Origin of the sequence: Enterococcus sp. HMSC072F02 (genome assembly GCF_001837725.1) — a bacterium.
Classification (GTDB): domain Bacteria; phylum Bacillota; class Bacilli; order Lactobacillales; family Enterococcaceae; genus Enterococcus_B; species Enterococcus_B lactis.
The window spans coordinates 7,929-49,078 of record NZ_KV833971.1 but is presented as its reverse complement, the minus strand read 5'-3'; the positions used below and the strand labels follow the sequence as shown (position 1 = coordinate 49,078).

Below are 41,150 nucleotides of genomic sequence, written 5' to 3'. Positions count from 1 at the left end.
GATGTTCCCCTCTAATCTTAGTATGTTTTTATACCCGTTCAATCAAATTGATCCAGCTTCCAATATTCGATCAGATTATTCAATTTTTGACCGTAATCAGGATCTGTCGCGTATGTTCCTGTTAATGCACGGGTAGCATCTCTATAAGAACGTGCATTGACTTTCCATGTCCCCGCATATCGGTTTGGGTCCCAAGAAACACCATATCTTAATTTTAAGGCGTTATCTAAGAAGGATTGGTCAGTGGACTGATAGACCCGAAATTTTGAATTGACAGGGACAACGACACCATTAATCACTTCGTTAGATATATGCCAGATATAGCCATACTTTCCTTCATCTTCGCCGTCTTTGAATTTTATCCCAAAGAAGTTATTCGCGTGCTGAGCTAGATAGCTTGTGCCATATCCTGTTTCTAGGATCGCTTGAGCCAACATGACAGAAGTATACAAGCCATGAGCAGGCGCGATACGATTCGCACTTTGGCTGACAGAATTGATGAATCTTCCCTGAGGTGTCTGATCATTCACTTGTCCTAGAATCGTCAGTTGGTTTGGCTGATAGCCGCTTGGCCGCCGGTCGTTTTCAACAATGGTTAGCTGGATACCTTCAACAGGCAAATTCATTCTGACAGAGCCTGCTTTTTGTCCATTTGATGCCCAGCCTAACCAGCCTCTGGAACGAACAAAGGCACGATAATAAATATCATAGTTTTCAGCAAGTTCTCCTGTTAACTGAAAGGAAAAGGCTTGAAGAGAGCGATTTTGTCCAGTCGTTCCTGAGATCGCTCCATTGGATACAGTTCTGGTCCAACCGCTGTCAGCTATGTGTGAATCATATTGGATACCGCCAGTATACCTTGATGTTCTTAAATTTGCGCGAATCGCTTCAAATTGTCTTCCTTGATTTGCGTAGCTGATCGAGTTGTTCAGGCTCGTTTGGCTTACCCAGCCAATATTCGATACATGTCCTTGCAACGTGATTCTAGGTGGAGCTATACGAAAGGCGCGAGTAGTTGCACCAGGTGCGGCTCCTCCTTTCCTTACTAATACAATTTGAATCGCTTCTGCACGGTAAGCATAGCCTTGTGTACCAGCTGATTCACCGTTCTTTGCCCAGTTCATCCAGCCGAATTCTTGTGCATGTACACGATAATAAACGTCATATCGGGTGCTGATTGTGCCAGTCAGATTGATGCGGATCGCCTCAATAGGCAGATTTTGTCCAGTCGTACCAGAAATCGTGCCATTTTGTGCCCAGTTGGTTTCCCAACCTTTGTTAGCGATATGGGATTGATAAGTGATACCGCCACCAATTGTATTTTCAGATAAACGCAGTTGCATTGCTTGAAGACTTAACCGTTGGCCAGTCGTACCAGCTTGAGTAGCAGCATCTGTCTGGCCTAACCATCCTCTGTTAGTTACGTGAGTATTCGCCAATACGGATGGTTCCTTTTCGATATAAGAAATACCGTTAGTAGCAGGGCCGGAACTGTTTTTGTCCAATAATTGGATTTCAATTGCTTCGATTTGATGACCGTACCCAAGTGTTCCGGAAGGATTTCCGTTCATTGTCCAAGGAAGCCAGCCAAAATTTCGTACATGGACTCTATAATAAACATTGTAAGTTGCTGCTAATTGTCCAGTTAATCGAATATTGATTCCTTCAATCTGTTTGACTTGTCCAGTCGTTCCAGAAATAGCGCCATTAGCTACCCAATTTTGCCATCCTGAACCTTGGACATAAGAGGTGTATTCAATAGCACCAGAGAGGGAGGATGAAAGATGGATACGAAAAGCTTCTACTTGTAAAGATTGACCTGTTGTTCCTGAAAGTTGACCGCTAGAAACATTTGGCAGCCAACCACGATTTTTGACATGTGTACTATAAGTAATAGATGGATGTGCAGTACGCAAGGTAGATTCATCTGTCTGTGGCACTTTGTTTTGCGGCTGGAAAGAAGAATCAGTTGTTTCTTTTGAATCAGATGCTGTACTTTCAGCTGTTACTATCTGTTCATTTGAGGAATCAGTCTCTGCTGATACTGGATCCTCTGGTTGGAATTCTTTCTGTGAGACAAAAACGATTGAAGAATCCTTTGCTGTCAGCGCATAAAACACTTGATCGCTGATTTGGACTGCTCTTTGTACGTGATAACTTTCTGAATGTGAAATGGTTTCCTCTGATTGTTCTAACCAAGCTTGATCAAGTGACAGAGAGGCAACGGCTGATTCAGAAAGCTGACCTTGTGATGCTTCAACTGGAACTGTTTTTGGCTCATGAGCAGTTACAGAGTTTGCTGCTACCCATCCTTCATAGTTTGCTGTTTGGATATGTACCCAAGTTGTTTGATCCGATAACGCTACTTTATCCGTGATGAGGGCTGGTCCAGATATTTTTTGATGTTCTTCTTGGCGATAGAAGGTAGGATAAATATCTGTTTCATTCAGAGTCGTATAGGTTTCTGTCATACTTATATGTGTTTGAATGATAGGACCAGCTGCAACTTCTGAGTAATACGCACGTACGGAAGAAAGAAAATGCTCCTTGTCTAGAGTGATCGAATCGTCAAACATCAAGAAATCTGCTGATTTTTCCAAGGGTAAAGAATAGGTTTTGATTTTTTTTGCTACATAATAGGCCAGATAATTGGTGACTTGTTCTGTTGGCTCTGTTGGTATGACTAGTTGGATCGTTCCTTTATCCACCCATTGTCCATCGGATAGCTGGACATCAGTAGAGACAATCTCATACACACCTTGCGTATCAATGTAGCTATGAGCAGATTGCTGCTGAATGAACGATTCCTTTGTTTGTTTTGAAGCTGAAAGGTGGATTTTATCAGGTTTCATTTGTTCAAATCTACCATTGCTCCTTGCAAAGAGGGATTTCCAGAGATTTTTGGCGGTGTAAAATTTTATACTGCAGAAGAGCTGTCTTCTAGATTTTGATAGGAATTCTCTCCAGATAGGCTTGATTGGGATGGTGCGCTTTCATCTTCTGATAGGGTAGATGTTTCTGTTGTTTGAACATTTGCCAAAACGGTATCAGCAAATACGAGACTATTAGGTAACAACGTCGCATTCACTAAGAGAAATACTGCGGCTACTATTCTTTTTCTCACATCATTATCCTCTCTTTCTTTTTTATTGTTCCTTCTTTTCATTCTACAAGAGATTTCTTTTATTTACACTCATTTCTATTGAAAGCCTTTGTTTTTTAATTTCACAGCTGATTCTTTGACTTTTTTCTTTTTTTATTCTATTATTGACAAGTCAATCGTTGACTAGTCAATTATTAGAGAGGAGGAAATTATGTCTTTAGAAGAGATTAGCCACCTTTTATATCAAATCAAATTAGCCGATCAAAAAATCGTCCAGATCTTTGAGGAAAATATCGGTATAAGTCTTACTAGATATGAGATCATGATGAGACTGAAAGAAGAAAATCCATTGCTGCAAAGCAGTTTGCAAGAAAAGTTGCAGATTGATCAAGGAGCAGTTACACGTCATCTGAAGGTTTTAGAAGCAAACGGCTATGTTTCGCGTCAGAGAAATCCTCAGAACAACCGGGAAGTGTACGTAGCACTGACAGAAAAAGCCCAGCAGAAAATCGAGCATTGTGAAATGGACCATAAAGATACAGGTTCCGTGCTGTCCCCAGCTTTCAGCGATGCAGAAATGAAACAATTCCTAACACTTTTAGATAAATTGAATACCCAACTTTGCAATATAACAACAGAAACGAAAGAGGTTAATAATAATGGAACAAAAAAATGATTTTTCAACAATTATGACTGGTAGAAGATCCGTTCGCGTATATGATGAAACATACAAAATCCCACACGAAGAAATGCTGGAAATGATCAAAGAAGCGACGACTGCTCCTTCTTCTGTCAACATGCAACCATGGCGCTTTGTGGTCGCTGAAAGCGAGGAAGCAAAAGAAATCTTGCGTCCTTTGATCCGTTTCAATACGAGACAAAATGATACTTCTTCTGCAATGGTCATGATTTTTGGCGATATGCAATGTTACGAATATGGCGAAGAAATCTATAACCAAGCTTACGAATCAGGGAAGATGCCAAAAGAAGTCAGAGATCAACAATTAGCTGCGATCATTCCTTATTACAAGAGCTTTTCAAGAGAAGAAATGAACGATGTAGTCAAAGTCGATTCTAGCTTAGCGGCTATGCAATTCATGTTAGTTGCACGTGATCATGGCTATGAAACAAATCCAATTGGTGGATTCGAAGCAGATCAGTTGGCAGAGGCATTTGGTTTGGATAAAGACCGCTATGTTCCAGTTATTATTTTATCAATAGGAAAAGCGGTAGAAGAAGGTTATGAGTCTGTTCGTTTAGCACCAGAAAAGATCACTACGTTCAAATAAAAGGTTTTCAGTTACTATTCAGTAGCTATTGCTTTTTTTGAATCGTGTGTGGTAACCTAATAAAAAAGGAGGTCGGAAAAATGACTGCATCGATGAAATTACGTTTTGAACTTTTGAATAACAACTAAATAAATTCAAAAGACATGTATAAACAACAATTTCATGGGTGGAGTATGTCCATTTTTTCCAACGACAGTAGAATAGGTGAAAGCTATGACAGATTTGATGATTTAGTCATAGTTATTTCGTTCAGAGTAGGAAAAGATGTTATGCAGTTTTTTTGCAAACAGATTTTTCTGCTCTTTTTTAGTATCGATAATTGTTGTTTTACATGAAATAGGAGTGTAAAACATATGGAAAATTTAGCAATAAATATAACAAACCTGCAAGTTCGTTTTGGTAACCAGTTAGAATTATCTATTGATTCTCTTCGTGTCTATCAGCAAGATCGAATAGGAATCATAGGAGAAAATGGAGTCGGTAAATCAACGTTGCTGAAACTGATAGCCGGAGAACTTATCCCCAATCAAGGGAAAATCCAAACAGAGATCACTTTCAACTATCTGCCTCAATTAACCTATCTTGCTGAAACAAAGGATCTGAATTTGGAATTAGCCAGTCATTTCCAGTTAAAACTGGAAGAAACTTCGGAACGGAAATGGAGTGGAGGGGAAGAACGAAAGATCGAGTTGATACGTCTTCTTTCTTCTTATGAACAAGGGATGCTTCTAGACGAGCCGACGACCCATCTAGATAGAAAAAGTGTGGATCGACTGATTGAAGAGCTTCGTTATTATTATGGCACGCTGATTTTTGTTAGTCATGACCGCTATTTTCTAGATGAGCTGGCAACGAAAATCTGGGAAGTAAAAGACGGAGAAATCCGAGAGTTTTCGGGGAATTATAGTGCCTATCTCACTCAAAAGGAATTGGAGAAAAAGACTCAGCTACGAGAAGCAGAGTCGATCATGAAAGAGAAAAAACGATTGGAAAAATCGATCCAAGAAAAGAAAAAACAAGCGGAAAAGTTGGAAAAAGTGTCTAGTAAAAAGAAAAAGCAACAAATCAGACCGGATCGGTTGTCTTCCTCTAAACAAAAAGACAGTGTACAAAAAGCCATCCAAAAGAATGCGAAAACATTAGAGAGAAGACTCCAAAAAATAGGAGAAACAACTAAGCCGCAACAGATGAAACAAATCCGTTTTCCAGTACCAAAATCTCTTGCACTCCACAATCGTTATCCAATCATGGGACAAAATATCCAATTGGAAAGAAACGGGAGAATATTACTGATAAATAGCGATTTTCAATTTTCTTTAGGTAAAAAAATCGCGATTGTCGGCGAAAATGGTTCAGGTAAGACAACCTTATTGGAACATATCCGCAAACAAGGAGAAGGAATCCTCCTTTCGCCGAAAGTAAGCTTTCAAGTCTATCAGCAAAAGGATTATCAAATGACATCTGAAGAATCCGTCATTCGTTTTGTCATGAGACAAACAGAGTTTTCGGAATCGCTTGTCCGTAGTTTGCTGAATCACTTAGGGTTTGCTCAGGAAACTCTGACGAAACCGTTGTGTACGTTAAGTGGGGGAGAAGCGACCCGTTTGACGATTGCTTTGCTTTTTACTAAGCCAAGTAATGTGTTGCTGTTAGATGAACCGACTAATTTCATTGATATGGCAACGATCGAAGCTTTAGAGCAGCTGATGCAAGTATATCCGGGAACGATTTTGTTTACTTCTCATGATTCCTACTTTGTCGAACGTACGGCTGATGAAGTTTATGAAATAAAAGGGCAGAAAATAAAAAAAGTACTTACGAGAAATTTTTAAATGTGCTACGATGATTTTCGTGACAAATTTAAAGGAGTGGTACAGATTGCCTACAAATAAAAAAGAAGGAATAATTTTTACAACAATGATGTGTTTTTTGATGGTCTTGGGGATGAGCGCGTATAATTTATGGCTGCATCAAGATCTTCATTTATCAAGTTTGTTGATTGGTCTAGTGCCTGGATTCGTGGTGGCTTTCATTTTGGATGTCTTCATCATCGGTGTGCTGGCGAAAAAAATTGCCTTTAAACTACCAGTAAATCCAGAAAGCAAGATCCAAATGATCTTAACTATTTCCTGCTTGATGGTTTTAGGAATGGTCACATGTATGTCTTTGTTTGGTGTGATCATGGAACAAGGAATACCTGATCAATTATTCTCTGCTTATATGAATGCTTGGAAAATGAATGTGATTGCCGCTTTACCGTTGCAGTTGATCATCGTTGGCCCACTTTCAAGAAGTGTGTTGAAAGCCATTCAAAGCAATGAATGATGGAATACTGTTTATTTGAAAAAAAGGTTGTGACTTGCTTTTTGTCACAGTCCCTTCAATGCAGTTCTAGAAAGAAAAATGATCCGAACGATAGGTTTTTGCCTGTCTTTCGGATCGTTTTTCTTTTTCAGCTGTATCGTTCTTTTAGTGAAGAGGATTCGTTGCTTAATAGATAAATCTAGAAAGGTTCTGTTTATCCATTACTCAAAAAACGGCTGCATTTGTTCTCTTACTTGCTGACACCATTGGAGTTCCTGCTGACAAAGCATGATTCGGCGCTGGATCACAACATAACGCCCAAATTCTTGTCTCTTGTCTAGCGAGAGGTCATTCAATTTTTTTTGATTTTTTTGCATGATTTTGTTCAGCTGTTGTTCTCTAGTGAATAGCAGTCCAGTAGCTGTTGTTTTGTCGAGTGTTGAAAAAGCATAGATTTTTGCTAAAAATTCATCTTTTTGTGTAGGAGCTGGGGTCTCCTCTTTGATCCATTCCTCCACAAGGGCACGTCCTTCATCAGTCAAGTGGTAGATCTTTTTTTGAGAGTGCTCGTCTTTGTCCAAAACGGTCACATAACCCTGCTGGTCTAACTTGGCAAGCGTCGTATAAATCTGACTGTGATGAGCTTCCCAAAAAATCGTGATCAGCTGCTTCAATTCATACCCAGAACGCGGTTTGGATAAAAGCACACATAATAATATATAGGCTAAAGTATTCATAAAAATCCTACCTCTCGTCTTATTTTCTTTATTATATCACAGTAAAATTTCCATGTTTTACATGTGCATATTTACATGTAAAATAAATCATGTATGATGCTAATAGAGAGAAAGGGATGGATATATTGGAGAATCAAATAGATATACAAGAACAAACAAATGAAGAAACAAAGGGGAAAAGTTCGGCGCTAGTTGTAGCAGCTACCTGTATGATCGCTTTTATGGGAGTGGGCCTAGTAGACCCGATCTTAAAAACGATTGCTGCACAGTTAAACGCTACGCCAGCTGAAACGACCCTGTTATTTACTAGTTACATGCTAGTCACTGGTGTGGTGATGCTATTTACAGGTTTCCTATCTAGTCGGATTGGCTTGAAAAAAACATTGATGACCGGATTGTTTATCATCGTTGTATTCGCTGGTCTTGGTGGATTATCTGGCAATATCGGTATGTTGATTGGGTTACGTGCTGGCTGGGGAGTCGGGAATGCTTTATTTGTCTCTACTGCTTTAGCAACGATCGTCAGTATTTTAGTCGGTAACACAGAAAAAGCAATCATGATGTATGAAGCAGCTCTTGGCTGCGGAATGGCTGTTGGCCCGCTAGTCGGTGGGGTCTTGGGCAGCGGTTCATGGCGTTATCCATTTTTTGGGGTAGCATTTTTGATGTTTTGCGGTTTTATAGCCCTAGCGGTACTTTTACCTGAAACTGAGAAATCAAAGAGAAAAGTAGGCCTTTGGGAAGGTGTCAAAGCGTTAAGCAATCATAAACTTCGTTCAGTTGGACTGATCGCATTGTTATATAATTTCGGATTCTTTACTTTACTTGCGTATGCGCCATTTTTATTGATTGGCTATTCTGAATTAGAAGTCGGTTTTGTATTTTTTGGCTGGGGTGTGCTTCTGGCTATTGCTTCGATTTTCGTTGCACCAGCTCTTGAGCGGAAGTTTACGACTTATCGGACGATTTTAGCTGCATTTGTCTTATTCATTATTTGTTTGCTGTTATTAGGAGCTGGAACTTCTATGCCAGTCCTTGTACCGATCAGTATTGTGTTAGCAGGATTTTTCCAAGGAATCATCAATACACTGTTGACGACGATTGCTATGGAAATACCCGGTCTGCAACGAAACGTTGCTTCTTCCAGCTATAGTTTTGTCCGCTTTTTCGGTGGAGCTTTAGCACCATTTATTGCAGGTGTGATCGGCGAACATATTGGTGAAAGCTATGCGTTTTATTTTGCAGGGGCCATTGTTCTTATCAGTGTATGTTGTATCATTTATCACCGTAATTATTTTGCTACAAATGAAGAAGAATAAGAAATAAGAGGTTGTGAAAAAGCTGTCCTGCATCAAGTAATAAGAACAGCCAAACAAAAATAGCTCCTCCTATTTTTCGTTTGGTTGGACTTATTACCGCAGATGCAAGCTTTTGAACACTGTTTAAGGAAGAGATTGTGAAATCAGCGCTTTGACCTGAGTATTAGAGAAGCAACGGAAAAGTAGTTCTTCATATTTTGCCATTTGTTGAGCGAATACCGAAGGACAGCTGATTGAACACCGTTTATTCGGAAAAAGGGAATGTGACACGATTTTTGTCACATTCCCTTTTTTTCTCAAAATAATGAAACTGGAAAATTTTCAGTAGGTAAGCTAAAATTCATTTAAGAAAAAGAATGGGGGGATAATAGATGCTGGAAGAATATTTTCAGGAAGTCGGGTTGACACTCGTTGAATTACCCATTGAATTTTCAGATGATCGGTTGATTTATCGTGGCTATATCAAAGAATTGCCAATGATCAACGCGGAAGGTGAAACTAGAAAAGCGATGCAGCAAAAAATAGCTGGTATGTATCAGGTGTATCGGGAACAGCTATTGGCAGAATCAGCGGAAGAAGAAAAAACGATGAACTTGTCCATGGATGAGCTGCTTCGTTATTATGATGGCGAAACATTTGACGGATTTTCACTTCTTAACGAAGAGGAAACAGATTTACCAGGCAGCTGGTAGGAGAACACCGTTTATATGGAAAGAGGCCGGGACAGAAGCGTTTAACTCCAAGAAATAAGAAGAAATTCACGAAAATTGCTTTTCAAATTTTTGCGAATTTCAGCTTATTTCCGAAGGAGTTGCTTCTGCTCCCGCCGTTTATACATGTTTAGAGCGTGGGACAAAAGTTTTTCTTTACTTTTGTCCCACGCTCTAAAAAGTTCGGCAGTTTTTTGCCGATGTTCAAAGCACCCTACTTATCGTACGGATATTTTTTAGCGGAAAGTCCGATTCAAGTGGTTTTTATTCAGCTGATATTTATAAGATAAGTGAAAGATACCAGCAATCAGCAACGTAATCGTATAGGCAATTGAATGATCGAAAAAAGAATAGTAATTGACTCCAGCTAACAGGCATAATGCAACCATATAGCTGATGTGTAAGCGAGCAACCAAACCTTTTGGCCCAATTTTGTCAAAATACTGCGCCCATTTTTCCCGTTGACTCCCTATGCTTCGTTTTTTGAACTGAAAAAAAAGGGATAAAATACCGACTCCTAGAAAAGCAGCGATATTCAGAGAAATAAGGTAAATAAAAAAAATCATTAAAATTTCAAACATATTGACACCTTTCTAATTGGATAGAACCTTTACAGTAAAAAGGCAAAAGGCGTGAATAATGTTTCACACGAAACATTATTCGCGGATTTGTCCATCGCCATAAATGATATATTTTGTGGAAGTTAATTCATTTAACCCCATTGGACCACGGGCATGTAGCTTTTGAGTGGAGATGCCGATCTCTGCACCAAAACCAAATACCGATCCGTCTGTAAAACGAGTGGAGGCATTGACATAGACAGCCGCCGCGTCCACTTCATTCAAGAAACGCTGACTAGCCGAATAGCTATCTGTCACGATTGTTTCTGAATGCTTGGTGTTATGTCGGTTGATATGCGCAATTGCTTCACTTAAAGAATCGACTACTTTGACGGCAAGGATATAATCTAGATATTCAGTATCCCAATCTGCCTCTTCTGCTAAAGCAGCTGTCTCTAGATATTCTAACGCACGAGCATCCGCACGTAAAGAGACGCCGTGTTCTACCAGTTCTTTTTCAATGGCTGGTAAGAAAAAGGGTGCGATCTCAGAATGGATCAGTAATGTTTCTGCCGCGTTGCAGACAGAAGGACGGGAAGCTTTTGCATTGACGATGATTTTCACTGCCATAGACAACTGTGCTTCTTTATCGATGTATACGTGATTATTTCCTGTACCTGTTTCAATGATAGGTACCGTTGCCTGTTCTTTGACTCGTTGGATCAATTTTGCTCCGCCTCGAGGGATCAGCACATCTAAGTATTCTGTCAATCGCATTAACTGTCCTGCAGTTTCGTGTGAAGTATCATCGACAAACTGGATGGCATAAGGAGATTCGCCAGCACTGACCAGTACTTGCTGCAATAGTTGGACCAGTAATTGGTTCGAGAAGAATGCTTCTTTGCCACCGCGAAGGATAACGGCATTCCCTGATTTGAACGCTAGACTGGCTGCATCAGTCGTGACATTTGGACGAGATTCGTAAATGATACCGATCACGCCGAGGGGCACGCGCTTTTTGCCGATTCTCAATCCGTCGGTGTTCGTCCACATCTCATCTACTTTTCCAATAGGATCGTCTAACGAAGCAATCTTTTCGATCTCTGCAGCCATGGCATTGATTCGCTCAGGTGTCAGCTGCAAGCGGTCTTGCATCGTTTCACTGATATTGTTTTCGACTGCTTTTTCTAAGTCTTTCTGATTTGCTTCGATGATCGCTTGTTGATTCTTTTTGATGGTTTTCGCCATCTGAACAAGTAGCTCATTTTTACGGTTTGTAGGCATAAGTGCTAGTTGTTGCGCACTATCTTTTGCCTGTTGCCCTAATTGCATCAAATCAGTCATTTCAAGTCCTCCTTAAATAAAGTACCTACTTCTTTTCCTGCAAGAATATCAAAAATGATTGCCGGATTTTTTCCATTTGCTAGAATCATTGCACTGTTTGCTTCAAATATCCTAGAAGCTGCTTTTAATTTACTTTGCATACCGCCTGTTCCAAAGGTGCTGCCTGCACCACCTGCTTGTGCCAGAATCTTTTCATCGATTTTATCGATATAGCGATACATCTGAGCCTCGGGATTTGTAGTCGGATTATCTGAATAAAAACCGTCGATATCAGAAAGAACGATCAAAAGGTCTGCCGCGACAAGTTTTGCCATGATTGCTGACAGCTGATCATTATCGCCAAATTTTGTCAGATGATCTAATTCATCTACTGCGACAGTATCGTTTTCGTTCACGATAGGAATCGTATCCATGATCAAAAGCTGTTCCAATGTATTCCTCACATTTTTACGACTTTCAGGGTAATCTACCACGTCTCTTGTCACGAGGATTTGTGCTGTCTGCTGATTATATACACTGAATCTTTGATTATAGATATTCATCAATTCGGCTTGACCAACAGCCGCCGCAGCTTGCTGTTCAGGGATCAAAGTCGGACGTTCTGACAAATGTAATTTATGCATACCGACGCCTACAGCTCCCGATGAGACTAGGATCACTTCCTTTCCACGATTTCTAAGATCGGAAAGGACAAAAGCTAACTGATCGATCGCCGCAAGATTGATGTTTCCATTGGGATAGATCAATGTACTTGTTCCTACTTTGACAATAATTCGTTTTGCATTTTTTATTTCTTTACGCATGTGACACCTCAATCAAATATCCACTCATTAATTTCGTTCTATTCTACTTGTTTTGACGAGTAAAGTCATGTAAAAAATAGTTTTTTTGTACAACTTGCAGTTGTTCGGTAAAAGAACGCGTTAATGGTTGACTTTAGGATAGCAGAATTTCTTGAAGAATTTGTAAAGAGAGTCTTTTATAGCCTCGAATATGTTAGAATAGGAGTAGTTTATTTAGGGAGGAAAACCGGTGAGAAAAAGAGGATTTGAAGTTATTTCTAAATATAAAGAGCAAAATATCAATCTACCGCAGCGCGCTACACATCATGCTGCTGGCTATGATTTTGAAGCAGCAGAAGAGGTCGTGATTCCAAGTATCTGGAAAGCAGGCTGGAAAAAAGGATTGGAAACAATCGCAGATACATTGAAAAAAGACGTATCAGAAAATGAAAAACAGTTGAAACCGATCCTCGTACCTACTGGGATCAAAGCCTACATGGGAGAAGATGAATTTTTGCAGCTTGCTAACCGTTCAAGCAATCCGTTGAAGCGGTTTTTAGTGTTGACGAACGGCGTGGGTGTGATTGACAGCGATTATTACAATAATGAGGCAAATGAAGGCCATATCATGTTCCAATTCACCAACTTTGGTTTCAAGGATGTAGTGATCAAAAAAGGTGAGCGTATCGGTCAAGGGATCTTCTTGCCATTTTTAAAAGCAGATCAAGATCAAACGACTGCTCAACGTCAAGGCGGATTTGGTTCTTCCAGTAAATAAAACGATAAAGAAATTTAAGCTTGATTTAATGTCTCATGGTTAGAATAAAAGGAGGCGGTACAATGGCAAAAAAATCAAAAGTACAATTTGTTTGCCAAAATTGCGGGTATGTGTCGCCTAAGTTCTTGGGACGCTGCCCAAATTGCGGAAAATGGAATACGATGGTCGAAGAAATCGAACAAGATACAACAGACCGCAGAACGCGAACAAGTTTGACAGGAGAAAAAGCGAAACCAACAAAAATAGCAGACGTCGTCCCTAAAAAAGAACCTCGGGTCAAAACGAAATTAGAAGAACTGAACCGTGTGCTAGGTGGAGGTGTGGTACCGGGATCCATGGTCTTGATCGGTGGTGATCCAGGTATTGGTAAATCCACTTTGCTATTACAAGTTTCTCAGCAATTAGCAGCCATAGGCGGGAAAGTCTTGTATGTATCCGGCGAAGAAAGCGCAGAACAGATAAAATTACGCGCGGAGCGCCTCGGAAGTATCAACACAGAATTTTATCTATACGCTGAAACAGATATGAATGAAATCAGTCGTGCCATCGAACATATCTCCCCTGATTATGTTATTATTGATTCCATCCAAACGATGACGCAGCCAGACATCACAAGTGTGGCAGGAAGCGTCAGCCAAGTAAGAGAAACCACTGCAGAATTACTCAAAATCGCTAAAACAAATGGGATTGCCATCTTTATCGTCGGTCATGTTACGAAAGAAGGTTCGATCGCCGGTCCAAGAATGTTAGAGCATATGGTGGATACAGTGTTATATTTTGAAGGTGAACAACATCATAGTTTCCGAATTTTACGAGCGGTAAAAAACCGATTTGGCTCAACGAACGAGATTGGGATTTTTGAAATGCATGAGCATGGATTGGAAGAAGTCGCTAACCCTTCACAGATTTTCTTAGAGGAACGCCTAGACGGTGCGACTGGCTCTGCTATCGTTGTAGCAATGGAAGGAACACGTCCAATTTTGGTAGAGATCCAAGCATTAGTCACACCTACTATGTTCGGAAATGCTAAGCGAACAACAACAGGTCTTGATTTCAATCGTGTATCTCTGATCATGGCAGTGCTGGAAAAAAGAGCTGGACTACTTCTTCAGAATCAAGATGCTTACTTAAAAGCTGCAGGTGGGGTAAAATTAAATGAACCAGCGATTGATTTAGCTATCGCTGTCAGTATTGCTTCAAGCTACAAAGAAAAAGGAACACAGCCGACGGAATGTTTCATCGGTGAAATCGGACTGACTGGAGAAATCAGACGTGTCAGTCATATTGAACAACGGGTCAAAGAAGTCCAAAAACTCGGCTTCACAAAAGTTTACCTGCCTAAAAACAACTTAGGCAACTGGGAAGCGCCAAAAGGAATCGAGATCGTTGGAGTAGCAACTTTGGCTGAAACGTTGAAGCGTGTGTTCCGCTAAATAATAAATGATTGTCGAAACGGAGGAAAAACGATGCAAAAACGTGTCATTACGTTGCTGATGATCATTGTCGGCGCAAGCTTGGGTATTTCATTTTTACCCTCAGCTTGGCAGGCAATTGGTCAACAGTCAAATGGGTGGCTGAATAATACATTTACCAACAGCTTGTTAGGCGCACTTATTTTCTTTTTATTATCTTTGCTGTTGGCCAAACATATCTCAGCTATTATCAAACAAGTAGAACAAAAACTAAGCGAGGTCAGTTTGACTTATCTTCTCTTCGGTGCGATCGGTGCGATCATCGGATTGACTTTGGGCGTTGTGATCTCAACCCCTCTTTACAATATGGAAATTCCATTCGTCAATAGTGTATTGCCGATTTTACTGATGATCATCTTAGGTTATCTGGGATTGAGAATGGGAACGACACGAATCGAAGAATGGAAGAAAGTCTTTGGTTCACGAAGTAAAAAAATCGAGCAAGAAACAGCTAGCCAAGTGGAGAGCCAACTGTTAGAACGAAAATCAGGAGAAAATTTCCATAAATATAAAATCTTGGATACAAGCGTGATCATTGATGGTCGGATTTATGATATTACAAAGACTGGATTCTTAGAAGGAACCTTGATGATCCCTAATTTTGTTCTTTACGAACTACAATACATCGCGGACTCAGGGGATAGTTTGAAACGTGTGCGTGGTCGTCGCGGATTAGATATCTTGAATGCTTTGCAAAAAGAAGAAGGTATATCTGTCGAAATGTATGATGGAGACTTTGAAGATATCAGCGAAGTAGACAGCAAATTGATCAAATTAGCCAAGCTTTTAGACGGTGTCATCGTAACCAATGACTATAACTTGAATAAAGTCTCTGAATTCCAAAATGTACCTGTTCTTAATATCAATGCGTTGGCAAATGCCGTGAAACCAGTCGTCATTCCTGGCGAAACGATGAATGTTCTAGTAGTAAAAGCTGGGACAGAACGCCAGCAAGGGGTAGCCTACCTTGATGACGGCACGATGGTTGTCGTAGAAGATGGACAGCATTACATGAATGAACGTATCGAAGTCGTTGTGACAAGCGCTCTTCAAACAGCCGCTGGACGCATGATCTTTGCTAAACCTGCCCATGCAGGACGAGGGATCGACAATAAAAAAGAGACAGAGAAAAAGACAAAACAATCAAAATAAAAAAGAAATTCAGCCAACTGGTAAGGAAATTCAACCAGTTGGCTTTACTATTTACCTTAGAAAAGGTAAAATTTGTGCTGAGTGGCTTTAAATAAATGATATTTGAGAAGCCGTAACTGACGGAATTTTTACTGTTAGTCAAAGTCTAGTTTGAAAGAAGAGGAAGAAAATGACGAAAGTACGCGTACGCTATGCACCAAGTCCAACTGGGCACCTGCATATTGGAAATGCAAGAACTGCATTGTTCAATTATTTGTTTGCCCGCCACAATGATGGAGACTTTATTATTCGTATTGAGGATACTGACCAAAAACGTAATATCGAAGATGGCGAAAAAAGCCAGTTGGAAAACCTTGCTTGGTTGGGAATGGATTGGGATGAATCTCCTGAAAATCCTGGAGAATACGGCCCTTACCGTCAATCTGAACGTAAAGAAATCTATCAACCGCTGATTGATCAGTTACTTGCTAGCAATCGAGCATACAAATGCTATTGCACAGAAGAAGAATTAGAAGCAGAACGGGAAGCACAACGCGCAAGAGGAGAAATGCCTCATTACGCAGGAACATGTGCGAACTTGACACCTGAAGAACAAGCAGAAAAAGAAGCACAAGGTCTAGAATCTGTTGTACGTTTCCGTGTGCCTCGCAATACAGAATACGCATTTACAGATATGGTAAAAGGCGCTATTTCGTTCGAATCCGATAATATCGGCGGCGACTTTGTCATCCAAAAACGCGATGGTATGCCAACCTATAACTTTGCTGTTGCGGTCGATGATCATTTGATGAAAATCACTCACGTTTTACGTGGAGATGACCATATTGCCAATACACCAAAACAACTGATGATCTATGAAGCATTTGGCTGGACGCCACCAACATTCGGACATATGACGTTGATCATCAACAGTGAAACAGGCAAAAAACTAAGCAAACGTGACGAATCAATCTTACAATTTATCGAACAATATCGCGAATTAGGTTATTTACCAGATGCAATGTTCAACTTTATCGCATTATTGGGCTGGTCACCTGTGGGCGAAGACGAAATCTTCGAACACCAAGAATTGATCAAAATGTTCGATCCAAAACGCCTAAGTAAATCACCCGCAGCTTTCGATGCGAAAAAACTGCAATGGGTAAACAACCATTACATCAAAGCAATGGATCTAGATGCATTTACTGACATGTGTCTGCCTTATCTAATCGCTGATGGTCGTGTAGCAGAAAACCCAGATGAAAAGACAATCGAATGGGTGAAGAAGATCGTTAGCCTGTATCAACCTCAAATGAGCTATGCTGCAGAAATCGTTGATCTGTCTACGCTATTTTTCAATGAACATCCTGTATTGAATGAAGCAGCAAAAGAAGTACTTGCTGGTGAAACAGTTCCTACTGTTCTCCATGCATTTAAAGCACAGCTAGAACAAATGGAAGTAGTAGATGCTCCAACTGTAAAAGCTGCCATCAAAGCTGTTCAAAAAGAAACTGGCGTAAAAGGGAAAAATCTTTTCATGCCGATCCGTGTAGCTGTATCAGGACAAATGCATGGCCCAGAATTGCCTGAAACGATCGAATTGCTTGGTCGTGAAAAATCATTAGCACATTTAAATCAAGTACTGAACTAAACACGATGAACAGAAAAAAGTAAGCAGCTGATCATTACAAGAGAGATACCGGGTGGTGCAAGGTATCAATGAATGGTTGCCGAAATGCCTCTGGGAGTGGTCTTGGCGAAAATACAGAAAACAGGAGAAACTGTTTTACAGGAAACGAAGTAGCCAAGAACGTATAACAGGCGTTAGCTGTCAGAGATAATCGTTGATTATGAAGAAAAGTGGAACCACGCGGAAAGCGTCTTTTGATAAGGAAACTTATTTAAAAGGCGCTTCTTTTCTTTATAAGAAGCTGTTTTCCTACATAAAATACTTACGAAAGGAGTGGAAAGTCATGAGTTGGTTTGCCCGAGCGATTGATGCAGCAAAGAGAAACGATCCGGCTGCACGTTCGACAGCGGAGATCGTTTTGACCTATCCTGGTTTTCATGCCTTGTTTTGGCATCGTTTCTCTCATTTTTTATATCAGCATCGGCTCTTTTTATTGGCGAAGATCAATGCTCAATTTTGGCGTTTCCTGACAGGTGTTGAAATCCATCCAGGAGCAACGATTGGAACAGGTGTATTCATCGACCATGGAATGGGAATCGTCATTGGCGAAACTGCAGAAATCGAGGATGATGTGATTTTGTTCCATGGCGTAACATTAGGCGGTACGGGAAAAGAAACAGGTAAAAGACATCCAACGGTCAAACAAGGAGCCATGCTCTCTGCGAATGCGCAGATATTAGGACCGGTAACGATCGGAAAAAACGCAAAAATCGGTGCAGGTGCCGTTGTGTTGAAAGATGTTCCAGACGATGCTACAGCGGTAGGAGTACCAGCAAAAGTCGTTCGAATCAAAGGAGAAAAAGTGAGGAGATCAGAATGATAAAAATCTACAATACATTGACCAGAAAAAAAGAAGAATTCATTCCTATACAAAAGGGACATGTCGGTATGTATGTCTGCGGACCGACTGTGTATAATTATATCCATATCGGAAATGCTCGTAGTACCATTGCTTTCGATACGATTCGACGCTATTTTGAATATCGAGGCTATAAAGTCGATTTTGTATCGAATTTCACGGATGTAGACGATAAAATCATCCGTACAGCAAACGAATTAGGCATCACAGCACCAGAAGTCGCTGATCGTTTCATCCGAGCATTTGAAGAAGATACGAAAGCGTTGAATGTCGAGCCTGCTACACTGCATCCCAGAGTCATGGACCATATGCCAGATATTTTAGCATTTATTCAAGTGTTGGTTGAAAAAGGCTATGCTTATGAATCTTCAGGTGATGTGTATTACCGTACCCGTAAATTTGAAAACTATGGGAAATTAAGTGACCAATCCATCGATGAATTGGAAGTCGGCGCAAGTCAGCGTACTGGTGAAGAACAGCAGCAAAAAGAAGACCCATTAGATTTCGCTTTGTGGAAACAAGCAAAACCAGGCGAGATTTCTTGGGATTCACCATGGGGCAAAGGACGTCCCGGTTGGCACATCGAATGTTCCGTCATGGCAACAAAACATTTAGGCGAAACGATCGATATCCATGGTGGCGGGCAAGATTTGGAATTTCCTCATCACGAAAATGAAATCGCACAAAGTGAAGCGAAAACAGGGAAAAAATTCGCTAATTACTGGATGCACAATGGCTATGTAACGATTGGCGAAGACGATGAAAAAATGAGTAAATCTCTAGGGAATTTCATCACTGTGCATGAAATGATCCAAAACGTCGATCCACAAGTCTTGCGCTTCTTCATGGCGACCACACAATACCGTCGTCCGATCCGTTACAGTGAAACGACGATGAAAGAAGCAGCCACCAATTTACAACGACTGAAGAATACGTTTGACAATTTGAAATTCCGCCAAGAAACTGCCTCAGAGAATTTGGCAGATGATGCGGATAAAATCGCTTTGTTAGAAAATTTGGAACAGCGATTCATCGAAGAAATGGACGATGATTTTAATGCAGCAAATGGGATCACAGTGGTCTATGAGCTTGCTAAATGGCTGAACACTTATCTAGACCAGCCGGAAGTTTCTGCCGCTGTCTTGGCACAGGGAGAAGCTTTATTCTCGCAATGGCTTTCGATCTTCGGTATTTTATTTACAGCAGAAGAATTATTGGATGAAGAGATTGAACAATTGATCGAAGAACGAAATCAAGCAAGAAGCAATCGTGATTTTGCCCGAAGCGACGAAATCCGTGATTTGTTGAAAGAAAAAGGGATCTTATTAGAAGATACACCCCAAGGAACCCGATGGAGAAGAGAAGCATGAGAGATTACACACAATTGAACGGTTTAGCCTTGGCTTACGTGGGAGATGCGATTTACGAAATCTATGTTCGCGACCACCTGATCGATCAAGGAGAAACAAAACCCAATAAGCTGCATCGTGCGGCAACGAATTATGTTTCTGCGAATGCACAAGCTTTTTTGATTCAGCAAATGCTGGAGGAACATCTTTTGACAGAAGAAGAAGAGCTTTATTATCGCAGAGGAAGAAATGCCAAAAGCCATACGAGTGCAAAAAATGCTGACGTTACGACTTACCGGGTCGCAACAGGGTTCGAAGCACTGATGGGTTATCTGCATTTGACAAAACAAACCGAGCGGATGGAAGAATTGATCCGCTGGTGTATTCAGAAAGTTGGTGAAAAAAATGGGTAAAGAAAGAACAAACAAACATCAATCGAAACGTGGATTTGAAGACAAAAAACAAAATAGATATCCAAATAAAAAGCAAACTGGACGAAATCAGTCAGTTTCTGATCAAAATGAAGAAGCATTAGAAGATAATTTCGTCTTTGGACACCATGCCGCAGTAGAAGCGCTACAACAAGGGCGAGGGAATAAACTCTTTCTTCAAGAAGATTCACGAGGAGAAAAAGTAGAAGAACTGAAAGAAATCGCACGTGAGCAAGCTGTACCGGTCAAATGGGTCCCTAAACAAAAATTAGAAACTTTGAGCAATCATGGCGTGCATCAAGGAGTCGTTCTTGCGATTACACCTTATGAATATTTATCCCTTGACCAACTGATTGAACGAACAAAAGAGAAAAAAGAAGACCCCTTCTTTTTGATTTTGGATAGTATCGAAGATCCACACAATTTTGGGTCGATTTTACGGACAGCAGACGCAAGTGGCGTTGATGGTGTGATCATACCAAAACACCGAGCAGTTGGAATCACGCCTATCGTAACAAAGACTTCCACTGGTGCAGTGGAATATGTGCCTGTTGCACGTGTGACGAATTTGGTACAAGCTGTGCAACAGCTCAAAGAGATAGGATTTTGGGTATTTGGCACAGATATGACCGGCACAAACTTCCAAAAATGGAATGCCAAAGGATCCATTGCTTTAGTCATTGGTAATGAAGGCAAAGGAATGAGTCCAGGATTGAAAAAAGAAATGGATGAATTACTGACGATTCCAATGACTGGGCACGTCCAAAGTTTAAATGCCAGTGTTGCTGCTGGATTGCTGATGTATCAGGCTTTTTCCCAACGTCAGGGGGAGTAGGTCATGAAAAAACAGCTGTTGATTGTAGATGGCTACAATATGATCGGTTCGTGGCCGGAACTGGTCCAGCTTAAAAAGCAGGACAAAATGGCAGATGCAAGAGAAGCTCTTTTGCATCGTTTATCAAATTATGCGAAATATGAAGGACTGGAAGTCATCGTTGTCTTCGATGCTCAATTAGTACCGGGCATCCAGCAAAATTATAGGAAATATCAGTTGGATGTTGTTTTTACGAAAGAAGATGAAACGGCTGACAGTTATATCGAGAGAATCGCTGGGCAGCTGAATGATCGTTTGACACAAGTAACAGTGGCGACAAGCGATCTAGCAGAACAGTGGATGATTTTTTCTCAGGGGGCGTTGCGAACTTCTGCTTACGAGTTATATAAAACGATTAAAAAAACGGAAAAAACAATAGCCCAAGAAAATAAAGATATGCATTTTGTTGATTTTCGACGTAATTCTCCGTGGAATGAAGAGCAGTTAAAAAAATTGTCCCAAAAATTGGACGATTTAATGAGAAAAAATAAATAACATATCGTTCTAATCAGTTCGATGAATCATTGATGATAAGATTCCTCCATAAACGAATTTATGGAGGAATTATTTTATGTCTGAGGAGTTATTGCGCGCTGCACGTAATGGTGACGAAGAAGCATTTGCTGCCCTGTATCAAAAATATTTTCCACTCTTACTACGTTTGAAAAACACTTACTATTTAAGAAATTATGTTACTGAGGATTGGGAACAAGAAGCGAGGATCGCTTTATATCAGGCATTGAGAACTTACGAAAAAAGCAAAGGAGTCAGCTTTGGAAGTTATTATAAAAGTATCATAAGCAATCAAATTTATTCTTTATTGAGAAAACAGAACGCGCTGAAGCGCCGTGACCAAAAAGACGAAGTCTCGATCGACCAAAAAATAGAGACAGAAGGACCAGATTTTTTAGCAGAGATCACCTTGCAGGAACCTTTAGCGATTCAGCATCTTTTGTTAAAAGAAGCAATCGAAAATTGCGAGATCCGATTTTCAAAAAAAGAAGCACAAATTTTTCATTATTACATGCAAGGGGTTGATTTTGCGGAGATGGCTGAATGTTTGTCAATGGATCACAAGCAAGTGATGAGTGCATATGGAAGGGTAAAACTCAAAATAAAAAAACACTTAAAATTTTATAATGAGGAATAATTTAGAAAAATCTTAATGAGCTTCTTACTTATTTTTATTGCATTTCTTTTTTTTTTATGGTAAACTTGAAAATTTTAAAAATATGTGGTATAGTTAGCAGTAGAGGTGAACTGTATGCCAACAACTTTAGCTTCAATCAAGAAAGATTTAGAAGGTCGTATCGGCAGCCCAATCATGTTGGTTGCTCAGACAGGAAGAAAGCGTCAAACAGAACGCCGCGGCGTTTTAACAGAAACCTATCCTTCAGTATTCGTTGTTGACTTGGATCCTGAAGAAAATTCTTTTGAACGAGTATCTTACAGCTATTCAGATGTACTTACTCGGACAGTTGAGATCGAATTTTTAACTGAAGCAGTTTAAAAAGCAAACGAGCCTGAGATTCGTAAGGTTCGTTTGCTTTTTTGTGTATGAATCGGTATGCTAATAATAAAAAAGTAGGAGGCGTTTACTTAGTGGAATACCAGGTAAAGAAATTTGAAGAATTGTCGACAGCAGAGTTTTATGCAATCGTCAAAGAACGGATTGCAGTCTTTGTTGTGGAGCAACAGTGCCCTTATCAAGAAGTTGATGATATCGATGGACAAGCTTGGCATACGTATTTCCAAGATACTGATGGGAAGATCCTTGCCTACACGCGGGTATATGAAGAAGCAGAGTGCATCCATTTTGGTCGCGTTCTTGTTCATCAAAATAACCGTAAAGACGGTTTAGGAAGAAAGATTGTCCAAGAAACGATCAACATGATCCAGAAAAAATTTCCAGAAAAACCAATTGTGATCGGTGCACAAGAATATCTACAGGCCTTTTATGAGTCTTTTGGATTCAAGGCAATCTCAGATGTGTATTTGGAAGATGATATTCCGCATATCGACATGAAAAAAGAACAGGTAACAAGTTAAGAATCTAAAAAAAGAAAGCCGACACTGAAAATCGGCTTTCTTTTTTTTTAGATTCTTCATTATTTAGAAGTATCTGAAAGATTTGTTTGCTCTACCGGATGCGTATTGTCTTCTGCCACTTGTTTGGCAAGAAGATCGCGTATGTCACTAAGATAATCTTCTGCAGTAGGTGTTTCTTCCACTTCTTCTTCTGCTTCTTTGGCGCGTAATTTCTTCGCACGGTTTGCCGCTTTGACAACTAAGAATAAGACAAAACCAGTAATCAGGAATGTAATGATAGCACTAATAACGTTACCAAACGCAAATGTGACACCTTTTGTCGGCGACCAGTCAAGAATTGAAAGTGCTCCTTCTAAATCAGAAGTTCCTGTGATCATAGCGACAATCCAACCAATTAGCGGAGTGATTAATCCTTGTACCACTTGGTTTACGATACTTGTAAACGCACTCCCGATAACAACACCGACAGCAAGATCCAAGACATCACCACGCATGATGAACTCTCTGAATTCTTTGATCATGAATGACCCTCCCTTCTTTTGTATGTCTTTAGTATATCGAAAAATAAAAAATAAAAAAACGATATACGCTTTTAGCCGTCTGTCCCTTTTGATAAAAAACTTCTATGCTATACTATAAAGTGTAACATCAATTAGAAAAATCGGCGAATTGCCTGTACTTATATATTTCAAGCAGATGCATAAGTAAAAAAGGCCGATTGTCCTACTAAAAGAGTAAGAGGCAATCATCTATGAAAAGGAGCATATAAATATGGTGTATCAATTGGCAGAAGGCGTGAATCTTCATGTCTTACCAACAAAACAATACAAAACGATTCGGATTTTTATCCGTTTTACTGCACGTCTGCAACAAGAAGTCATTACAAAACGTTCACTACTCAGCAGTATGCTGGAAACAAATAGTTTGAATTATCCGGATCAGACAAAGTTAAGTGCGAAACTTGCTGAGCTTTATGGTGCAAGCTTCGGACTATCAGTAAGGAAAAAAGGGAACTTGCATTGGCTAAACGTAGGAATCAGCTTTGTGAACGGCGAATATGTCAATGATCCGAACCTTTTCTCTCAAGCGGTGGATTTTTTAAAAGAGGTTTTATTTTATCCAAATATCAAAAATCAACAGTTTGATCAGTTGACGTTTGACTTGGAAAAGAACAATCTGCGTCTCTATTTGGAAAGTTTGAAGGAAGATAAACAAACTTTTGCTTCCTATGCACTGCAAGAACTTTATTTTGAAAACAGCCCGGAACAAAAAATTCCAAGTTTAGGCGTAGTGGAAGAAATAGACAAGATCACTGCTCGTTCGCTAGCGGCTTACTATCAAGAAATGATGGCGAACGATCAAATTGACATTTTTGTTGTCGGCGATGTTGATCCGGACAAAGCAGCCGAAGCTGTGGGGCAATTACCATTTGAGCCGCGTGAAACAGCTCATCCAGAATTGTTTTATACCCAGCCTCAAGTGAATATCGTCAAGGAACGACAAGTCCGTGAGCCAATCGTTCAAGCAAAGCTGAATCTAGCTTATCAGACAAATGTGTATTATGATGAGCCAGAACGTTTTGCGCTAATGGTCTTCAACGGTTTATTTGGCGGGTTTCCTCACTCCAAACTGTTCATGAATGTGAGAGAGAAAGAAAGTCTAGCTTATTATGCCTCTAGCAGTGTGGATACATTCCGAGGGTTCATGAGTGTCCAGACCGGTATCGATGAAAAAAACCGAAATCAAGTACTTCGCCTGATTCACGAGCAATTAGAAAGCTTGCGAAACGGTGAAATAACAGATTTGGAACTAGCTCAGACAAAAGCGATGCTAAGAAACCAATACCTGCTTTCTCTAGACTCTCCGCAAGCGGCAATCGAAGCTTCTTTTTTGGATAGCTGGCTGCCGGAAACAAAATTATCTGATGAAGAATGGTTGAAACGTATGGAGAGTGTAACGATCAAAGAGATACAACAAGTAGCTGAGCAAATCGAATTGCAAGCAATCTTCTTTTTAGCAGGAGGAAATGCAAATGAATAAAACAGAATATGAGCAAATCAATGAAACGCTTTATCATGAAGTACTACCAAACGGTTTGACCGTGTATTTGTTACCTAAAAACGACTATCACAAGACATATGGTTTGTTCAGTACGAATTATGGTTCGATCGATAACGAATTTATTCCCTATGGTGAAAAAGAAAAAGTGAAAGTCCCAGATGGCATCGCTCATTTCTTAGAACACAAGCTGTTTGAAAAAGAAGACGGCGATGTTTTTCAATTATTTGGACAGCAAGGTGCTTCCGCTAATGCTTTCACGAGTTTTACGAAAACTAGTTACCTGTTCTCTACGACTGATCAGGTAGAACAGAATCTGACGACACTGATCGACTTCGTACAAGCACCTTACTTTACAGAAGAAACTGTAAACAAGGAAAAAGGAATCATCGGTCAGGAAATCCAAATGTATGAAGACGACCCTAACTGGCGGATGTTTTTTGGTATACTAAATAACTTGTATCCTGCACACCCGTTGCATATCGATATTGCGGGCACGGTTGAAAGTATCGACAAAATCACAGCTCAAGACTTGTATACGTGCTATCGGACGTTTTATCAGCCAAGCAATATGGTTTTATTTGTAGTTGGTAAGATGGAGACTGAGAAATTGATGAAACTTATTCGGGAAAACCAAGAAGCAAAAAATTTCCCGCCAAAGCAAGAAATTGTACGTTATTTCCCAGAAAACACAAAAGAAATCATCAAACAAAGTGCATTGGAAGCAGCCATTACACGAGATAAATTTGTACTTGGTATTAAAGGATTAGACACATTGCCGCAAGAAGGAACAGAACTACTACGTTATAAAACAGCTATCAATCTGTTGTTCCAAATGATTTTAGGTAATACTTCTCGAAACTATCTAGCTATGTACAATCAAGGAATTATCGATGACAGCTTTGGTTTTGAATTCAGCTTGGATCGTGAATTTCACTTTGCGGACTTCAGCGGAGATACGGATGAACCAGAGAAAGCAGCAGAAAAAGTCAAAGAAATCATTCTTGGATTCGCTGATGATCCTGAAGTGTCAGAAATGAATCTCGATTTGCTGAAGAAGAAAATGCTTGGACAATATTTCCAATCATTGAATTCAATCGAATATATTGCTAATCAATTTACGCAAAGTTTATTTGGTGATCGAACATTATTTGATCTTCCTGAAATCATCGATTCGATCCAAATGAAAGACGTACTGGCAGCTGGAGAAGCATTTATAAGTGAAGAGGCCTTCAGTGAGTTTTATATGAGACCAAAATAAACCAGTATTTTATGGAGAAAAGTCTTAAATTTCGTTTTAGACTTGTAGCAGGAACCTCCTCCAAAACCAGCTTTTATGGTATTCTTAGATGTGTTGGAAATATTAATGAGAAAATAAAACAAATCATGCTCTCTTTTAATCAACTTATATTAAAATAAAATCAAACGAAGTAATCAAAGAGGTTGTGACAGAAGTGGTCAGCTTCAAGAAATAAGAAGGAATTTACGAAAATTGCTTCTCAAATTTTTGTGATATTTCGGCTTATTGCCGAAGAAGCTACTTCTGGAACACCGTTTAAGAAAGAGGTCGTGAGCCTGCCGTTCAGCTCCGAGTCATAAGGAACAAGTTCACAAAACAGCTGCTCATGTTTTATGGATATTGTGACTTTTGACCGAGGAATTGGCAGGAGAACGCCGTTTATTCGGAAAAAGGAGCTGTGACACGACTTTTGTCACAGCCCCCAAACATAACGTCTTTCATTGCAACAGCAGATGCTTCGGAGAATCAAACAGACTGGAGAAGATGAACGAGTGGCTTTTGAAACCATCGGAGAAAAATTACGGCAAGCACGCCTGAATAAAAAGATATCTTTAGATGAATTACAGCAGATTACAAAAATTCAAAAACGTTATTTGGAAGCAATCGACAATGATGATTTTGATCAATTGCCTGGTAAGTTTTACGTACGGGCGTTTATTAGGCAATATGCTGAAGCTGTAGGAGAAGATGGAGACCATTTAGTCGATGTTTTTGATGGAAAAAGCAAATTGACAGGATCGGTCCCTGAACGTCCGCAGCCTGAAACAGTAAGTACTTCCAGAAAAGCAATACATCAAGAAGAATCGCATCCAAGTCGTTTTTGGACAAGTCTTCCTGTCATTTTATTAGGATTGGTTGCTTTGGCGATCGTCGTTGTCGTAGGCTATATGACTTGGCAAGATCGTCAAGCTGATCCAATAATCGGCGATACAGCTTCTTCGCTCAAAGTAGAAGGATCAGTCGAGGAGTCCTCTTCCTCAGAGCAAAGCACGCAGACCCAAGAGTCTTCTACAGTAGAGTCAACAACAGAATCAAGTGAAGAAAAGAAAATGGCAATAGCTGCAGGAGAGGATTCCGGTAGTGCCATCGCAGTAAATATTACAGATGCTACCAAGCCTGTCACTCTTGAGTTTACCGCTGTCAATCGTGTGTGGATCGGTGTACTAGTAGACAATGCTTATGTTTATCAAGGCACACTGGCAGCAAATGAAACACAAAGTACCGTGTTACCGGAAACAGCGGTCAATGCGACCATTACGATCGGTGCAGCAAGCAATGCGACGATCAAAGCGAATGGAGAATCCGTACCAGTTAATCCAGGGGAAAACAATCAGAGTCCTAAAAATGTGAACCTGACTCTCCAATACGCAGAGTGATCGTACAAATGAGTTTATTCATCTATTTACTTGTAGGCATAAAAAAGAAGGATCGTGACAAATCTGTGTCGCGGTCCTTCTTCGTTATTTCCAAAAGATCAATTTCAATAAAAATGCTCCGTTGAATAAATTCGTTCGGAAAAGTAAATAATATCGGTGGAAACTTCGCGGATAGTCACGTAGAATAGGGAAGAAAGGAGTCGATAATGTGAATTTACCAAATAAATTAACTGTACTTAGAATTTGTATGATCCCGATTTTCATTTTGGTTGTAGGATTACCGTTAGATTGGGGACAACTTAACGTAGGGGACACCACACTGGCTGTTACGCAGCTAGTAGGCGCAGTTATTTTTGCATTAGCCAGCATCACAGACTGGTTAGACGGAAAAATTGCCCGTGCACGAGGTCTTGTCACTAACTTTGGCAAGTTTGCGGACCCACTGGCAGATAAAATGCTAGTTATGACCGCTTTTATCATGTTGGTTGACCAGGGAAAGGCCCCAGGTTGGGTAGTCGCGATTATTGTCTGCCGCGAATTAGCCGTCACAGGCTTACGTTTACTACTTGTCGAACATGGAGAAGTCATGGCTGCTGCTTGGCCGGGAAAAGTCAAGACGGCTACACAAATGGTTGCTATTATCTTGCTGTTTATCAATAATATCCCATTCAATCTGATCGGTATTCCAGTAGACCAAATCATGCTTTATGCTTGTCTGATCTTTACTATCTATTCAGGTGCGGATTACTTCATCAAAAATAGCGGCGTGTTCAAAGGATCAATGTAGGTATTGTTTTGTGGATGGTCAGATTCGTCGGTTCTTGATAAAGCGAAAATAATTTGATCATATAATGAAAAAAGAACTGGGGAGAGGCTGGTCCATGGATCAGCCTTGCCCTCTTTTTAAATAAAAAAATATATAAGTACAGCGTATACTATATAAGGGAGCGGGAAGTAATGAAAGCAGAAATAATAGCTGTCGGAACAGAACTTTTACTAGGACAAGTCGTGAATACGAATGCCACTTTCTTGTCAGAACAGCTAGCTGATCTAGGTATCGAAGTTTATTATCAGACAGTCGTAGGAGATAATCAGCAGCGTTTAGAAGAGTTGATTGCTCTAGCTGAAACAAGAAGTGAACTCATACTCTTATGTGGCGGATTAGGGCCGACAGAAGATGACCTGACAAAAGAAGCAACTGCGGCTCACCTCGGTAAGTCTCTCATACAAAATACGGAAGGATACAAAAAATTATTGGCATATTTTGAAACAATCCATCGAAAAATGACCAAAAACAATCTGCAACAGTCTCAAATCATCGAAGGCGGGGTTCCTCTACCAAATCGTACAGGGCTTGCTTTAGGGACTTTTTATCAAACAGATACACATGCATATATCCTTCTTCCCGGTCCGCCTAATGAGTTGAAACCAATGTTTGTGGAACAAGTACGTCCTTTACTAGAGGAACGTTTTCCTTCTGAAGAAAAACTGATTTCTAAAGTTTTGCGCTTTTATGGGATTGGTGAATCGCGACTGGTCACTGAACTAAAAGATCTGATTGAAACACAGATCAATCCAACGATCGCTCCTTATGCCAAACCAAATGAAGTGACATTGCGTCTAACAGTGAAAACAAAGGATGTTCAGGCAGGAAATCAAGCTCTTTTAGCATTGGAAGAAAAGATTCAAGAACGAGTAGGAGAATATTTTTATGGATATGGCGATGATAATTCGTTAGCAAAAGTCGTAGTGGAACTGCTGAAAGCAAACAAGCAGACTGTAACAGCGGCGGAAAGCTTGACAGCCGGTGCCTTCCAAGCCGCATTGGGCGATATTGCTGGTGTATCTGATGTATTTCCAGGCGGCTTCGTTACCTACTCGCTCCAAACAAAAGCTGGTTTTCTGGAGATTGATCCGGAGCTATTAGCAGAATATGGAACAGTCAGCAAAGAATGTGTGGAGCAGATGGCCATTCAAGCACGTGAGATAGCAAGAACAGATTACAGTGTAGCTTTCACCGGAGTGGCTGGACCGGACATGTTAGAAGGTCACCCTGCAGGAACAGTATGGATCGCTATTTCATCTAAAGATGGCGTGGTTTCAGAAAAATATCATTTTGCCAGAGACCGTGCGGCTATCAGATATAATGCGGTTATGCAAGGATTTGATCTTTTGAGAAAACAGCTTTTAAGAAAATGATAAATGCGAATATTTGTTCGGTTTTTTCTTGCTTTTTATTACTAAAAACGATATGATAAGGATAATGAAATGTTGCTCTGATTTGTAAATATAAGGAGGATTATCGTATTGGCAGATGATCGTAAAGCAGCCCTAGATGCTGCACTGAAAAAAATTGAAAAGAGCTATGGTAAAGGCTCTATTATGAAATTGGGCGAAAAAATCGACCAACAAATCTCTACAATTCCAAGTGGCTCTCTTGCGTTAGATGTCGCTTTAGGTGTCGGCGGTTACCCCCGTGGACGTATCATCGAAGTATATGGACCTGAAAGTTCAGGTAAAACAACAGTGGCGCTACATGCTATTGCAGAAGTACAAAAAAATGGCGGAACGGCCGCTTTCATTGACGCTGAGCATGCGTTAGATCCGCAATATGCACAAAAATTAGGTGTGAATATCGATGAACTACTTCTTTCACAGCCTGACACAGGAGAACAAGGTCTGGAGATCGCTGATGCTTTAGTATCAAGTGGGGCTGTAGATATCGTAGTAGTCGATTCAGTTGCTGCTTTAGTTCCACGAGCAGAAATCGACGGCGAAATGGGTGACTCACATGTCGGGTTACAAGCACGTTTGATGTCTCAAGCATTGCGTAAACTCTCTGGTTCGATCAACAAAACAAAAACAATCGCTATTTTCATCAACCAAATCCGTGAAAAAGTAGGCGTGATGTTTGGGAATCCAGAAATCACTCCTGGAGGACGCGCATTGAAATTCTACGCAACGATCCGTTTAGAAGTACGTCGTGCAGAACAATTGAAACAAGGAACAGATATTGTTGGTAACCGTACAAAGATCAAAGTCGTAAAAAACAAAGTAGCACCTCCTTTCAAAATCGCTGAAGTAGATGTCATGTATGGTTTAGGGATCTCACAAGAAGGAGAACTTCTAGATATGGCAGTAGAAAAAGACATCGTTGATAAAAGCGGTGCTTGGTACTCTTATAAAGAAGATCGGATTGGCCAAGGACGAGAAAATGCTAAAATCTATATGGCTAATCATCCTGAAATGATGGCAGAAGTTTCTGCTCTAGTTAGAGCAGCTTATGGCATTGGTGAAGAAGTGGCTGTCCCAGAAGATACAAAAGGCCAAGAAGAATTACCTTTAGAAGAAGAATAATAAACAACATAAATAAAAACGGCTGGTCTGAAGAGTAGATACTCTCCTTGACCTGCCGTTTTTTTATTGAATAAAGAACAAAGAAATCTTGAGTTATTTAATCATACGAGTAGCTACATAAAATAAAAAATATCTATTCGACTACAAAAAGTAATTTAGTGAAAAAGTTTCTCAACTTAAAGCTTTACCTATATGAAACTAATGTCATTTATTCTAAAAACCACCGTTTAATGAATAATCAGAAAGCCGTTTCTTTGTTTATTTAAAGTTGACACTACGGGGTACAAACATTAGAATAAAGTTGTGCATGTTTTTTGTACACATATATGCGAAGATGCATATTGACAAGTTTAGAATAATTTATCATAGAAGCTGTATAGATGATAAAAATGAAAAAGATAGTATGGAGGTGGATTTTATGGTATTCAACATTCTCCTCGCTATCATCGGTTTAATTGTCGGTCTTGGTTTAGGGTTTATGGTCGCAAAGTCACGTCACGAGAAAGAAATAGCTGGTGCACAATCATCAGCTGCTGGGATCATCGATAGTGCAAAAAAAGAAGCAGAAACTCTAAAAAAAGAAGCATTGTTAGAAGCTAAGGAAGAAAATCAGAAATACCGTTCTGAAGTTGAAAGTGAGCTGAGAGAAAGTAAGTTAGAATTAAAATCTCAAGAGAATCGTTTGATTCAACGCGAACAAACGCTGAATCGTAAAGATGACTCGTTAGAAAAACGCGAGAACTCACTTGAAAGTAAAGAAGAAGCACTTAGTTCAAAACAGCAATTAATTGAAGAGCGAGAAAAAGACGTTGAAAAAATGATTGAAGATCAACAAAAAGAACTAGAAAAAATTGCTGGTTTATCAAAAGAGGACGCACGAGATGTCATCATGAAATCGACTGAAGAAGAGCTGAATCATGAGTTAACTCTAATGGTAAAAGAATCTGAACAGCGTGCCAAAGAAGAAGCAGATCGCAAAGCGAAAAACTTATTATCATTAGCGATTCAACGCTGCGCAGCAGATCAAGTTTCAGAAACGACTGTTTCAGTCGTTACCCTTCCGAATGATGAAATGAAAGGTCGTATCATTGGACGAGAAGGTCGTAATATTCGAACGCTTGAGACACTGACTGGTATCGATTTGATCATCGATGACACACCTGAAGCAGTTGTTCTTTCCGGATTTGATCCAATCCGAAGAGAAATCGCACGAATGACCTTGGAAAAACTGATACAAGATGGACGAATCCATCCAGCACGAATCGAAGAAATGGTCGAGAAATCTCGTAAAGAAATGGATGAACGTATTCGTGAATACGGGGAAGAAGCAGCATTTGAAGTCGGTGCCCATACACTTCATCCAGATTTAATCAAGATCATCGGACGTCTGAGATTCAGAACTAGTTACGGACAAAACGTCTTGAAGCATTCGGTCGAAGTTGCAAAATTAGCTGGTATCTTAGCAGCAGAACTTGGCGAAGATATCCAATTAGCAAAACGTGCCGGATTGCTCCATGATATTGGAAAAGCACTTGACCATGAGATTGAAGGATCTCACGTTGAGATCGGTGCGGAATTAGCTGCCAAGTACAAAGAAAACCCAGTAGTCATCAACGCAATCGCTTCTCACCATGGCGATGTGGAAGCGACTTCTGTTATCTCTGTCCTTGTAGCTGCAGCAGACGCGCTTTCTGCAGCAAGACCTGGTGCGCGAAGTGAATCATTGGAAAACTACATCCGTCGTTTAAGAAGTCTGGAAAATATTTCGAACAGCTTCGCCGGTGTAGAATCAAGTTACGCAGTTCAAGCTGGACGCGAAGTTCGGGTAATGGTCAAACCAGAAGAAATCTCGGATCTGGACGCTGTTCGTTTAGTACGCGATATCCGTAAACGAATCGAAGAAGAGCTGGATTATCCTGGACATATCAAAGTAATCGTTATTCGGGAAACTCGCGCAACTGATTATGCTAAATAAGAGTAAACAAAAAAGAAGAGTCGCGGCAAAAGTCGCAGCTCTTCTTTTTTTGTAAGGCACGAAAAAACATTGCTATTATTAGTATTTATTCAACATCTCAAGATCTTTCTCGATCGTCGTATTGATTCCTTTGATGATTGCTGGGATGAATCCTGCTTCTTCTAGGGCAACTACACCGGCAACGGTCGTACCACCAGGAGAAGAAACTTGGTCTACAAGTTCCCATGGATTTTTATCACTTGAAAGGAATTTTTGACAAGAACCCATGATTGCTTTTGCAGCAATTTCAGTTGCTGTTTGTTTGGACAAACCATTTAATACACCAGTCCGTCCCATCGCATCGATCAGCATATAAATGAATGCGGGCGAGCTGCCAGCAAGGCCGATGAATGTACTGAAATCTGCTTCTGCTAAAGGATAGACGCTACCGATTGCTTCAAAAATTATCGTGGCTTGTTGAAGCTGTTCCTCCGTGGCAGCTTCATTTTTGCAAATCGCAGAAACGCCTGCTCCTACGCTGACATTGACATTCGGCATCACTCGTACGATGGAGGCCTGAGGATCTTCAAGCGCTGTTTCTAAATCTGTTAATGATTTTCCTGAAGCAATAGAAATGAATAAGACCTTCTGGCTGTATTCTTTTAGTTCTTTCAATACTTTTTCAATGATTTTTGGTTTCACGGCTAAAAGAACGATATCTGATTTTGATGCAACTTCCTGGTTGCTTTTGCACGCATGGACGCCAGTTTCAGCAGCGAATGTTTGTGCATTTTCAAAATGACCACTGGAAACGAACACTTCTTCTTTCGAGACTGTTCCTGTTTTCAATAAACCATCAATAATAGCTTGTGCCATATTCCCTGTACCGATAAATCCTACTTTCATGTTATCCTCTCCTTTAGCATTAGGATATCTTTCTTTTTCTGTGATCGCAAGCAAAGAACAGGTCTAAAGTGGAAAAATTAAAATAAATAAGATAACATTGGGGTATAACACAAAAGTATACAAGTTAGGAATGGGAAAATGTGAAAAATAAACGATACTTGATGCTGCAATGGATAAAGGAACATAGTCTGATTTTAAAATTGATTTTTTTCGGCTCCGTGTTAGTCTTTGTGGCAAATCAAGTCGCAAATATTGCTAATGGCATGAGTTGGCAAGATATTTGGCAAAGGATGGGACAACAAAGCCATATGACGATCCTGCTCATGATTCTGGCTGGACTGCTGGGTGTCACTCCGATGTTGTTGTATGATTGGGTGACGATCAGAGTCTTAGAAAAACAAGGAAAACCAAAAATGGAAAGAAAAGAGTTTCTTCTTGCTGCGTGGGTAACAAACACGATCAACAATCTCGCCGGTTTTGGTGGTTTGGTAGGAGCCAGTCTTCGGGCTAGTTTTTATGGAAAGCAGACAAATAGGAAAATGGTTTTAGTGACTGTTTCAAAAGTCGCACTATTTATGCTGACTGGTTTGTCTGTATGGTCGTTTCTTACATTTATTGATGTCTTTTTTATTCAGTCAGAAAGTATTTTTCGGAGCTATTGGATCTGGCTTTTCGGCGGTAGTTTTTTAGCGCCAGTCATTTTCTTTTTTGCTTACCTAAAGAGAAAGACCTTGTTCTCTGAGTTTTATCCAAAAGGCTTGCTTGGTCTGCTACTGGCATCCTTTGGACAATGGACGGGGGCACTTGCAGTATTTCTGACTATCGGCAAGTTGATGAGAATAGATATTTCCATGTTTTCGATCTATCCTATGTTCATGATTGCGACGCTGATAGGAATGTTGACAATGGTCCCAGGTGGAATGGGGACTTTTGATGTTTTGATGATCTTAGGAATGAGTCAATTGTCTGTTCGGCAAGACGTAGCAGTAGTTTGGTTGTTATATTATCGGTTGTTTTATTATGTCCTGCCTTTTTTGACGGGACTTCTATTGTTCATCACACATACAGGAGTCAAAATCAATCGATTTTTAGATAATATACCGCGATTATTTTTCCAAAAGGTTGCGCATATCGTGCTCGTAAGTGCTGTATATTTTGCAGGGATCATGATGGTACTCCTGTCAACGATCACTAATCTGTCTGCAATCAGTCGGCTGTTTCAGGTATTATTGCCGTTCTCGTTCAACTTTTTAGACCAGACATTGAACCTATTAGTGGGCTTTTTATTGCTCGGTCTTGCTCGAGCACTTTCAGTAAAAGTCAAAAAGGCATTTCTGCCTACGATCGCTTTACTAGCTTTTGGTATTTTAAATACGATCACACGTACATTATCTTGGCAATTGTTATTGGTATATGTCTTGATTCTATTGGCTGTGTGGTTATCTAGAAAAGAATTTTATCGAACAAAATTCGTTTATTCTTGGGGAGCTATACTCTTTGATGCTAGCTTGTTCGGTTTCTTGTTTATTGTTTACGCAATTGCAGGTTATCATAGTGGACGCTTTTTAGTTGGACGGATAACAGGTAACCATTTTATTTTGTTTCCTTCAGATGATGTGTGGTTCTCAGGGCTCATTGGTTTGGGCATCTCATTGCTAGCTTTAGTGGCGCTTTATCAATACTTAGCAGAAGATACTACGACGCTTGGCATTGAGTACGAAAAAGAACGTTTTGACCGTTTATTGGAAACATATGGAGGCACAGCTACAAGCCATCAGCTTCGCTTGCCAGGATACAGTTATTTTTATTACCAAAAAGACGACCAAGACCAAGTCGTTTTTGGCTATCAAATCAAAGGGAACAAATGCTTTGTTTTAGGAGATCCAATTGGTAATCCCAAAATGATGCGGGCAGCAACGAATCAGTTCATGAAACGAGCAGATTGTTTAGGTTATCAGCTTGCTTTTTATAAGATATCAGAAAGCTACGTAGTGATGCTTCACGAATTGGGCTTTCATTTCACGAAAGTAGGTGAAGCAGGAATTGTTGATCTAGCGACAGAAGACTTGTCTCGGCTGAGTCAGCAACTTGAATATCAACGTTTGATGAAAGAAGGATACCATTTCACTTGGTACGACCAACTACCAGAAGAATTACATCAAGCTGTAAATGAAGTTTCACAAAAATGGCTTCACGGGGCACGAGAAAAATACTTTTCTGTGGGACGATTTGATGAATCCTATGTATTGTCTAGTGGCGTCGGTATTGTCCGTAAAGATCAAAAAGTCGTAGGCTTCATCACCGCTCAACCGATGACGAAAGAACAAGCGGGGTATGATTTGCTGCGAATCTTGCCTGAAGAGCCTGAAGAATTAGCGGATTATCTATTAGCTAATTTGTTCATTGTATACGAGAAAATGGGCTATCTGGAAGCAAATCTAGGATTAGCTCCTTTAGCAAATGTTGGAGAAACAGATTTTTCTTTCTTTCAAGAAAAAGTCATGCATATCGTATATAATTATGGTAATTTTTTCTATTCCTTCCAGTCTGCTTATGAAAAGAAATTAAAATATGTCGATCATTGGGAAGGTCGCTACTTTGCATATCGGAAAGGAAGTAATTTCGGATTTGCTACCATGCAGCTGCTCAGTCTGATAGGGAAAGAAAAAGGAAATGTGCCGAGTTTGGCAGAAGAAGTGCTCACAGAATTATAAGAATCACTAGAGTTTATTTGAATTATGAAGAGAAAATTCTATGAAAGCTGTTGAAACGATGACAAAATCAACAGCTAAGCGGACATAAGCTATACTTTTATTTTTCCCTATGATAGAATACTTGCGACTTAGACTTTTCGAATGGGTGAGAGGATGGAATTGATTGAAAAAGCGCCAGCCAAGATAAATTTAGGACTGGATGTATTATATAGACGGCAAGATGGGTATCATGAGTTGGAAATGGTGATGTCGAGCGTAGACTTGGCAGATCATCTATTTTTTGAAGAAATAGCAGAAGACAAAATCATTGTAGAAACAAATAAAGCATTTTTACCGGTAGATGAGCGTAACAATGTTTATCAAGCTGCTTTATTATTAAAAAACAAATACAATATCAAAACCGGTGTCAAGATCTTTGTTAAGAAGAATATTCCAGTAGCCGCTGGATTAGGCGGAGGAAGTACAGACTGTGCAGCTGCTTTAAGAGGGATCAACCAATTATGGAATCTAGGTTGTTCATTAGAAGAGCTAGCAGAGATCGGTTTGGAAGTTGGTACAGACGTTCCTTACTGTGTATATGGAAGTACGGCTTTTGTCGGAGGTAAAGGGGAAGAAATCCAAGTATTACCTTCTATGCCGCAGTGCTGGGTTGTGTTGGTCAAACCAAGAATGAGTGTTTCCACACGTACAGTGTTTAGGGAAGTAGATACGCAAGCTATCCAACATCAAGATATCCACGGACTTGTTGAAGCCATCCGAGAGCAAGATTATCAGCAGATGATCAAAAAAATGGGAAACAGTTTAGAAGATGTCACGGGAAACCGGCATCCAGTCATCCATCAAATCAAAGAGCGTATGGTCAAGTACGGAGCAGATGCTGCATTGATGAGTGGAAGCGGACCAACCGTTTTTGCCTTGTGCCAACATTATTCAAGAGCGCAGAGAGTATATAATGGGTTAAAGGGTTTTTGTGAAGAAGTTTATTTAGTACGAACCTTGCAATAAAAATAGAAGAAGTAAAACAGATAAGAAAAGACTGAGGAGTCCTAAAATGGGATTCTTCAGTTTTTTTATTGTAATGAACAGCTTAAACATGAGTGTTAACTCATCCATTTTACGATTTAATCAGAATATCCATGTTTAAATCAGAAATTGATGGATTTCTATTGACGGCGTTTTTTTATTTTGATACATTAATTCACGTTGATAAATCGTAAAATTACGATTTGTTTATTTGAAAGGAGTATATAGATGAAAAAATATCTTTTGACAGCTACGGTAATGATAGGTGCTTTATTGTTTGCAGCATGTGGAAATACGAATAAGGAAGCAGATAAAAAAGAAGACTTGACGATCGTTACGACATTTTATCCGATATATGATTTTACAAAAGAGATCGTAAGGGACGAAGGAAACGTGAAACTTTTGATCCCTGCCGGAACGGAGCCTCATGATTTTGAACCAAGCGCAAAAGAAAGAGCAGAAATTTCCGATGCAGATGTTTTCGTGTATAATAGTTCAGACATGGAATTTTTCGTGGATTCGTTGAAGGATTCAGTGGACAGCAAACAGACCTTGATGATCGAAGCAGCTAAAGGAATTGACCGCTTAGAATCTCAAGAAGCAGACGAACACGAAGAATCAGAAGAAGGACATGATCATGCGCATGAATATGATCCCCATGTTTGGCTCGATCCGGTATTAGCTATAAAAGAAGTCAGAACGATTGCTGGAGAATTAGGCGAAAAATATCCAGATAAAAAGGAAATATTTACGAAGAATGCTGATGCTTATATCAAAAAGCTTGAAGCACTGGATCAAAAATACTCCGAAGAACTCAAAAATGCGACAAACCGCACATTCGTCACTCAGCATGCTGCTTTTGCTTATTTAGCGAATCAATACAACTTAGAACAAGTGGCGATTTCAGGTGTTTCGCCAGATCAGGAACCAACACCAAGCCGCTTAGCTGAACTAAAAGAATTTGTGAAGAAAAACAACATCAAAGTGATTTACTTTGAAGAAAATGCCTCTTCGAAGGTGGCAGAGACATTATCGAATGAAACGGGTGTGAAGTTAGAGGTGTTGAATCCTTTAGAAAGCTTGACCAATGAACAAATCAAAGCAGGCGAAAATTATATTTCTGTCATGGAAAAAAATCTGGAAGCTTTAAAAGAAAGTATCAATTAAGTCTAGAATGGAGGTTATAAGGTGCGTTACATCGAAATATCTGATTTGACCTTTTATTATGATGATGAACCAGTACTAGAAGATGTCTCCTATCATGTAGACGCGGGTGAATTTGTCATTTTGACTGGAGAAAATGGAGCAGCCAAGTCAACCTTGGTGAAAGCATCGTTAGGATTACTGAAACCTTCAAAAGGAACGATAAAGATTGCTGAGAAAAATCAAGAGGGAAAAAAATTAAGTATCGGCTATATTCCCCAACAAGTTGCATCTTTCAATGCAGGTTTTCCAAGTACGGTGATCGAATTAGTCCGATCAGGAAGATACCCAAGAGGCCGCTGGTTCAAGCGTCTCTCTGAAAAAGATCATCAACATGTACAGCGGACTCTAGAAGCTGTTGGGATGTGGGATATGCGAAACCGGCGGATAGGTGAATTGTCTGGCGGACAAAAGCAGCGGATCAGCTTAGCACGTATTTTTGCTACTGATCCTGACTTATTTGTCCTTGATGAGCCAACAACAGGAATGGATGAAGAGTCTCGAAATGAGTTTTATCGCCTTCTTCGACATAGTGCCCATGTCCATGGGAAATCAGTTCTAATGATCACTCATGATCATGAAGATATCAAACAGTATGCGGACAGACAGATCCGACTGGTGAGAAAGGAGGATTCTCAATGGCGTTGCTTTCATATGAATTCATGAGAAGAGCTTTTCTTGCGGCTATCTTCATAGCGGGGATCGCCCCGATGCTAGGTGTGTTTTTAGTGATCAGAAGACAATCGCTGATGGCTGATACACTTTCCCATGTCTCTTTAGCAGGGGTAGCGTTAGGATTCTTTTTGAACCTTAATCCTACACTTACGACCATGCTAGTCGTTGTGCTAGCAGCTGTGATATTGGAATATCTGCGAACGATCTACCGAACCTATTCGGAAATCTCCATTGCCATTTTAATGGCTGGCGGTTTAGCGCTAGCTTTAGTACTAATGAATCTGAGTGGCGGGAATTCTGCAACAAGCATCCAATCTTATCTGTTTGGTTCGATCGTGACCATTACTTGGGAGCAAGTCATCTTTTTAGGAATCTTATTCGTTGCGATCGGTATATTGTTTTTTTTATTCAAACGTCCGATGTATGTTCTGACTTTTGATGAGGATACCGCCCATGTGGATGGATTACCCGTTCATTTGATGTCAATGATGTTCAATGTGATTACTGGTGTAGCTATTGCTGTGATGATCCCGATTGCCGGTGCACTTTTGATATCCGCAATCATGGTTCTTCCTGCAGCAATCGGTATGCGGTTAGGTAAAAGTTTCAATGTTGTGATTGCTATCAGTGTTTGTGTCGGATTTCTAGGAATGCTGTCAGGATTGACTAGCTCGTTTTATCTAGATACCCCTCCAGGAGCAACAATCACATTAGTCTTTATTGCTTTGTTCCTGATTGTAAATATCATCAAACGAATATTGGTTGCCTTTAGAAGAAAAAATAACTGAATGATAAAGAAAAGAAGCCTGATAAAAACGAAAAATTTTTTATAGGCTTCTTTTTATTTTAATAAATACCGAACTATTTTCTTATTTTTTCATAAAATGCTCGAATTTTTGAAGAAAAACTTATATAATGTAAAACGATAAAATTTCTTAAAAGGAGTTGGAATAGGTGAAAGTACGTCGCAGTGAACGTCTGGTTGACATGACACAGTATTTATTGAATCACCCGCATGAATTGATTTCCTTAACAAGCTTTGCCGAACGTTATGAATCTGCTAAATCTTCCATCAGTGAAGATTTGGGAATCATCAAGAAAACATTTAAAGAACGAGGGTATGGTACCTTGGAAACAATCCCAGGTGCTGCAGGTGGTGTATTGTTCATCCCTGAAATTTCATATGAAGAGGCGAAAAAATATATTGAATCTCTAGCAGAACGTCTATCAGAACAAGATCGTCTGCTTCCAGGAGGATATGTTTATCTCTCTGATTTGTTAGGAGAACCTGAACTGCTGCGTCAAGTTGGGAGAATCATTGCTTCTAAATACCTTGGTGAAAAAATCGATGCTGTAATGACTGTAGCCACAAAAGGCGTACCTATTGCCCAAGCTGTGTCCTATTATCTGAATGCACCATTCGTTATTGTACGCCGAGACTCAAAAATAACAGAAGGATCAACAGTAAGTGTCAACTATGTGTCCGGTTCTTCTGAAAGAATTGAAAAAATGGAATTGTCTAAGAGAAGCTTGAAACGTGGTTCACGTGTTCTTGTAGTGGATGATTTCATGAAAGGCGGCGGAACAGTCAACGGAATGAAGAGCTTGATCGAAGAATTCGAATCAGAACTTGTTGGCATCACTGTATTTGCCGAATCGAAATTCAACGGACATCGCGCTATCGATGATTATACGTCACTGCTTTATGTCAAAGATGTAGATACTCAAACGAAAAACATCACGGTTGTGCCGGGAAATTATTTTTCAGAATAAGAGGTTGTGAAAAAGCCGCTTAGTTTCGAG

39 protein-coding genes and 1 other annotated feature are annotated in these 41,150 nt (G+C 40.0%); of the genes, 31 read left to right on the top strand and 8 right to left on the bottom strand.

The features are described 5' to 3' along the window. Window positions 1-38: 38 nt before the first annotated feature. Together HMPREF2731_RS12050 and HMPREF2731_RS12045 are read right to left on the bottom strand one after the other, a co-directional pair. Complete coding sequence (locus HMPREF2731_RS12050; protein WP_070873067.1) at window positions 39-2,852, bottom strand: glucosaminidase domain-containing protein; 2,814 nt, start codon at window positions 2,850-2,852, stop codon at window positions 39-41. A gap of 65 nt (window positions 2,853-2,917) precedes the next feature. Next, a complete protein-coding gene (locus HMPREF2731_RS12045; RefSeq protein ID WP_002329825.1) occupies window positions 2,918-3,124 on the bottom strand; it encodes a hypothetical protein in 207 nt (68 codons plus the stop codon). A 190-nt stretch (window positions 3,125-3,314) separates the two neighbouring features. On the opposite strand from HMPREF2731_RS12045, the gene HMPREF2731_RS12040 reads away from it, so the two are divergent. The 4 genes from HMPREF2731_RS12040 (at window position 3,315) to HMPREF2731_RS12025 (ending at window position 6,717) form a co-directional block, all read left to right on the top strand. Then, window positions 3,315-3,779: a MarR family winged helix-turn-helix transcriptional regulator gene (locus HMPREF2731_RS12040; RefSeq protein ID WP_002315865.1), complete on the top strand. Its 465-nt coding sequence runs from the start codon at window positions 3,315-3,317 to the stop codon at window positions 3,777-3,779. Next, complete coding sequence (locus HMPREF2731_RS12035; RefSeq protein WP_002310475.1) at window positions 3,763-4,392, top strand: nitroreductase family protein; 630 nt, start codon at window positions 3,763-3,765, stop codon at window positions 4,390-4,392. Before HMPREF2731_RS12040 ends, HMPREF2731_RS12035 begins: the two co-directional genes overlap by 17 nt. Window positions 4,393-4,745: 353 nt before the next feature. Further along, window positions 4,746-6,224, top strand: a complete 1,479-nt coding sequence (gene msr(C) / locus HMPREF2731_RS12030; protein WP_002329826.1) for an ABC-F type ribosomal protection protein Msr(C) — start codon at window positions 4,746-4,748, stop codon at window positions 6,222-6,224. 46 nt (window positions 6,225-6,270) lie between these two features. Continuing rightward, a complete protein-coding gene (locus tag HMPREF2731_RS12025; protein ID WP_002310470.1) occupies window positions 6,271-6,717 on the top strand; it encodes a DUF2798 domain-containing protein in 447 nt (148 codons plus the stop codon). A 200-nt stretch (window positions 6,718-6,917) separates the two neighbouring features. Here HMPREF2731_RS12025 and HMPREF2731_RS12020 read toward each other — a convergent pair whose 3' ends face one another. Next, window positions 6,918-7,433: a PadR family transcriptional regulator gene (locus HMPREF2731_RS12020; protein WP_002310468.1), complete on the bottom strand. Its 516-nt coding sequence runs from the start codon at window positions 7,431-7,433 to the stop codon at window positions 6,918-6,920. A gap of 116 nt (window positions 7,434-7,549) precedes the next feature. Here HMPREF2731_RS12020 and HMPREF2731_RS12015 point away from each other — a divergent pair, with 116 nt between their 5' ends. Beyond that, on the top strand, window positions 7,550-8,752 hold the full coding sequence (locus HMPREF2731_RS12015) for an MFS transporter (RefSeq protein ID WP_002329827.1): 1,203 nt from the start codon (window positions 7,550-7,552) through the stop codon (window positions 8,750-8,752). Between the two features lie 371 nt (window positions 8,753-9,123). Further along, window positions 9,124-9,444 (top strand): hypothetical protein, encoded by a 321-nt coding sequence (locus HMPREF2731_RS12010; RefSeq protein ID WP_002293149.1) that lies wholly within the window; start codon window positions 9,124-9,126, stop codon window positions 9,442-9,444. 254 nt (window positions 9,445-9,698) lie between these two features. On the opposite strand, the gene HMPREF2731_RS12005 is transcribed toward HMPREF2731_RS12010, so the two are convergent. The 3 genes from HMPREF2731_RS12005 to proB form a co-directional block, all read right to left on the bottom strand. Continuing rightward, complete coding sequence (locus HMPREF2731_RS12005; protein WP_002293100.1) at window positions 9,699-10,043, bottom strand: hypothetical protein; 345 nt, start codon at window positions 10,041-10,043, stop codon at window positions 9,699-9,701. Between the two features lie 75 nt (window positions 10,044-10,118). Continuing rightward, window positions 10,119-11,366 (bottom strand): glutamate-5-semialdehyde dehydrogenase, encoded by a 1,248-nt coding sequence (locus HMPREF2731_RS12000; protein WP_002329828.1) that lies wholly within the window; start codon window positions 11,364-11,366, stop codon window positions 10,119-10,121. Beyond that, the gene (gene proB / locus HMPREF2731_RS11995) at window positions 11,363-12,169 is read right to left on the bottom strand and encodes a glutamate 5-kinase (protein ID WP_002287451.1); all 807 of its coding nucleotides are present in this window, start codon (window positions 12,167-12,169) and stop codon (window positions 11,363-11,365) included. The genes HMPREF2731_RS12000 and proB overlap by 4 nt, the downstream gene beginning before the upstream one ends. A 229-nt stretch (window positions 12,170-12,398) precedes the next feature. Between proB and HMPREF2731_RS11990 the strand changes: the two genes are divergently transcribed. The 12 genes from HMPREF2731_RS11990 to HMPREF2731_RS11935 all read left to right on the top strand — a co-directional run bounded on the left by HMPREF2731_RS11990 (window position 12,399) and on the right by HMPREF2731_RS11935 (window position 22,781). Beyond that, complete coding sequence (locus HMPREF2731_RS11990) at window positions 12,399-12,926, top strand: dCTP deaminase/dUTPase family protein (protein ID WP_002293097.1); 528 nt, start codon at window positions 12,399-12,401, stop codon at window positions 12,924-12,926. Between the two features lie 62 nt (window positions 12,927-12,988). Beyond that, on the top strand, window positions 12,989-14,359 hold the full coding sequence (radA, locus tag HMPREF2731_RS11985) for a DNA repair protein RadA (protein ID WP_002293096.1): 1,371 nt from the start codon (window positions 12,989-12,991) through the stop codon (window positions 14,357-14,359). A 33-nt stretch (window positions 14,360-14,392) separates the two neighbouring features. Next, window positions 14,393-15,550, top strand: coding sequence for a PIN/TRAM domain-containing protein (locus HMPREF2731_RS11980; protein WP_002287448.1), 1,158 nt, complete (start codon window positions 14,393-14,395; stop codon window positions 15,548-15,550). Window positions 15,551-15,719: 169 nt separating this feature from the next. Further along, window positions 15,720-17,180 (top strand): glutamate--tRNA ligase, encoded by a 1,461-nt coding sequence (gene gltX, locus HMPREF2731_RS11975; protein ID WP_002293095.1) that lies wholly within the window; start codon window positions 15,720-15,722, stop codon window positions 17,178-17,180. Beyond that, window positions 17,177-17,417, top strand: a binding site (T-box leader). It overlaps the preceding gene by 4 nt. Window positions 17,418-17,502: 85 nt before the next feature. Further along, window positions 17,503-18,039, top strand: a complete 537-nt coding sequence (gene epsC, locus HMPREF2731_RS11970; RefSeq protein ID WP_002293094.1) for a serine O-acetyltransferase EpsC — start codon at window positions 17,503-17,505, stop codon at window positions 18,037-18,039. Continuing rightward, a complete protein-coding gene (gene cysS, locus HMPREF2731_RS11965) occupies window positions 18,036-19,448 on the top strand; it encodes a cysteine--tRNA ligase (RefSeq protein ID WP_002293093.1) in 1,413 nt (470 codons plus the stop codon). Before epsC ends, cysS begins: the two co-directional genes overlap by 4 nt. Next, window positions 19,445-19,840, top strand: coding sequence for a Mini-ribonuclease 3 (locus tag HMPREF2731_RS11960; protein WP_002293091.1), 396 nt, complete (start codon window positions 19,445-19,447; stop codon window positions 19,838-19,840). The genes cysS and HMPREF2731_RS11960 overlap by 4 nt, the downstream gene beginning before the upstream one ends. Then, window positions 19,833-20,693, top strand: coding sequence for a 23S rRNA (guanosine(2251)-2'-O)-methyltransferase RlmB (gene rlmB / locus HMPREF2731_RS11955; RefSeq protein ID WP_002293090.1), 861 nt, complete (start codon window positions 19,833-19,835; stop codon window positions 20,691-20,693). Before HMPREF2731_RS11960 ends, rlmB begins: the two co-directional genes overlap by 8 nt. A gap of 3 nt (window positions 20,694-20,696) precedes the next feature. Next, entirely contained in the window at window positions 20,697-21,227 is a 531-nt protein-coding gene (locus HMPREF2731_RS11950) for an NYN domain-containing protein (protein ID WP_002293089.1), read from the top strand. Window positions 21,228-21,303: 76 nt separating this feature from the next. Beyond that, window positions 21,304-21,882 (top strand): sigma-70 family RNA polymerase sigma factor, encoded by a 579-nt coding sequence (locus HMPREF2731_RS11945; protein WP_002293088.1) that lies wholly within the window; start codon window positions 21,304-21,306, stop codon window positions 21,880-21,882. Window positions 21,883-21,996: 114 nt separating this feature from the next. Next, window positions 21,997-22,242 (top strand): Veg family protein, encoded by a 246-nt coding sequence (locus HMPREF2731_RS11940; protein ID WP_002287434.1) that lies wholly within the window; start codon window positions 21,997-21,999, stop codon window positions 22,240-22,242. Window positions 22,243-22,334: 92 nt separating this feature from the next. Further along, window positions 22,335-22,781: a GNAT family N-acetyltransferase gene (locus HMPREF2731_RS11935; RefSeq protein WP_002293087.1), complete on the top strand. Its 447-nt coding sequence runs from the start codon at window positions 22,335-22,337 to the stop codon at window positions 22,779-22,781. A 59-nt stretch (window positions 22,782-22,840) separates the two neighbouring features. Here the strand turns inward: HMPREF2731_RS11935 and mscL are convergent, their stop codons facing one another. Continuing rightward, complete coding sequence (mscL, locus tag HMPREF2731_RS11930; RefSeq protein ID WP_002293086.1) at window positions 22,841-23,302, bottom strand: large conductance mechanosensitive channel protein MscL; 462 nt, start codon at window positions 23,300-23,302, stop codon at window positions 22,841-22,843. A 250-nt stretch (window positions 23,303-23,552) separates the two neighbouring features. Here mscL and yfmF point away from each other — a divergent pair, with 250 nt between their 5' ends. The 7 genes from yfmF (at window position 23,553) to rny (ending at window position 32,847) form a co-directional block, all read left to right on the top strand. Beyond that, a complete protein-coding gene (yfmF, locus tag HMPREF2731_RS11925; RefSeq protein WP_002293085.1) occupies window positions 23,553-24,821 on the top strand; it encodes an EF-P 5-aminopentanol modification-associated protein YfmF in 1,269 nt (422 codons plus the stop codon). Beyond that, window positions 24,814-26,100 (top strand): EF-P 5-aminopentanol modification-associated protein YfmH, encoded by a 1,287-nt coding sequence (gene yfmH / locus HMPREF2731_RS11920; protein ID WP_070873065.1) that lies wholly within the window; start codon window positions 24,814-24,816, stop codon window positions 26,098-26,100. The genes yfmF and yfmH overlap by 8 nt, the downstream gene beginning before the upstream one ends. 491 nt (window positions 26,101-26,591) lie before the next feature. After that, window positions 26,592-27,515, top strand: coding sequence for a RodZ domain-containing protein (locus tag HMPREF2731_RS11915; RefSeq protein WP_002336183.1), 924 nt, complete (start codon window positions 26,592-26,594; stop codon window positions 27,513-27,515). Window positions 27,516-27,723: 208 nt separating this feature from the next. Further along, entirely contained in the window at window positions 27,724-28,302 is a 579-nt protein-coding gene (pgsA, locus tag HMPREF2731_RS11910; protein ID WP_002293081.1) for a CDP-diacylglycerol--glycerol-3-phosphate 3-phosphatidyltransferase, read from the top strand. Between the two features lie 170 nt (window positions 28,303-28,472). Further along, window positions 28,473-29,714 (top strand): competence/damage-inducible protein A, encoded by a 1,242-nt coding sequence (locus HMPREF2731_RS11905; protein ID WP_070873064.1) that lies wholly within the window; start codon window positions 28,473-28,475, stop codon window positions 29,712-29,714. Between the two features lie 108 nt (window positions 29,715-29,822). Continuing rightward, window positions 29,823-30,872, top strand: a complete 1,050-nt coding sequence (gene recA / locus HMPREF2731_RS11900; RefSeq protein ID WP_002293077.1) for a recombinase RecA — start codon at window positions 29,823-29,825, stop codon at window positions 30,870-30,872. A 418-nt stretch (window positions 30,873-31,290) separates the two neighbouring features. Further along, a complete protein-coding gene (gene rny, locus HMPREF2731_RS11895; RefSeq protein WP_002287336.1) occupies window positions 31,291-32,847 on the top strand; it encodes a ribonuclease Y in 1,557 nt (518 codons plus the stop codon). Window positions 32,848-32,925: 78 nt separating this feature from the next. Here rny and proC read toward each other — a convergent pair whose 3' ends face one another. Continuing rightward, window positions 32,926-33,732 carry a pyrroline-5-carboxylate reductase gene (gene proC, locus HMPREF2731_RS11890; protein WP_002293075.1) on the bottom strand — a complete coding sequence of 269 codons (807 nt, stop codon included), beginning with the start codon at window positions 33,730-33,732 and terminating at the stop codon, window positions 32,926-32,928. Between the two features lie 140 nt (window positions 33,733-33,872). Between proC and mprF the strand changes: the two genes are divergently transcribed. The 6 genes from mprF to purR all read left to right on the top strand — a co-directional run bounded on the left by mprF (window position 33,873) and on the right by purR (window position 41,120). Beyond that, window positions 33,873-36,446: a bifunctional lysylphosphatidylglycerol flippase/synthetase MprF gene (mprF, locus tag HMPREF2731_RS11885; RefSeq protein WP_002293074.1), complete on the top strand. Its 2,574-nt coding sequence runs from the start codon at window positions 33,873-33,875 to the stop codon at window positions 36,444-36,446. A gap of 153 nt (window positions 36,447-36,599) precedes the next feature. Beyond that, window positions 36,600-37,451 (top strand): 4-(cytidine 5'-diphospho)-2-C-methyl-D-erythritol kinase, encoded by an 852-nt coding sequence (gene ispE, locus HMPREF2731_RS11880; protein WP_002293073.1) that lies wholly within the window; start codon window positions 36,600-36,602, stop codon window positions 37,449-37,451. A 246-nt stretch (window positions 37,452-37,697) separates the two neighbouring features. Continuing rightward, window positions 37,698-38,636, top strand: a complete 939-nt coding sequence (locus tag HMPREF2731_RS11875; protein WP_070873062.1) for a metal ABC transporter substrate-binding protein — start codon at window positions 37,698-37,700, stop codon at window positions 38,634-38,636. 21 nt (window positions 38,637-38,657) lie between these two features. Continuing rightward, window positions 38,658-39,338: a metal ABC transporter ATP-binding protein gene (locus tag HMPREF2731_RS11870; protein ID WP_002293071.1), complete on the top strand. Its 681-nt coding sequence runs from the start codon at window positions 38,658-38,660 to the stop codon at window positions 39,336-39,338. After that, window positions 39,311-40,135 (top strand): metal ABC transporter permease, encoded by an 825-nt coding sequence (locus HMPREF2731_RS11865; protein ID WP_002287344.1) that lies wholly within the window; start codon window positions 39,311-39,313, stop codon window positions 40,133-40,135. The genes HMPREF2731_RS11870 and HMPREF2731_RS11865 overlap by 28 nt, the downstream gene beginning before the upstream one ends. Window positions 40,136-40,301: 166 nt before the next feature. Beyond that, entirely contained in the window at window positions 40,302-41,120 is an 819-nt protein-coding gene (purR, locus tag HMPREF2731_RS11860; protein ID WP_002287345.1) for a pur operon repressor, read from the top strand. The last annotated feature ends 30 nt before the right edge of the window (window positions 41,121-41,150 follow it).

Coding starts and splice junctions, on each gene's coding strand:
- HMPREF2731_RS12050 (WP_070873067.1), bottom strand. CDS start 2,852: ATGAAACCTGATAAAATCCACCTTTCAGCTTCAAAACAAACAAAGGAA.
- HMPREF2731_RS12040 (WP_002315865.1), top strand. CDS start 3,315: ATGTCTTTAGAAGAGATTAGCCACCTTTTATATCAAATCAAATTAGCC.
- HMPREF2731_RS12035 (WP_002310475.1), top strand. CDS start 3,763: ATGGAACAAAAAAATGATTTTTCAACAATTATGACTGGTAGAAGATCC.
- HMPREF2731_RS12020 (WP_002310468.1), bottom strand. CDS start 7,433: ATGAATACTTTAGCCTATATATTATTATGTGTGCTTTTATCCAAACCG.
- HMPREF2731_RS12015 (WP_002329827.1), top strand. CDS start 7,550: ATGGATATATTGGAGAATCAAATAGATATACAAGAACAAACAAATGAA.
- HMPREF2731_RS12010 (WP_002293149.1), top strand. CDS start 9,124: ATGCTGGAAGAATATTTTCAGGAAGTCGGGTTGACACTCGTTGAATTA.
- HMPREF2731_RS12005 (WP_002293100.1), bottom strand. CDS start 10,043: ATGTTTGAAATTTTAATGATTTTTTTTATTTACCTTATTTCTCTGAAT.
- HMPREF2731_RS12000 (WP_002329828.1), bottom strand. CDS start 11,366: ATGACTGATTTGATGCAATTAGGGCAACAGGCAAAAGATAGTGCGCAA.
- proB (WP_002287451.1), bottom strand. CDS start 12,169: ATGCGTAAAGAAATAAAAAATGCAAAACGAATTATTGTCAAAGTAGGA.
- radA (WP_002293096.1), top strand. CDS start 12,989: ATGGCAAAAAAATCAAAAGTACAATTTGTTTGCCAAAATTGCGGGTAT.
- HMPREF2731_RS11980 (WP_002287448.1), top strand. CDS start 14,393: ATGCAAAAACGTGTCATTACGTTGCTGATGATCATTGTCGGCGCAAGC.
- gltX (WP_002293095.1), top strand. CDS start 15,720: ATGACGAAAGTACGCGTACGCTATGCACCAAGTCCAACTGGGCACCTG.
- epsC (WP_002293094.1), top strand. CDS start 17,503: ATGAGTTGGTTTGCCCGAGCGATTGATGCAGCAAAGAGAAACGATCCG.
- cysS (WP_002293093.1), top strand. CDS start 18,036: ATGATAAAAATCTACAATACATTGACCAGAAAAAAAGAAGAATTCATT.
- HMPREF2731_RS11960 (WP_002293091.1), top strand. CDS start 19,445: ATGAGAGATTACACACAATTGAACGGTTTAGCCTTGGCTTACGTGGGA.
- rlmB (WP_002293090.1), top strand. CDS start 19,833: ATGGGTAAAGAAAGAACAAACAAACATCAATCGAAACGTGGATTTGAA.
- HMPREF2731_RS11950 (WP_002293089.1), top strand. CDS start 20,697: ATGAAAAAACAGCTGTTGATTGTAGATGGCTACAATATGATCGGTTCG.
- HMPREF2731_RS11945 (WP_002293088.1), top strand. CDS start 21,304: ATGTCTGAGGAGTTATTGCGCGCTGCACGTAATGGTGACGAAGAAGCA.
- HMPREF2731_RS11940 (WP_002287434.1), top strand. CDS start 21,997: ATGCCAACAACTTTAGCTTCAATCAAGAAAGATTTAGAAGGTCGTATC.
- mscL (WP_002293086.1), bottom strand. CDS start 23,302: ATGATCAAAGAATTCAGAGAGTTCATCATGCGTGGTGATGTCTTGGAT.
- yfmF (WP_002293085.1), top strand. CDS start 23,553: ATGGTGTATCAATTGGCAGAAGGCGTGAATCTTCATGTCTTACCAACA.
- yfmH (WP_070873065.1), top strand. CDS start 24,814: ATGAATAAAACAGAATATGAGCAAATCAATGAAACGCTTTATCATGAA.
- HMPREF2731_RS11915 (WP_002336183.1), top strand. CDS start 26,592: ATGCTTCGGAGAATCAAACAGACTGGAGAAGATGAACGAGTGGCTTTT.
- HMPREF2731_RS11905 (WP_070873064.1), top strand. CDS start 28,473: ATGAAAGCAGAAATAATAGCTGTCGGAACAGAACTTTTACTAGGACAA.
- rny (WP_002287336.1), top strand. CDS start 31,291: ATGGTATTCAACATTCTCCTCGCTATCATCGGTTTAATTGTCGGTCTT.
- proC (WP_002293075.1), bottom strand. CDS start 33,732: ATGAAAGTAGGATTTATCGGTACAGGGAATATGGCACAAGCTATTATT.
- ispE (WP_002293073.1), top strand. CDS start 36,600: ATGGAATTGATTGAAAAAGCGCCAGCCAAGATAAATTTAGGACTGGAT.
- HMPREF2731_RS11875 (WP_070873062.1), top strand. CDS start 37,698: ATGAAAAAATATCTTTTGACAGCTACGGTAATGATAGGTGCTTTATTG.
- HMPREF2731_RS11865 (WP_002287344.1), top strand. CDS start 39,311: ATGGCGTTGCTTTCATATGAATTCATGAGAAGAGCTTTTCTTGCGGCT.